Here is a 55260-nt window from a genome sequence, read left to right as displayed (position 1 = left end):
CGGGCGGCCGTGGCGCGGCAGGGCCATCAGGTCGTGCAGCGAGCGGCCGAAGTCGGTGTCGGACGGGTTCATGTCGGTTTCCACCGGACCCGGCAGCACGTTGTTGACGGTGATCCCGCGCGGCCCGAGGTCGCGCGCCAGGCCCTTCGCCAGCCCGGTCAGGGCCGACTTGCTCATCGCGTACAAGGCGCCGCCCGCGAACGGCATGCGCAGGGCGTTGGTGCTGCCGATGTTGATGATGCGGCCGCCGTCGGGCAGGTGCGGCAGCGCCGCCTTGGCGGTGGCGAACACGGCGCGCACGTTCACGGCCACCAGCTTGTCGAAGTCGTCGATGCCGAACGTCTCCAGCGTCCCCGGCAGGAAGATGCCGGCATTGTTGACGACGATGTCGATGCGGCCGAAGCGCGCGGCCGTCGCGTCCACGGCGGCGGCGATCGCGGCCGGGTCGGCGGCGTCGGCCCGCAGCGCGAGCGCGCGGCCGCCGGCGGCGGCGATGTCGGCGACGAGCGCGTCGGCCGGACCGGACGAACTCTGGTAGGTGAATGCGACGGCGGCGCCGTCCGCGGCCAGGCGCCGGACGATGGCGGCGCCGATGCCGCGCGCCGCGCCGGTGACGAAAGCGGTTTTGCCCTGCAGTGATGTGGCCGATGCCATGATGGACTCCATGTGGTGGGTTGGTGTGCATGCAGTATCATCCCAACCAGCAGTTGAAACTAGCCAGTCAAAATGCACATCACTTTCAACGAATGGTAAAAGGTCCACGATGAGCCAGGACGCATTCGCCCACCTCGATGCCTTCATCTACAGCGCGGAAGAGGGCGGCTTCTCCGCCGCCGCGCGGCGCCTTGGGATGACGCCGGCGGGCGTCAGCAAGAACGTCGGCAAGCTCGAAGCCAGCCTGGGCGTGCGCCTGTTCCAGCGCAGCACGCGCCAGTTGCGCCTGACGGACGAGGGCGAGCAGTTCCTGCGCGCCGTGGGCGAGCCGTGGCACCGCATCCAGGATGCGATGGGGGTGCTGCGCGAAGGCGCCGGGCGGCCGTCCGGCCCCTTGCGGGTGGCGCTGGCGCCTGCGGTCGGGCGCATGCATTTCGTGCCGATGCTGGAAGCCTTCCACGCGCTGTATCCGGACGTCGTGCCCGACCTGCATTTCGAGAACCGCCAGGTCGACCTGATCGCCGAAGGCTACGACGTGGCGATCGGCGGCGGCGTCGAGCTGACCCAGGGCCTGGTGGCGCGCGAGCTGGCGCAGGTACGCATCCTCGTGGCCGCGGCGCCTTCCTACCTGGCGCGACGCGGCACGCCCGCGCACCCGGACGACCTGGCGGCGCACGACGGCATCGGCCGGCGCGCGATCCGCAGCGGACGCCTGCAGAGCTGGACGCTGCGCACCGACGACGGCCGCACGGCGGCGGCCGAACTGCATCCGGTGGCCGTGCTCGACGATCCGGAAGCGATGGCGCGCGCGGCCGCGTGCGGCCTGGGCATCGCCCTGCTGCCGGCCCCGCATGCCGGGCCGCTGCTGCGCAGCGGGGAACTGGTGCGCATCCTGCCCGAGTGGCATGCGCAAGCGGGCGGGCTGTTCGTGTATTACTCCAGCCGGCGGCTGCTGCCGGCCAAGACGCGCGTGTTCGTGGAGTTCGTGGTGGAGCGGTTCCGGGCGCTGGGGCTGGCGGCGGCGTTCACGGCGTGACTCGCATGGTCGATGCAGGGCGGACGTCGGACCCGGCCCCGGCACGAACGGACGGTACGGTTGTCCGCGCAGGCATGGCGTTGCCGCCTCCAGCCTGCCTGCCCGCCGGACGTGTCAGCGTCCGAGGCGCAGCGGGAAGTCGCCTATTGATTTGTAGCGCAGGACATTGCTCTGAATAATATGGGTTTTCTCTATCACCTAGCCCAATGGATATTTCAAATACATTCGACCGGCTTTACGGGCGTTTCTATTTCGGCGGATTGCGCAATGCGGGAACGCTGCGCCAGTTCCTGTTTCCACTCACGCTGACTCTAGTCGCATGTGCCGCCATCGGGCTCGCCGTTTGCGTTTCCGCTACCTTTTCCAACTTCATGTACCGCACATTCTTCAACAGGCCATGGATTGGACTGACTGCAAAAGGTGCGCTTGGACTCGTGTTTCTCTGGTTCTATGTGCGTTTCGCGCCGTACAAGTGCACGAACATGATGCTGCGCCCGGATGGCGAGGGACGCTGGAGCATCCATATGGGTCCGGCGGTCAGCATGAATCCCCTGCATTACGCATTCACCCGCAAGAACATGATCGATGAGGGCGAATCCATCATCCTTTCGGCGGCCTTGCGGCATGGACTGACGGGAGTCGTGACGCTGGAGAGCCATTTATATGGCACCACCGAGATGCGGCGTCGAAAGATCGAAGCGCTGCGCGATCGATTTCCGGAACTGACGTATGTCGAACGCGGCGGCAACGAGACAGTCAACAAATTCGATGCGTATTGGCTGTCCGTGCTGAGGTGGTGCCTGCTCACCAGGGTCAATCTGCAGAGGCGATGGAACGGGAACCGGAATCTGATCGATAAAAGCCGGGGAAGGATCACAAGTGCGACACGCGTGGGCGCGATCGAGATCCGTATCGGTCCTCCCGGCCCGGGTCATGCAGCGGAGGCGGTGCACTCGCGCAAGCAGGATCCGGCGTCGATACCGAGCGAGCGTGCATAGCGGGGGCTTAGGCAGTGGCACGGGCAAGTGCCGGGTGCCGTCACGCCGGCCATCCCCTCATTTCCACTTGCACCCGCTCCCCGTCAACGTGTCCTTGGCCAGCGGGATCAGCGCCAGGATGCCCATGCCGGCATACTGGGTCTGGCAATCGCCGTTGCGTGCGCCGTCGATGGCGCGCCCCAGTTTCTCGGTGCGGGTTTCGCGCAGCACCTGGGTGCGGCCGGCGCCGATGCCGTCCGGGCCGGACACGGCGGCGCGCGCCGCACCGCGCGCGGCGGCCATGTCGAAGCCGCCGCCGCTGCCCGCCGGCGGCGCGGCGACCGTGAACGCCGGCTCCGGCGTCCCCTCGGGCATGGCGATGGGCGGCGCCGGCGCCGCCGCGGGGTGTGGTGCGATCGGCGGTGCGGTTCGGGGCCTGGCCCGTGGCGCGGGCGCGGGGCGGGCCGGCGCCGCCGCGGCTGCCGGCGGCGCAGGTACGGGCGCGGCCACCGGCGCGGGCAGTGGCGCAGGGACGGGCGGCGCCAGCAGGGGCCGGACCAACACGAAACGCACTTCCGGCCGCGCATCGTCGACGCGCGCGCGCTGCGGCGGCATGGCGTGCAGCAGCCAGGCGAGGGCGGCGCCGTGCGCGAGCAGGCTGATGCCCCACGCCCAGCGGCGGGAATGGGCCGAGGCTGCAGCGCTGCCGGCGGGTTGGGTCAGGGTCATGGACATGTTCCGATTCTAGCTGCATGAGGCCGGCCAAAAGTCACGAAATGTTGCGCCGCCGTGCCGGAATGTCATCCTGCCGACACATGCCGGCGGTACAATGCCCGGTTTGGCGACCGGGCTGCGGCCCGGGCGTCCCGATCCACCGCACCCGCTTCGCGAGACCACCGACGCCATGCCCGCCATCTTCCGCCCCGCCCTCAAGACTTCCCTGACGCTGCTCGCCTGCGCGGCCCTGCTGGCGCCCCTGCATGCGGGCGCGGGGGCGGCGGCCCCGGCGGCGCGCGCGGACGGGACGGCGGCCACCAAGGAAGCCGTCGCCAGGCCCAGGCTGCTGGTGGTGATGGTGATCGACGGCCTGCCGTCCGAGCAGGTGCAGCGCTACCGCGACCAGTTCGGGCAGGGCGGGCTGCGGCGCCTGCTGGAGCAGGGCGCCAGCTTCACCAACGCGCACCAGGCCCACGGCATCACCGTCACCGCGATCGGCCACACGGCCGTGCTGACCGGCGCCTATCCCTACCGCCATGGCATCATCGGCAACAACTGGCTCGACGCCGACGGCCGGCAGGTCTACTGCACCGAGGACACCCGCTACACCTACATCGGCGAGCCGGCGACCGATCCGCACGACGGCACGTCGCCCGCGCTGCTGCGCGTGGACACGCTCGGCGACCAGCTGCGCTACGCCACCGGCAACCGCAGCAAGGTCGTCACGGTCTCGGGCAAGGACCGCGGCGCGATCCTGCTGGCCGGGAAGACGGGCACCGCCTACATGTTCATGGACAAGACCGGCGACTTCGCCAGCAGCACCTACTACATGCAGCAGCATCCGGCCTGGGTCGAGCGCTTCCGCGCCGGCAAGCCGCAGGACCGCTACTACGGCAAGGCGTGGACGCCGCTGCTGCCCGACAGCGCCTACGCGGACGACGCGCCGTTCCCGGCGCCGAGCCTGAAGGGGCCGAACCGCTTCCCGTTCATGTTCTACAGCGAGAGCGGCGCGCCGGCGGCCGACTACTACAACCGTCTCAAGACGAGTCCCGCCGTCGACGAGCTGACCCTGGAGTTCGCCCGCGCCGCCGTCGAGGGCGAGCAATTGGGCAGCAATCCGAGCGGCGCCACCGACGTCCTCGGCATCAGCCTGTCGGGCCACGACTACGTGAACCACGCCTACGGCCCGGAAAGCCGGATGTCGCACGACCACCTGCAGCAGGTCGACCGCAAGATCGCGGCCTTCTTCGACTTCCTCGACCGCCGCATCGGCATGGACAACGTGCTGGTCGTGCTGACCGCCGACCACGGCTTCTCGAACACGCCCGAATTCTCGCGCCAGCGCCGCATCGACGCCGCGCGCATCGACCCGAAGGCCGTCACGGCGGGACTCGGCAAGGCGCTCGCCGAGCGCTTCGGCGCGCCCGGGCTGGTGAAGACGTCCTACCTGCCCGAGATCTACCTCGACTACGCCGCCATCGACAAGCGCGGCCTGGCGCGCGCCGACGTCGAGGACGCCGCCGCGCGCATCCTGCTGGCGCAGCCCGGCATCGCCGAGGTGTTCACCCGCACCCAGATGGAACGCGGCGTCGCGGCGAATTCGCGCATGGCCACGCTGATGCAGCGCGCCTGGAACCGCGAACTGTCGGGCGACCTGCTGGTGGTGCCGGCGGCGTATTCCTTCTTCAGCGGCGGCGCCGAGGGCACCACCCACGGCACCCCGTACAACTACGACACCTCGGTGCCGCTGCTCATCATGGGCAAGCGCTGGATCCGCCCGGGCGCGCTCGGCCAGTACGCCGAAGTGGTCGACATCGCCCCGACGCTGGCGCACATCCTGCGGGTGCGCGCGCCGGCCGCCGCCGAGGGGCGCGTGCTGACCGAGGCGCTGCGCTGACGCGCCGCGCGACGCAGGCGCCGGGAAGGCGGCGGCGCGTGGCAACGGCGCGCTGGCGGGCTATACTTCCGGCTACGATCAAGACAGGACCACCTCGCCCATCACCATGTACGCAGCAGTCGACCTCGGTTCCAACAGCTTCCGTCTCCACATCGGCGAACCGATCGCCGGCCAGATCCACATCGTGCGCACGGCGCGCGACCCGATCCGCCTGGCCGCCGGGCTGGGGCCGGACAATCTGCTGAGCGAGGAGGCGCAGGCGACGGCGGTGCGCACGCTGGGCGACTTCGCCGCGGTCCTGCGCCAGTACCGGCTCGACGCCGTGCGCGTGGTCGCCACCAATACGCTACGCGTGGCGCGCAACGCCGAACGGGTGCTGCCGCGCCTGGAGGACGCCATCGGCTACCCGATCGAGATCATCTCCGGCGAGGAAGAAGGGCGCCTGATCTACATGGGCGTGGCGCGCGCGATGTCCGGGCGCCACGAGCAGCGCCTGGTCATCGACATCGGCGGCGGCTCGACGGAACTCATCGCCGGCCATGGCGACGAGATCCGCATGGTCGAATCGTTCAGCACCGGCACCCATCCGCAGAGCGCCACCTATTTCCAGGGCGGCCATATCAGCGCGGACGCCTTCCAGACCTCGGTCAACGCGGCGCGCGCCCATTTCGAGGACATGGCGGCGCGCTACCGGGCCCACGGCTGGGAAGCGGCCTACGGCTCGTCCGGCACGATCCGCGCCATCAACGAGGTGATCGCCCGCAACGGCATCGGCGACGGCACCATGTCGTACGCCAGCCTGCTGGCGCTGCGCGACCGGCTGATCGACGTGGGCCACGTCGACGCCTTCGACCTGCCGGGCGTCAAGCGCGAGCGCGTGATCGTCATGGTCGGCGGCCTGTCGATCCTGATCGGCGTGATGCAGGAACTGCGCGTCAAGACCATGCACGCGATCAATGCCGGGCTGCGCCTGGGCGTGCTGTCCGACCTGGAGCTGCGCGCCAACCGCCAGGACCGGCGCGACCTCGCGATCCAGGACTGCATGCGCCGCTTCGGCGTCGACGCGGCCCGTGCCGGGCGCACGGCGAACATCGCGCGCAAGCTGTTCGACCGCCTGGCGCCGCAGGACGAGGCGGTGACCCACCACCTGCTGCGCGCGGCCATGCTGCACGAGGTCGGGCTGGCGGTGTCGCACACGGGCGCGCACAAGCACGCCGCCTACATCGTCGAGCACGGCGACCTGCCGGGCTTCACGGCGCGCGAGCAGCGCCTGATGAGCATGATCGTGCTGGGCCAGAAGGGCAACCTGCGCAAGGTGCGCGACGTGCTGGCCGTGCCCGACCTGGCCAAGGCCGTGCTAGCGCTGCGCCTGGCGGCCGTGTTCATGCACGCGCGCGTCGACGCCGACGTCGACCTGCTGCGCCTGCGCATGAAGGGCCGCATCGACGTCGAGACCCCGCGCGGCTGGCTGGGCCAGCATCCCACGGTGGCGGCCTGGTTCGAGAAGGAAGCGGCCGCCTGGGGCGAGGTCGGGGTGGCGTTCCAGGTGACCCAGGGTTGACCCGCCCGGGCGGGCAGGCGTGCGCCAGGACGTCCGGCTTGCATTTTATAATTCGTTTTTTAGCAAGTTTCGATATTCCCTGGCGAGCAAATGTGTTAAATTCGCGGGATTGGTTCAACACACTTCAACGCACCCGAGCCCGGCGCGCGCAGCGCCGGGACGCGACTCCATCATGCGGCATATCCTCCTGGTCGACGACGAAGAAGCCGTCCGTTACGTATTCGAACGCTACCTGAGCATGCTCGGCTACCGCGTCACCACGGCGCGCGACGGCGCCGAGGCCCTGGGATTGCACCAGGCCGATCCGGCCGACCTCATCATCACCGATTTCCGCATGCCCTACATGGACGGCGGCGAATTGCTGGCGCGCTTGCGCGACCTGGCCCCGGACCTGCCGGCGATCCTGATCTCCGCCAACCCCGTCGACGCCGGGCCGATGCTGGCCGACGTGCGTTTCTTCGCCAAGCCGGTGTCGATGCCGCTGCTGGCCGAGACGGTGGCGGGCTTGATCGGCGCCGGCGCGGTGCAGGGCGGCAGGGAAGACGCGGCGCCGCTGGCCGAGCCCGAGGCGCTGCGCAGCAGGCAGCACGCGACGGCCTAGGAGCCTGTCCGGCTGGACGATACTGGGCAATACCGGCGAGATGGCATCGTGCGTGCATGCGCCGCATGCCGGCGTCGGCCCGCGCTGCGCCGTGGCGACGGCCTTGCTGCCACCATTGCCGTTCGGCCGCACGAACCCTGGCGGCGATCCGCGCGACGGGAGTGGCCGGCCGCCGGCTCAGCCGCGCTTGCCGCGGCGGCGCAGGCCGGCGATCAGGCCCAGGCCCAGCGCGAACGACGCGATGGTGGCCGGTTCCGGCACGGCGGCGACCTTCGGGTTCAGGCCGTCGGTGCTGGCGAACGTCGTGTAGTTGCCGTCGCCGATCTTGAACTGCGCCTGCTGCACGCCGTCGCAGCACTTTTCCAGGCCGTAGATGGCCAGCGTGTGGTTGCCGGCGCCCAGCTTGGTCGAGTACAGGAAATACTGCGAGCTGTTATTGTAGTTATTGCTCCAGTACATGTCCCAGGACTTGGTATCGACGGCGACGCCGTCCAGGAACAGCGCGCCGCCGTAGCCGAAGTCGACGCCGGCGCGGAACGACCACGTGGTGGCTGCCTGGTCGGCCGCCACGGCGAAGTCGATGGTGGCCTTCCAGGCGATGTTGCTGTCGACGCCGCCGAACAGCTTGCTGTTCGAGACGTTGTCGTAGCTGGCCAGCGTGGCGGTGCCGTAGCCGCTGCCCTGGTGCAGCAGGGCGGTGTCGACGGCGCTGCGGTAGGCATTTCCGCTACCCTGGACGCCGGCAGTGCTGTACGCCGTCTGCAGGGTGATGACGCTGGCATCGGCCTGGGCGGCGGCGACGGCGAGGATGGCGACGCAGAGTGTTTGCGCGGAATTCATTGTTTTGCCTGGGTAAGTTTGCGTGTACGTAAATATAACATCCGCGCCGAAATCTGGCGAAATTGACGATAAAAAAATGATGAGTGAACGAAATTTGAGGCTGTTTCGCAACGGAAGTATTTCCATGGGGAATCTCGGCGCGGCGCTGTCGCTGCTGCTCGGGTGCGCGCTGGCGCCGGCGGCGCTCGCCGCGTCGACACCGCCGGCCTGCACGGGCGCGCCGCCCTCGGGCGAGCTGCGCGCCCAGCGCATTCCCGCGGCGACGCCGACGCACGACGGTCCCTCGCTGTACGAAGGACCGGTGTGGGTGGGCGACGCCCTGTACTTCTCCGACTTCGGCGACGGTCCGGCCTTCCCCTCGCGCATCCGCAGGCTGGCGCCGGACGGCAGCGTCACCACGGCCGTCGAGGACAGCGGCAGCAACGGCCTGGCGGTCGATGCGCAAGGCCGGCTGGTCGTGGCAAGCCACAAGGACAAGGCGCTGCTGCGCCAGGCGCCGGGCAGCGGCGCGCGCACGCCGGTGGCGTCGCGCTACGCCGGGCAGCCGTTCAATTCGCCCAACGACATCGCCATCGCGGGCGACGGCACGATCTACTTCACCGACCCGGATTACCAGCGCAGCGCCGCGCCGGGCCGCCAGCCGGTCACCGGCGTGTACCGGGTCGGCACCGACGGCGTCGTCACGCTGGTCGACGGCAGCCGCAGGAACCCGAACGGCATCGCGTTGTCGCCGGACGGCGCCACGCTGTACGTGGGCGCGCTGGACGGCGTGCTGCGCGCCTATCCGGTGCAGGGCGGCGCGGCCAGGCTGCCCGGGCGCGACCTCGTTACCGGCCTGGATGGGCCGGACGGCTTCGCGGTCGACTGCCAGGGCAATCTGTACGTGACGGAACACGGCGCGCGTCGCGTGCGCGTGTTCTCGCCGGCGGGCAAGGAGCTGGCCACGATCCGCGTCGACGCCAACGTCACCAACGCGGCGTTCGGCGGCGCGGACGGGCGCACGCTGTACATCACCGGCGCGCGCGCGCTGTGGCAGGTCAGGCTGGGGATCGGCGGGCATCCCTACTGAGCGGCGCCGGAGCGGCCATCCGGCGCCGCGGCGGGTGATCCCGCCGCCGCCCGCGGCGGGCGGCGGCGGCGCTGGCGTGACGGCGCCGGGTCGGCCGGCCCGGCTCAGGCCTGCAGCGCGATCCGCTTCTGCTCGCGCGCCGACCGGTAGATCGCCTCGATGATGCGCATGTCGCGCAGGCCTTCCTCGCCGGCGACGATCGGTTCCTTGTCCTGCAGGATGCACTGGGCCAGGTGGTCGAGCTGGCCCGCCCACTGGGTCGCGCCGGGGCCGGGGGCGGGCACCACTTCCTCGCCGCGGCCGCTGCCGACCCACAGGCGGTTGCCGCGGTAGGCGGTGGCGGGCTCCATCTCGATGCGTCCCTTGTCGCCCACCAGCAGGATGTGGTTCTGGTTGGCGCTGTACATCGACATGCAGGAACCCACCACGCCCGACGGGAATTCGAGCTGGAAGCCGATCAGGTCCTCGACCTCGCGAAAGCGCGGATCGCTGCGGTCGGTGGTTTCCTGGGCGTAGACGGCGACCGGCTCCTCGCCGGTCATGGTGCGCGCCGCGTTCAGGGCGTAGATGCCGATGTCCATCAGCGAACCGCCGCCCGACATCGCCTTCTTGAGGCGCCAGGCGTTCGGATTGTTGAACGTGAAGCCGTGCTCGGAGCGGAAGTAGCGCAGCTTGCCGATCTCGCCGGCGCGCGCGCGCCGCACCGCTTCCAGGTTGGTCGGCTCGAAGTGGCAGCGGTAGCCGATCATCAATTTGCGGCCGGCCTGGCGGCAGGCGGCGATCATCGACGCGCATTCGGCGGAGGACAGCGCCATCGGCTTTTCGCACAGCACGTGCTTGCCCGCCCTGGCCGCGCGGATCGTGTACTCGGCATGCATCGACACCGGCAGGCAGATATAGACGATGTCGATCTCGGGATTGTCGCGGATGCTGTCGAAGTTGCGGTAGTCGTAGAGATTGCGTTCGGGGACGCCGTAGTCGGCCGCCACCTTGCGCGCCTTGGCGGCGTCGCCGCTGACCAGCGCCACCAGCTTGCTGTTCCTGCAGTTGGCGAATTGCGGGACGATGATCCCGAGTCCGTAGCCGCCCAGGCCCACGACCGCGTAGCCGAGCTTGCGCCCGGCCGCGGCGGCGGGCAGGGCCCCGGCCGCGCCGGCGGGCAGGCCGATGGCGCCCGCCGCCAGGGCGCCGCCGCTCAGCATGATGTTGCGTCGATTCCAATCCATTGTCCCCAACTCCTCGTGTTCGTCATGGCATGGCGCGCCCGGGAGCGCCGCCCGCGTTTCAGGAAATCGATTTCAACCGCGTTGGGATTGTATTACGGATCGGGGGCCGCACGGCGATCCGGAGCGCTTGACCCATCTCTGCAACTAACCGACAGAACGTACGCGCGCATAGGGACGAGGGGCCTGCGGCCCCGTGGCCTTCAGCGCAGCTTGCCCACCATGTCCGGCCCGACGGCCAGGCGGATGAAGGGCGCCGGGTCTTCCTCGTTCTTGCGGGCGATCCACAGCACGCTGGCCTTGCGGATCTTCCACTCGTGCGGTTCGCCGGAGAACACCAGCGCCGCCACCTGGCCCAGCAGCGGCTGGTGGCCGACCACCACCACCGGCAGGCGCTGGTCCGGCCAGCCGCAGGCTTCCAGGATCTGCTGCGGCGTCGCGTCGGTGTTCAGCGCTTCCAGCGTCGAGAACTTGCGGCCCAGCGCCTCGGCGGTCTGCACGCAGCGCAGGGCGGGGCTGGCCAGCACGCGGCATTGCGCGGGCAGCTGGCGGTCGAGCCAGGCGCCCACGCGCGACGCGTGCCGCGCGCCCTTCGATGTCAGGGCGCGGCGCTGGTCGCCCTCGCGCGTGGCCACGTGCGGCTCAGCCTCGGCGTGCCGCCACAGGATCAGTTCCATGGTCGAGTTCCTTGTTGTTGACGAGCGTGTCCGCCGCGGCGCCCAGCAGGTCCATCAGCGCCTGCTGGGCGGTGAACGGCTTCTGGCTGCCGCGCGCGCGGCGCCGGCGGTAGCGGCCGTCGCTGCCCAGTTCCCAGGCGTTGACGTTGTCCTTCAGGTAGACCTGCAGCCCCTCGCGGATGACGCGCTTCTTGAGGCCGGCCGAGCGGATCGGGAAAGCGATCTCGACGCGCCGGAACAGGTTGCGGTTCATCCAGTCGGCGCTGCTCAGCCAGACATCGTGCTGGAGGTTGTTGCGGAAGTAGTAGATCCGGGTGTGCTCGAGGAAGCGGCCGACGATCGAACGCACGCGGATGTTTTCCGACAGCCCGGGCACGCCGGGCTTGAGCGAGCAGGCGCCGCGCACGATCAGGTCGATGCGCACGCCGTCGTTGGACGCGTCGTACAGCGCGCGGATCACCGACTCGTCGGTCAGGGAATTCATCTTGGCGATGATGCGCGCCGGCTTGCCGTCGCGCGCGATCGCCGCTTCCTGGCGGATCGCCTTGACGATCTCCTTCTGCAGCATGAACGGCGCCAGCCAGATGGCATCGAGCTGGGTCGGGCGGGTCAGGCTGGTGAGGTGGATGAACACCTCGTTGACGTCGGCCGTGATTTGCTCGTCCGAGGTGAGCAGGCCGAAGTCGGTATAGAACCTGGCCGTCGTCGTGTTGTAGTTGCCGGTGCCGAGGTGGGCGTAGCGGCGCAGGCCCAGGGGCTCGCGGCGCAGCACCAGCGCCATCTTGGCGTGCGTCTTGAGGCCGACCACGCCGTACACGACCTGCGCGCCGGCTTCCTCGAGGCGCTCGGCCCAGTTGATGTTGGCCTCCTCGTCGAAGCGCGCCATCAGCTCGACGATGACGGTGACTTCCTTGCCGCGCAGGGCGGCGCCGATCAGCGCCTCCATCAGCTCGGAGTTCGAGCCGGCGCGGTAGATCGTCTGCTTGATCGCGACCACGTTCGGGTCGGCCGCGGCGCTGCGGACGAAGTCGATCACCGGCTGGAACGACTGGAACGGGTGGTGCAGCAGCACGTCCTGCCTGCCCAGCACGGCGAAGATGTCCTGGTAGGTCGCCAGCTTGGGCGGGAAGCCGGGCGAGAACGGCGGGAACTTCAGTTCCGGGCGCGCATTGCTGTTGGCGATCTCGAGCAGGCGGCCCATGTTGACGGGGCCGTCCACGCTGAACAGGCGCGAGCGGTCGATCGCGAACTGGTCCAGCAGGAAGTCGGCCAGGTGCTTCGGGCAGCCGCGCGCCACTTCCAGGCGCACCGCGAAGCCGTAGTTGCGGCTGTGCAGTTCGCTCTGCAGCGCCTGGCGCAGGTTCTTGACCTCTTCCTCGTCGACCCACAGGTCGCTGTTGCGGGTGACGCGGAACTGCGAATAGGACACCACCTCGCGCCCGGTGAACAGGTCGGCCATGTGGGCCTGGATGACGGACGATAGCAGGCAGTACGAGGCGCCCGGCTTGTCCGACAGGTTGTCCGGCAGGCGGATCAGGCGCGGCAGCACGCGCGGCGCCTTCATGATGGCGATGCCGGTGCCGCGCCCGAACGCGTCCTTGCCGGCCAGCTCGACGATGAAGTTCAGGCTCTTGTTGATCACGCGCGGGAACGGGTGCGCCGGGTCCAGGCCGACCGGCGTGAGCAGCGGCCGCACTTCCTTGTCGAAGTACTGCTTGACCCAGGCCTTCTGGGCCGCGTTGCGGTCGGAGCGGCGCAGCAGGTGGATGCCGTTGGCGGACAGCTGCGGCAGGATCTCGTTGTTCAGCAGCGCGTACTGGCGGCCGATGATCTGGCGGCATTCCTCGCTGGCGTCGATCAGGTCGATGGTGGCGTCGTCGCCCTGTTCCTGGTGCTGGGCCAGCAGGCTGGCCACGCGCACCTCGAAGAACTCGTCCAGGTTGCTGCTGACGATGGTGAGGAAGCGCAGGCGTTCGAGCAGCGGCAGCCTGGGGTCCTCGGCGTTTTCGAGGACCCGGCGGTTGAATTCGAGCAGCGACAGTTCGCGGTTGAGGAAGGGCGCAGGCGGTACCTGCGGAAGCGAGGCGGAAACCTCGTCCGTTTTCGACTTCACATCCATTTTTCGGAAAGATTTCACTAGTGGCAAGCAAGTGTAGAGTCCGAAGATGACAGGATTGTGACAGAACGCAGGCAACCTTGCCGGAATGTTACGCGGCGGCGCGCCGCGCCCCGTGCTCAGCCGTTCGTGTACAGCGGGTTCGGCGCCACGTAGACCCGCACCGGCATCGTGTCGAAGCCCTGCGGGGCGACGCGGTCGAGGGCGACGACGCCGTCGCGTCCAGGGGCGCTGAACGTCCAGGTGAAGCTGCGCCCGTCGTGCACGACGCGCACGGTCTCGCCGTCGCTGACGTTCAGGTAGCGCGCGCCGTCGCGCAGCACGACGGTGCGGCCGGCGGCGGCGTCGGCGGCCGGCATGCCCCAGCCGGCGGCATCGGCGCGCAGCGGGGCGGCGCCGGCGGCGGCGCAGGACAGGGACAGGATGGCGACGGCGGCGAGGGTGGTGGCGGCTTTCATGGTGTGCTCCTTCATGGTGGGTTGCGATGAAGGACAGTGTAGGAAACCGGCGCTGTCGGGAGCGTGACGCGCGGATGACAACGCTGTCATCCGGCGCCGGGCCACGGGCGGCGCGCCGCTCAGGCGACCTGCTCGCGCATCCGCTTCAGGTCGTCGCGCGGCGGGCGCCCGAACATGCGCGTGTACTCGCGCGTGAACTGCGACGGGCTCTCGTAGCCGACCTGGTAGGCCACCGCCGCCACGTCGCGGCTGCTGGCGGCCAGGCGGGCGCGCGCCTCGTGCAGGCGGATCTGCTTCTGGTACTGCAGGGGGCTCATCGACGTGAATTCCTTGAAGTGGCGGAACAGCGTCGAGGCGCTCATGCCGCTGACCGTCTCCAGCTGCTGGGTCGAGACGGTTTCGGCATAGTGCTGCTGCAGCCAGCGGATGGCGCGGCCGATGCGCGAGGCGCGGCTGTCGACGCTGCCCACCTCGCGCAGCATCGGGCCGTGCGGGCCGTTCAGCAGGCGCCACAGGATCTCGCGCTCCAGCAGCGGGCGCAGGATGCGCACGTCCTCGGGCCGGTCGAGCAGCGTCACCAGCCGTCCGAGCGCGTCGAGCAGCTGCGGCGAGGCGGCGTGCACCGCCGACGGGCCGGCGTCGGCCTGCAGGCAGGCCTCGCTGTCGGCTTCCAGCAGCAGGCCGGCGATGTCGGCCGGGCGCAGCGTCAGGCCGATCCCGAGGTAGGGTTCGTCCTCGCTGGCGCCGATCACCTGGCCCACCGAGGGCATCGACAGCGACACGATCAGGCAGTCGCCCGGGCCGTATTCGAAGGTGCGGCCGGCCACCGTGGTGCGCTTGCGGCCCTGCAGGATCACGGCGAAGGCCGGCTCCTCGATGCCGCACACGGGTTCCGAGGGCGCCGTGCGGCTGTGCACGCGCAGCCCGGGGACCGCGCAGTCCGGCCCGGTGCCGGCGTGGCGGCGGGCGAGGTCCTTCAGGTCGTCGAGGCTCATCATGGCGCGGGCACCCCCGTTACGGAGGCGGAAACGGGCAGGGCAAACGCCGACGGCGCCTTGCGGCGCCGGGACAGGTCGGGAGGGGTGTTGTGCATACGGCATTGTAATGGAATGCCGTCCATCATGCACTTATCTTGCGGGCATCTCGTGCTTGCGCGCCTGCCCGATCCATTCGCCGCTCCAGTACACCAGCGCGGCCAGCGGCATCGCCAGGCCGGCGAGCAGGGCGCCGTGCCAGCCGTGCCTGGCGTAAATCCAGGCGCCCAGCGCCGACCCGGCCGCGCCGCCGGCGAAGAACATCGCGAAGTACAGGCCGTTCAGGCGGCTGCGCACTTCGGCGCCGAGGCTGAAGATGGCGCGCTGGCCCAGCACCAGGTTGCCGGCGACGGCCATGTCGAGGACGATCGACGCGGCCACCAGCACGCCCAGGCCCAGCATGCCGCTGGCAGGCGCCAGCAGCGGCAGCGCGAAGCCGGCGATGCCCAGCGCCAGCGCGGCGGCGGTGGCGACCAGGGTGTGGCCGCCGTCGGCCAGGCGCCCGGCGAGCGGGGAGGCCACGGCGCCGGCCATGCCGACCAGGGCGAACACGGCGATGCCGGTCTGCGACAGGTGGAACTGGCTGGCCAGGGCCAGCGGCGCGACCGTCCAGAACAGGCTGAACGCGCCGAACAGGGCGGCGTGGTAGGCGCCGCGGCGGCGCAGCACCGGCGTCGTGGCGAACAGCTTCCACAGCGACCCGATCAGCACCGGGTAGGACAGCGCATGGGCCGGCACGCGCTGCGGCAGGCGCAGGCGCAGCACGACGGCCAGCAGCACGATCAGCGCGGCGGCGATGCCGAACACGGCGTGCCAGCCGAGGTGGTCGGCGATCAGGCTGGCGGCCGGACGGGCCAGCATCACGCCCAGCAGCAGGCCGCTGACGACCTTGCCGACGGTCTGGCCGCGGGTCTCCTCGCGCGCCAGGTGGGCGGCGAACGGCACCAGCACCTGGGCGGCGACCGAGCCGAGCCCGATCGCGAGCGAGGCGGCCAGGAACACCACGGCGCTGCTGCTGACGGCGGCGGCGCCGAGGGCGACGGCGGTGAAGCCCAGCGCGGTCAGCACCAGGCGGCGGTTTTCCAGCAGGTCGCCCAGCGGCACGACGAACAGCAGGCCGGCGGCGTAGCCGACCTGGGTCAGCGTGACGATCAGGCCGGCGGCTTCGTTCGACAGGCCGGTGGCGGCCGCGATCGGCCCGACCAGGGTCTGGGCATAGTAGATGTTGGCGACGATGGCGCCGCAGGCGATGGCCAGCAGCAGCACCATGCCGCGCGAGATGTCGGGCAGTGCATTCGGCTTGTTCATGATTGCTCCATGAGTGGATGATCGATGCAGCCATTCTAGGCAGGCGCGGCGCAAAGATCATCCGGGCCGGGACCGCTTATACTTTTCACTTTATATGAACAATGAGGCGCCCATGGACCGGATCAAGGCAATGCAGACGTTCGTGCGCATCGTCGAGGCGAACAGTTTCACCCGCGCGGCCGAAAGCCTGGACCTGCCGCGCGCCGCGCTCACGGCCACCCTCCAGAAGCTGGAAGCCTACCTCGGCCGGCGGCTGCTCCAGCGCACCACGCGCAGCCTGTCGCTGACGACCGACGGCGCCGACTATTATGCGAAATGCGTCGAGATCCTGGCCGCCATCGACGCCGCCGAGGCGGACCTGCGCGGCGGTCCGGCGGCGGTGCCGCGCGGCCGGCTGCGGGTCGACCTGCCGGGCGCCGTCGGCCGCAACGTGGTGCTGCCGCGCCTGCATGCGTTCCGCGCCGCCTTTCCCGAGGTGGAACTGGTCGTCAGCCTCGGCGACCGCCTGGCCGACCTGACCCGCGACGGCATCGACTGCGCGCTGCGCGTGGGCGCGCTGCAGGATTCGGCGCTGGTCGCGCGTGCGCTGGGCAGCATGCGCTTCGTCACCTGCGCGGCGCCGGCGCTGCTCGCCCGCCACGGCATGCCGCGCACGCCGGACGACGTGCGCGGCATGCCCGCGGTGGTCCAGTTCTCCGGCCGCACGGGCCGGCCGTTCGCCTGGGACTTCCTGGTCGACGGCAAGCTGGAACGCATCGACGTCGACGGCCCGGTCGCCGTCAACGATGCCGACGCCTACGTCTGCTGCGGCGTGCAGGGCATCGGCCTGATCCAGGCCGCGGCCTACCAGGTACGACCGCACCTGGCCAGTGGCGCGCTGGTCGAGGTGCTGGCCGACTACCCCAGCACGCCGATGCCGGTGTCGCTGGTGTACCCGCAGGGGCGCATGCTGGTGCCCAAGCTGCGCGCGTTCGCGCAGTGGCTGGAGGAGGTGTTCGAGGCCGAGCCGGCGTTGCGGCGGCAGGCAGCGCCCGCATGACGCGGCGCCGGCACGCCGTGCCTGCCGGCGGCGGTGCCGGCGCAGCGCGCGCGGCCGCAACGCGAGCGGGCGTCGATCAGCGTCCGGCCGCGCCGCCCGGCCGCAGCCACCCCGCCAGCCGCGCCCAGCGCCGCCGCGGCGCCGTGGCGTAGGCGGCGCGCGCGTCCAGGCGCAGTTCGACCAGCGTGCCGTGGCCCGGTGCGGGAGCCGGCGCGATGGCGATGCGCGCGCCGATCGCCGCGGCCCGTTCGCGCATGCCCGGCACGCCCCAGTGGCCGGGCCGCGCGGCAGCGTCGCCGATGCCGCGGCCGTCGTCGCGCACGCGCAGCAGGAAGGCATCCGCGCCGTAGTCCAGTTCGAGCGCCACCGCGGCGGCGCGGGCGTGGCGGAACGCGTTCTGCAGCGCCTCGCGGGCGATGAAGCAGGCTTCCTTCGCCACCTCGGCGCGCAGCGGGCGGCGCCGGCCGTGCACGGCGACGTCGAAGCGCACGCCGTACTGCTCGCCCAGCATGCGGCCGAGCGGGGCCAGCGCGGCGGCCAGGTCGTCCGCCGGGCGGCCCGCGCCGCGCAGCGCGTGCAGTTCGTCGCGGCCTTCGCCGAGCGTGAAGCGGGCCTGCTCCAGCGCGCGGTCGAGCGGGGGGCGCGACGCGCTGTCCAGTGGCAGGCGGTCGCGCGCCGCCTCGAACAGCATCAGCAGGGCCTGCACCGATTGCATCAGGGTGTCGTGCAGCGTGCGCGCGATGCGTTCGCGCTCGTTGGCGCGCTCGCGCAGCAGGCGGCGCAGCTGGCGCGTGGCGCGGCGCAGGCGCAGCCGGTGCAGCAGCCAGGCCGCCAGCAGCGCCGCCGCCACGCACAGCACCTTGAACGCCATGCCCTGCACGAAGGTCGGCGCGATCGCGAACGCGAGCGTGGCGCCGGCCTCGTTCCACACGCCGTCCTCGTTGACGGCCTGCACGCGGAAGCGGTAGTCGCCCGGCCCGAGCCGGTTGTAGTAGGCGCTGCGCCGCGTGCCGGCGTCCTGCCAGCCGGCGTCGACGCCTTCCAGGCGGTAGCGCAGGCGCACCCGTTCGGGCATCGTGAAGCTGGCGGCCATGTAGTCGATCTGCAGGTTGCGGGTGCCGGCCGGCAGCACCATGCCGTCGCGCAGCGCCAGCGCGCGGCCGTCCGCCGCCAGCGCGCGCAGCCGCACCGGCGGCGCCACGCGGTTGCGGTACAGGCGCCGCGGGTCGATCCAGGCCGCGCCGTCGGTGGCGGCCACCAGCAGGCGGCCGTCGCGGGCCAGCACCAGCGAGGGCTGGCCGACGCGGAAGTGGGCGATGCCGGGATAGCCGTCGCGCGCATCGAACAGCTCGGCCTCGACGGTGGTGCGGCCCGGGTCGGCCAGCAGCGCGCGCCAGTCGGCCGCGCGCACGTGCGCCAGGCCCTTGCTGCCGTTGAGCCAGAGGTCGCCGTCGGGCGTCATGACGATGCCGGTCACGCCGGCCAGCATGCCGGGTTGCGGCCCCTCCACCGGGCGCGCCCGCCCGCCCGACAACAGCGCCAGGCCGCGGTCGCCGCCGATCGCCAGCACGCCGCCGGCGTCGTACAGGGTGCCGGTCACGCCCGTGTCCAGCCCCTCGGCCTTGCCGTAGCGGCGCGGGCGCGCGCCGTCCAGCGCGAACACCTCGTTGTCGTAGCCGACCCAGACCGTGCCACGGGCGTCGCGCGCGATGGCGTTGGGGGCGCGCCGCGGCAGGCCGAACGCGTCGGCGCGGCGCCAGGCGCCGTCGGCATGGCGGTACAGCGTGTCGCGCGCGAACGACGCCCACAGCGCGGGGCCGTCGTCGAGCAGCAGGCGCGCGCCGTCGTACGGGCTGCCGTGCTGCCTGACCGCGTCGGGGAAGGGGATGCGTACCGTCCGCGCGCCGCTGCGCCGTTCGATGTGGCGGTGCCCGCCGAGCAGCAGGGCGCCGTCGGCGCCGCTGGCGAGCGTGACGATCTCGCCGTCCGGCTGCGGCTGCGCGTGCAGGCCGTCGGCGCCGGCCCGCCACAGCCCCCAGCGGTCGGCCAGCTTGGCGGCGATCCACGGCGTGCCGGCCGCATCCAGCGCCAGGCCGATGTAGCCGCTTTCCGGCGGCAGGCCGGCCGGCAGCAGGCGATCGTGGCGCAGGCGGTCGACGCCGCGCCGCGTGCCGAGCCAGAGATTGCCTTCGCGGTCTTCCAGCAGCGTCTTGACGGTGGCGCTGCTCAGTCGCTCCGGCCGCGCCAGCCGTTCGCCATCCGCGAACGCGACCCCGGCACGGCCGGCCAGCGCCGCCGGCGCCGTGCGCGTCAGCGTGCTGCCGGCGGCCCACAGGTTGCCGTCGCGGTCGAACAGGTGCGCCCGCGCCGTGGGCAGGCTGGCGGCGGCCGTCCCGCCCGCGAAGGGCGCGAGCGCGGCCGGGATGCGCCGCAGGCCCTGGCGCGCGTCGCTCCAGATCGCGCCGTCGGGAGCGGCCAGCAGGCCGTCGGCGGCCGCCGCGATACCGGTCGGGGCGAAGCGCAGGGCGGCGTGATCGAGCCGGTACACGGCCGTCTCGTCCGACACCAGTAGCGTGCCGTCGGGCGCGCGCCACAGGTCGGCCGCCAGCCCCGGCAGGCCCTGTTGCGGGCCGGCCATGCGCCAGCGCCCGCCGTCCAGGTACAGCAATCCCTGGCTCGCCAGCGCCCAGGTCCGGCCGGCGCGGTCGCGCTCGATGGCGCGCAGCGCGCCGGGCGGCAGCCCCGCGTCCGCGCCGTAGTGGCGCAGCGTGCCGCCGTCCCACACGTCGAGGCCGCCGTAGCGGTGGCCGATCCACAGCGTGCCGTCCGGGAAGGTGCGCAGCGCCGACAGCACGTTCGAGCCCAGCGCCGCGCCGCCGAGCGCGCGCACGTGCTCGAAGCGCACGCCGTCGAAGCGGTACAGGCCGGAGGTCGTGGCGAACCACATCGTGCCGTCCGCGCCCTGCGCCATGTCCCAGACGTCGCCGGGCATGCCGTCCTTGCTGGTCCAGGCGTCGTGGTGCAGGTGGTCGAGCGGGACGCGCGGATCGAGGGCATGGGCGGGGCCGGCGGACAGGCAGAGAAGGGCGATCCCGGCGGCCAGGACGGCGCGGGACGGGCAGGGGAGGTTCATGAAATGCATGTAAATATTTTAAGGGAAGTATGCGCGCCATGCATGCGCGGCGCGCGATCAGCTATACGAACGGATACTGGTGACGCCCTGGCGGTCGAACTACCATGCCCTGGCCGGTGCGCATCGGGCGCCGGGTTTCCGGTGCCGCGCCACCGCCTCCCTATCCCTGTCGAGGACATTCAAATGAGCAATCCAAAACTCGAAGTGCTGACGCCGCAGAACAGCCAGCTGATCATCATCGACCACCAGCCGCAGATGGCCTTCGGCGTGCAGTCGATCGACCGCCAGGTCCTGAAGAACAACGTCGTCGCGCTGGCCAAGTCCGCCGTCGTGTTCAATATCCCGACCACCATCACCACCGTCGAGAGCGAAAGCTTCTCGGGCTACACCTACCCGGAACTGCTGGACGTGTTCCCGGGCAAGCCGATCCTCGAGCGCACCTCGATGAACTCCTGGGACGACCAGAAGGTGCGCGACGCGCTGGCCGCCAACGGCCGCAAGAAGGTCGTCGTCGCCGGCCTCTGGACCGAGGTCTGCAACACCACCTTCGCGCTGTGCGCGATGCTGGAAGGCGACTACGAGATCTACATGGTCGCCGACGCTTCGGGCGGCACCACCAAGGAAGCCCACGACTACGCGATGCAGCGCATGATCCAGGCCGGCGTGGTGCCGGTGACCTGGCAGCAGGTGCTGCTGGAATGGCAGCGCGACTGGAAGAACCGCGACACCTACGATGCCGTCACGAAGATCGCCAAGGAGCATTCGGGCGCCTACGGCATGGGCGTGGACTACGCCTACACGATGGTGCACAAGACGCCGCAGCGCGCCCAGCCGGGCCACGAGGTGCTGGCGCCGGTGGCGGCGCCGATCCGCTGAGCGGACGGACGGGTTCCGCGGCCCGCCATCCCCGGCCGCGGTTCGCGCAACAGGACGTCCCCGGCCGCCACCGGCGGCCGGGATTCCCCACGCCAGGCCGGCGCGCCCCCGGGAGTCCGCGCGGCAGGAGAAGGTTCGGCCCAGGCTGCCGAAGCACCGGTAGCGTCGCACGCTCGCCGGTCGTCGGCGGCGCTGGCGCGAACCCCTCCGCCACGCGGGCTCCCGGCCGGCAACGCCGTCCGGCCCGGCATCTTCAAGGACAGGAAGGATCATGAAGTTCTACCTGGTTTCACTGGCGGTCGGCCTGCTGGTCGGCTGCATCTATGCATTGCTGCAGGTGCGTTCCCCGGCCCCGCCGGCGATCGCCCTGATCGGCCTGTTCGGCATGCTGGTCGGCGAGCAGGCCGTGCCCATCGCCAAACGCCTGATCTCCGGCGAGCCGGTCACGATCTCGTGGTTCCGCAGCGAGTGCGTGTCCAGGATCAGCGGGGTGGAAGCGCCCCGCCAGGCGCCGCATGACCCCGCCGCCTGAAGCCGCGTCCCCGGTCCTCGTCGTCGACGACGACGAGGCGGTCCGTACCGGCGTGCTGTGGCTGCTGCGCGCCGCCGGCTACGAGGCCGAAGGCTATGCCAGCGGCGCCGCGCTGCTGGCCGGCGCCGACCCGGCCGGCGCGCACTGCGCCGTGCTCGACATCCACCTCGACGATGCCGACGGCTTCGCCCTGGGCACGTCGCTGCGGCGCAGCGCGCCCCAATTGCAACTGATCTTCATCACCGGCGACGCCGATCCGTCGCTCGACGGCCGCGCCCGGGGCGCCGGCGCGCTCGCGCTGATGCGCAAGCCCGTCGACCCGGAATGCCTGCTGGCGCTGATCGATTCGATCCCGCAGCGGGGGGCTCCCCGGTGACGTTCCGTACCCGATTGCTTTCCCGACACATCCCGCCGATTTCCGCTATGCTTGCGGCTGCAATCGACAGGGAGGCGACGATGGACGAGCAGGTGGTGATGGTACTGGACGACGACCCCGCCATCCGCCGCAGCCTGGCCGACCTGCTCGAATCCGCGGGCTATGCGGTGCACGCGTTCGCCGACGCGAACGCACTGCTGGCCGCGCCGGCGCCCACCGTGCCGGCCTGCCTGATCCTCGACATGCAGATGCCGCAGCTGGACGGCATGAGCGTGCTGCAGCACATGGCCCAGCGCCACCTCGCGCTGCCGGTCATCTTTCTTACCGGCCATGGCACGATCCCGCTGTCGGTGGCGGCGATGAAGGCGGGCGCCAACGAATTCCTCACCAAGCCGGTCGATCCCGAGGCGCTGCTGGGCGCGGTCGGCGAGGCGCTGACCGCCGACGCGTCCCGCATCGCGCTGCGGCGCGAGTCCGACGCGCTGTCCCAGCGCCACGCGCAACTGACGCCGCGCGAGCGCGAAGTGTTCGCGCTGGCCATCGGCGGCCTGCTCAACAAGCAGATCGCCGACGAGATGGGCATCAGCGAGATCATGGCCAAGGTCCACAAGCGCAACCTGATGCAGAAGATGGGCACGCGCACGCTGGCCGAGCTGGTGCGCATGGCCGAGAAGCTCGGCATCGAGAGCACCCGCCGGCGCTGACGTTGGGTGGCGTGGCACCGCGCCCGTCGCCCCGGCGCAGGCCGGGGTCCCATGTTGCGAGCGTTGCCGTGCTGCGCGCAAATTCGGCCCCGGCCGGCGCCGGGGCGACGGGTTTGCGGCAAGGGCGGCCGGTTGCGCGTTTCCGATCAGCCCCGGATGAACGCCAGGATGTCCGCATTGATACGCTGCGCATGCGTCGTCGGCATGCCGTGCGGAAATCCCGCATAGGTCTTGAGCGTACCGCGCTGCAGCAGGCGCGCGGTGAGCGGCGCCGAGGCTCGGTAGGGCACGACCTGGTCATCGTCGCCGTGCTGCACCAGCACCGGCAGCGCCAGCTTGCGCAGGTCCGCCGTGAAGTCGGTTTCCGAGAAGGCGGCGATGCCGTCGTAGTGGGCCTTGGCCGCGCCCTGCATGCCCTGGCGCCACCAGTTGGCGATGACGCCTTCGCGGGGCTCGGCGCCGGGACGGTTGTAGCCGTAGAAGGGGCCGGCCGCGATGTCGCGGTAGAACTGGGCGCGGTTGGCGGCCAGCTGGGCGCGCAGGCCGTCGAACACGTCGATAGGCAGGCCTTCCGGATTGGCGTCGGTGCGCAGCATCAGCGGGGGCACGGCAGCGATCAGCACGGCCCTGGCGGCGCGCTCCTCGCCGTGGCTGGCCAGGTAGCGCACCACCTCGCCGCCGCCGGTCGAGTGGCCGACGTGGATGGCGCCGCGCAGGTCCAGGTGCCGCACCACGGCGGCCAGGTCGTCGGCATAGTGGTCCATGTCGTGCCCGCCGGATACCTGGCTGGAGCGGCCGTGCCCGCGCCGGTCGTGGGCGATCACGCGAAAGCCCTGGCCGAGGAAGAACAGCATCTGGTTGTCCCAGTCGTCCGCGCTCAGCGGCCAGCCGTGCGAGAACACGATGGGGGTGCCGCTGCCCCAGTCCTTGTAGAAGATGCGCACGCCGTCGCCGGTGGTGACGTAGTCGGTGAACCTGTCGTTGTGCATGCGACGCTCCGTTCGTTGAAATGGGTGGCTGTCGGGGTCAGACAGGGCCGTCCGCGCCGGGTTCGCCGCCCGTGGCGCCGCTGCGATCCCGCGCAAACGTGCGCGCCGCGCCCGGGACGCCGGACGGGACGCTATACTGGCTGCCATGCGCATCCAGCTTTTCTCCGACCTGCACCTCGAACGCTATCCCGATTTCGTTCCCCACATCGCCCCGGACACCGACGTCGTGGTGCTCGCCGGCGACATCGGCTCCTACCAGTCGAACTCGCGCCTGCGCAGCGACGACTTCGGCCTGGGCCGCTTCTCGCCGCGGCGCGCGGACGCGCCGCGCGCGCGCGTGCTGTACGTCCCGGGCAACCACGAATTCGACGCGCTCGACCACGACGCGGCCTACGCGCGCCTGCGCGCCACCTGCGCGCAGCTGGGCATCGAATGGCTGGATCGCGAGACGATCGTCATCGGCGCCGTGCGCTTCGTCGGCACCACGTTGTGGGCGGACTTCGACGCGCTGGCCGGCCGCGAGCCGGATCCCGACAAGCGCCTGCGGATGCGCGAAAAAGCGTTCCGGGCGGCCAACTATTACCTCAGCAAGAACACCACGCTGCGCGACGGCCATCCGGTGCTGGCCGAGCAGCAGCGCGCCATGGCGCTGGATTGCCAGGCCTGGCTGCGCGCCGCGCTGGCCGCGCCGTTCGACGGCAGTACCGTCGCGGTGACCCATTTCGCGCCCAGCCTGCGCAGCGCCGATCCGCGCTACGGCCTGACGCCGGGCACGGCGGGCTTTTGCAATGCGCTCGACGACATGCTGGCGCTGGCCGACGTCTGGATGCATGGACACTTGCACTGCGCTAACGACTACGTGGCGGACACCGAGGTCGACGGCCGCAAGCGCGCCTGCCGCGTGGTCGCCAATCCACTCGGCTATGCCAGCAAGGGCGAGCAGGAGGCCTTCCGGCCCGGACTCGTGATCGCGTTGTAGGCCCGGCGCCGTGTCTTTACACGTTTTTACATGGGCCGTTCGACGTGGATGAAGGGCCGCCACGGGCGCCGGCCTACCATGGGCCGCAGGCCGTCGCGACGGATTCCCCGTCGTGCGGCCGTGCTGCGGATCCGCCGGATCCAGAGGGTAGCCCATGCACGTGTCGCGGTCCGCGTTCTGGAACAGTGTCGTTACCGTCCTGCTCGGTGCGGCCGGTGCGCAACTGTTGCCGATGCTCGCGGCGCCCCTGCTCACACGCCTGTGCACGCCGGCCGAGCTGGGCGGCTTCAGCGTCTGGCTCGGCGTCGTCGCCGTGACCTCGATCGCCGCCACGCTGCGCATCGACACCGCCATGGTCGTCGAGCACGACCGGCGGCGGCAGCGGCTCTGCTTCGGGATCGTCGTGTACAGCGCCACCGCCGTCGCGCTGGCGCTGACGCTGCTCGCGGGCGTGGCGTGGCTGCTGGACCTGCCGCCGCCACGCGCCATGTCCTGCTTCGCACTGCTGACCATCGGCGCCGGCACCTGGCTGACGGCCTGCATGCAGACGATGCTGGCGTATGCGGCCGCGCAGGAGCGCTTCGGCAAGGCGGCCAGGGCCAAGATCCTGCAGGCCGGCGCGATCGCCGCCAGCCAGCTCGCGCTGCTGTACGCGGGCCTGGACGGCGGCGCCCTGCTGGCGGGGCAGTTGATCGGGCTGGGCGCCGGCCTGTGGGCGGGACGGCGGCTGCTGTCGCCGCCCGCCGCCCGCCTGCGGCTCGCGCTGGACCGGGAACAGCGCGCCTGCCTGGCCCGGCACCAGGCGTTCTGGCGCTTTTCCTTGCCGTCCAGCCTGCTCAATGCCGTGACCGGGCAATTGCCTTTGTTCATGATCGGCATCCACCACGGCGTGGCGGCGGCCGGCCTGTTCGCGCTGGCCCAGCGCGTGCTGGCGGCCCCGGTGTCGCTGGTGGCCGCGTCCGTGCTGGACGTGTTCAAGCGCCAGGCCGTGCGCGAGTTCCAGTCGGTCGGCAATTGCCGTGGCGCCTATCGCACCGCGTTCCGGGCGCTGCTGCTGCTGGCCGTGCTGCCGACGCTGGTCCTGCTGCTGTTCGCGCCGCCGCTGTTCGCCTGGCTGTTCGGCCCGGGCTGGCGGCCGGCCGGGGAGCTGGCGCGCATCCTGGCGCCGTTGTGCTTCCTGAACTTCGTCGCCAGTCCGCTCAGCTACGTGTTCTTCGTCGTCGGCAAGCAGAAGATGGAACTGGCATGGCAGCTGGCGCTGTTCCTGGTGACGCTCGTCGCGTTCAGCGCGCCGCTGTCGTTTCACCAGGGCATACTCGGCTACGCCGCCGGGCGCTGCCTGCTGTACCTCGTCTACCTGTACCTGTCGCACCAGTATTCGCTGCGCGGCCGCGCGTTCGCGTGAAAAAACGCCCGCCGCGCCGTGGCCGCGGCAGGACGGGCAAAGGGAAAGCCGGCGCATGCGCCCGGTTCCCGGAGGGAAGGCCACGGCCGCGGCCGCGGCCGCGGCCCTTGTTGCTGCTGGCCGGCGTCAGGCCGGCTTGGCCGCGGCGGGCGCCGCCGCCGGCATCGGCCAGTCGAGCAGGCTGAGGAAGGCCAGCAGCACCAGCGCCGGCAGCATGCACCAGAAGCCGAACCACACATAGGCCGTGCCGCCGGCGATGCAGCCGAGGGCGAAGGCCAGCACGGGCCAGAAGAACTTGACGAAGCGCTCGCGCACCGCCTGGGTGGCGCGGCCGCTGGCCATGTCGGTCATGTCGATCAGCAATTCCGTGACGTTGCCGGTCATCACCGTCGTCGGCGCCAGGCGGCCGAACTGCAGCTTGCCGGCCGCGTTGTGCACGCCCATGCCGGCCGCGCCCAGGATGCCGCACAGCAGCACCAGCGGTTCGCGCGCATCCTTGAACGGCGTGGCGACGATGCCGGCGACGGTGAAGCCGACCAGCAGCAGCAGCTGCAGGCGCAGCAGCGGGCGTGCCGGGTTGTGGTGCAGGCGCGCGCAGCGGAAGTCGAGCAGGCGGGCGCCGATCACGCCGGCCGCGAAGGCCGGCACCGCCAGGAACTTCAGCAGCAGCACGTGGCCGCCGGAGGGACGCGCCAGCTCGGTGCCGATCAGCACGAAGTTTCCGGTGACGTGGGCCGTGAACAGCCCGAACAGGGCCACGAAGCCGGCCGTGTCGACGTAGCCGGCGATCAGGCCGAGGCAGACGCCGAGCGTCAGGTCAGTGGGTTTGACCATCTGGAAGCGCCTCCTCAGAATGCGAAGCAGGAGCAGCCCAGCGCGCCCCAGAACGCCGAGAAATCCGAGACCGGCATGCTGGAGCGGCGCGCCTTGTCGTGGGCGTGCGCGTGCACGCCGCAGGCGCCCTTGCACTGGTGCGGCAGCAGCGCGGACGCCTGGGCCGGGGCCGGGCGGTAGTGGCCCGGCACCTTCGCCACCGGCGACCACTCGGGCAGCACGGGAATCGCCGGCGGCGCGTAGTCGCCGAAGGCGCCCTGGGCATAGACGAGCTTGCCGCCGACGATGGTCAGCACCGATTCGATCGCCTTGATGTCGTCCTCGGGCACGCGGAAATAGTCGGCCGACAGCACGGCCAGGTCGGCCAGCATGCCCTCCGCGATGCGGCCCTTCTTGCCCTGTTCGCTGGAGAACCAGGCGCTGCCGGCGGTCCACAGCTCGAGCGCCGTGTCGCGGTCCAGGCGCGCGCCGTGCTCGTACAGGCGCAGGCCGCCCACGGTGCGGCCCGACACCAGCCAGTACAGCGCCGTCCACGGGTTGTAGCTGGCCACGCGGGTGGCGTCGGTGCCGGCGCCGACGGGGATGCCGGCTTCCAGCATGCGCTTGATCGGCGGCGTGGTCTTGGCGGCCTCGGCGCCGTAGCGGTCGACGAAGTATTCTCCCTGGAAGGCCATGCGGTGCTGGATCGCGATGCCGCCGCCGAGCGCGCGCACGCGCTCGATGTTGCGTTCGCTGATGGTCTCGGCGTGGTCGAACATCCAGCGCAGGCCGGCGAACGGGATCTCGCGGTCGACCTTCTCGAACACGTCGAGCATGCGCGAGATCGATTCGTCGTAGGTGGCGTGCAGGCGGAACGGCCAGCGCTTCGAGACCAGGTGGCGCACCACCTGCTCCAGCTCGTCCTCCATGCCCTGCGGCAAGTCCGGACGCGGCTCCAGGAAGTCCTCGAAGTCGGCGGCCGAGAACACCAGCATCTCGCCGGCGCCGTTGTGGCGGTACCAGTCGTCGCCCTGGCCGACCGCGACGGTGTCGGTCCACTTCTGGAAGTCCTGCAGTTCCTGGCCCTTGTTCTGGGTGAACAGGTTGTAGGCGATGCGCACGGTCAGCTGGTCGTCGGCGGCCAGCTGCTCGACGACCTGGTAGTCCTCGGGATAATTCTGGAAGCCGCCGCCGGCGTCGATGGCGCTGGTCAGGCCCAGGCGGTTCAGCTCGCGCATGAAGTGGCGCGTCGAATTGACCTGCTGCTCGAGCGGCAGCTTGGGACCCTTGGCCAGCGTGGCGTACAGGATCATGGCGTTGGGGCGCGCGATCAGCATGCCGGTGGGATTGCCGTCGCCGTCGCGCACGATCTCGCCGCCCGGCGGGTTCGGGGTGGTCTTGTCGTAGCCGACCGCGCGCAGGGCGGCGCGGTTGAGCAGGGCGCGGTCGTACAGGTGCAGCACGAACACCGGCGTGTCGGGCGCGGCGGCGTTCAGTTCGTCCAGGGTCGGCATGCGCTTTTCGGCGAACTGGAATTCGTTCCAGCCGCCGACCACGCGCACCCACTGCGGGTGCGGGGTGCGCTGGGCCTGCTCGCGCAGCATGCGCAGCGCGTCGGCCAGCGACGGCACGCCTTCCCAGCGCAGCTCCAGGTTGTAGTTCAGGCCGCCGCGGATCAGGTGCAGGTGCGAGTCGTTCAGGCCCGGGATGGCGGTGTGGCCGTCGAGGTCGATCACGCGCGTGGCGGGGCCACGGTGGCGCATCACGTCCTGCGCGTCGCCGACGGCCAGGAAGCGGCCATCGGCGATCGCCACCGTGTCGGCTTCGGGCCGGCTGCGGTCCAGTGTGTGGAAGCGCCCGTTGGTGAGGATCAGGTCGGCGATGGCGGTGTTGGTCATGAAGGACTCCTGTGACGTTGGAATGAAAGACAAGCGCAGCCGCGCGCGGTTCAATGCGCGCGGCTGTACTGTAGCGGCGACAGCCCCGTACGGCGCCGGAAGCTGCGGCAGAAATGGCTCTGGTCGGCGAAATGCAGCAGCATCGCGATCTCGCACACGCTGTGGCGGCGCCCCGCCAGCATGCGCCGGGCATGCTCGATGCGGCGCCCCATCAGGTAGCGCATCGGCGGGTCGCCCGTGACGGCGCGGAACAGGCGCGAGAAATAATGGCGGCTCAGGCCGGCGTGGCGCGCCAGGTCGGCCAGCGTCAGGCGCTCGGTGAGGTGGTCCTCGATGTAGCGGCGCACGCGCTCGACCGGTTCGGCCGGCGTCGCCGTGGCGGTGTGCGCGGCAAGGGAGATCGTCTCAAGCATGGTGGCTGTCCGTCGGCATGGCGATGCTGGTGGTGGCGGGCGCGCTGCGTACGGGCAGCACGACGCGGAAGATGGCGCCGCGCGGCTCGGCCGGCGCGAATTCGATGCGGCCGCCATGGGCCTCGGCGATCGTGCGGCTGATCGACAGCCCGACGCCGGTGCCGTGCGGCTTGGTCGAATACATGGCGTCGAAGATCCGCGCGCGCTCGGGCGGCGCGATGCCCGGGCCGTTGTCGGCGACGCGCAGCTCGACCTGGGCCGGGCCGAGGGGCGCCGACTCCAGCACGATGCGGCGCGGCGCGTCGGCGACGCCGCCCAGCGCCTCGATCGCGTTGAGCAGCAGGTTCATCATGATCTGCTGCAACTGGGCGCGGTTCGCGTGCAGTTCGCGGCCCGGCAGTTGCAGGCGCGTCTCGAAGCGGATGCCCTGGCGCTGCATCAGCGCGCGCAGCAGTTGCGCCACCTCGGCCAGCGCCGGATCGATGGCGAAGGTGCTGACGTCCTCGCACTGGCGCCGGGCCAGGCCGCGCACGCTGCGCACGATGTCGCCGGCCTGGCGCGCGCCGGCGGTGATCTGTTCCAGCGCGGCCAGGGCGCGCGCGTGGTCGGGGTGCGCGCGCCGCAGCCAGCGGCGCGCGGCGGCCGCGTGCAGCAGGATCGCGGCCAGCGGCTGGTTGACCTCGTGCGCGATGGCGATGCCGAGTTCGCCGACCGTGTCGGCGCGCGCGGCGCGCGCCTCCTCGCCGTCCGCCGGCGGCGCGGCCAAGGGGGCCGGCGCCTGCGGCAGCGCTTCCCAGGATTCCATCAGTGCGCGCACGCGGCCGTGCGCGCCCCAGTCGCGCCACGCGTCCAGCGCCAGCTGGCGGTAGGACGGCAGGGCGGCGCGCAGCGCCAGGCGCGCGCACAGGGCGGCCGCGCGTTCCCAGGCCAGGGCGGCGACCCAGGGCTGGTGCGCGCCGCGGGCCAGCACGGCGGCCTGCTCGTAGGCGGCGAGCGCGCTCGCGCCACCGCCGGCATCCTGTTCGGCCGCCAGTGCCAGCGCCGCCAGCGGACCGGCATGGGCGGGCGCGCGCCGGGCCCAGTCCTGCAGCGCGCGGCGGTGCGCGCGCAGCTGGCCGCGCAGCGCCGCCGGCATGCCGCCCGGCTGGGCCAGCGCCAGCGCCGCGAACAGGTGGTAGGGCAGCAGCTCGCAGGGCGGCACCAGCGGCGTCACCAGGCCGGCCGCCGCTTCCAGCGCGCCGCGCGCCACGGCGACGTTGCCGCGCAGGCAGGCGGCCTGCAGGCGGGTCAGCCAGCAGCCGAACTGCGGCGCGTCGGGCATGGCGATCGCGGCGCGCGGCGCCGCCAGGTCGGCGTCGCCGGCCAGCATGCGGAACAGGTTGTTGCGGGCGTCGAGCTGGCAGGCGGCGACGTCGGCCAGGCCGGCGCGGCGGCCGGCCTGGCGCGCAGCATCGGCCGCCGCAGCGCCCGCCGCAGCGCCGACCGCGTCGCGCACCGCCTCCGTGTACTGCAGCAGTTCCTGCAGCGGCGCGCCGCACAGCATGCGCATGCCGGTCCACAGCACGGCGTTGCGCGCCATGCTGGACGGCCCTGCCGCTTCGATGCGGCAGGCTTCGGCCTGCAGCAGGGCGGCGTCGCGCAGCGGACCGGTGCGCGCCAGCACCAGCGCCGCGTGCACGCGCAGCACCGGCCCGGTCACCGCGGCCGCTGCGGGATGGCGCGCCAGCGCCGCGCAGGCATGCGCCAGGTCGAGGGCGCTGCGCGCGCCGCGCAGGCGGTCCAGCGCCACCGCCGCCAGCAGCACCAGCGCGAGCAGGGTGGCGTCGCTCGGCCCCTTGGCCAGCGCGCGGCGCAACTCGGCCTCGATCAGCGTGCCGGGAACGCTGGCGGCATCGAACGCATCCTGCAGCTGGCGGACCAGCGCCGGGTCGGTGCGGCGCGGCGCGGCCGGCAGCGCCGCGCCGGCGCGGCGCAGCAGTTGCCAGGCGCGGCGGCAGGCTTGCTCCTGCTCGCCGGCGTCCGGCGGGGTGGGGCCGGACGCGAGGCCGGCCAGGAGGCCGGAGCGGGGTCCGGCAAGGGTCGGAAAGGCGAGTGAGTTCATCGGCGCATGCTGTGTAAGGGCCGCCGGCGTGGCTTGGGCCAGGGTCGAACCAGTATCGCGTCGGTGTAGGAATATCCCCTCATACGAAAGAAGGATCGCAGAGCGGGGATGCGCCCTTTTTTCATGCAAATCGGGTAATGCGGCGTCCCGGGACATCGTCTTCCCCTGGACTCAGGCCGCCAGCGGCCGCGCCAGCAGCGGCAGGTCGTGGCGGCGCTCGCCGGTGGCGGCGGCCAGCGCATTGGCGACGGCGGCCGCCATCGGTCCCTGCGCCGCCTCCGCCACGCCCAGGAACGGCGCGCCCGGCTGGTCCAGCAGTGCGACCTCGATCCGTTCCGGCACGCCGGAAAAGCGCAGGATCGGGTAGCTGCTCCAGTCGATGCTGGCGATGCCCTGCGGCCCGTAGCGCAGCTGCTCGTGCAGCGTCCAGCTGGCCGACTGGATGATCGCGCCTTCGAGCTGGTTGCGGGCGCCGTCCGGGTTCACCACCTGGCCGCAGTCGGCGGCGCAGGCCACGCGCAGGATGCGCACGGCGTTGCGGTCCGGGTCGATCTCGATCTCCACCGCGATGGCCACGTAGGCCATGATGTTCTTGTACTGGCCGAAGCCGAACCCGACCCCGCGGCGCGCGGCCGGCCGGGTCGCCACGCCGGCGCGCCAGCCGAACATCGCGGCGGCGCGCTCGATCACGGCGCGCGCGCGCGGCTGGCCGCGCAGGTGCGCCAGGCGGAACTGGACGGCGTCCGTGCCGGCCAGGCGCGCCAGCTGCTCGATCGTGCCCTCGATGGTGGTGATGTTGAGGTGGGCGCCCAGCGAACGCATGGCCGAGGTGCGCAGCGGCGTCACCGGCAGGAAGTGATTGACCACGCGCGCGTTCGGGATCTCGTACAGCGGCAGCGCGTTGCGGTCGCCGCCGCCCTCGGGCTGGGGCATCGGCAGCGAGGGCGACGGCGCGATCGGCCGCGCCAGCAGCCAGGCCGGCACCAGCTTGCCGGCGTTGCCGGGCCGTTCGTTGTGCGAGCCGCTCCACAGCGTATAGTCCCACCAGCCGATGCGGCCGTCGGCGTCGAGGCCGGCGCGCACCTGCGTGACCATGGCCGGGGCATACGGCTCCCACATGTTTTCCTGTTCGCGCATCAGCTGCACGCGCACCGGGCGGCCGGGCGCGGCGCGCGCCAGCAGGGCGGCGTCGGCGGCCACGTCGTCGGCGCCGTTCTGGCCGTAGCAGCCGGACCCCTCGGTGTGGATGCAACGCACCTTGTCGAGCGGCATGCCCACCAGCTCGGCGAGCGCGGCGCGCAGCGGGAACACGCCCTGCGTGTGCGTCCAGACCGTCAGCACGCCGTCGACCAGCTGCCCCACCGCGCACGAGGGGCCGATCGAGCCGTGCAGCACGTACTGCTTGGTATAGCGCGCGCTGACCGCGCGGCCCGCCACGGCGCCGGGCGGCGGGACGTGGCCGGTGCGCAGGATCTCGATGTCCTGCGCCGGCAGCGCCTGCAGGGTGGCGTGGATGGCGCCGGGCTCGGGCAGCGCCGCCCCGCCTTCCCAGCGCACGGCGCCGTTCAGGGCGTTCATCGCCGTCACCGCCTGCCATTCGCCGTCGGCCAGCACGGCCAGGTAGTTGCCGTCGCGGACCACCTGGCGCACGCCGGGCAAGGCGCGCGCCGCGGCCAGCGCCCCTTCCAGGCCGGCAGCGACCAGGCGCGCCCCGGGGCGCGGCGGGCGCACCACGCGCGCATGCAGCATGCCGGGCAGGCGCAGGTCCTGCACGTAGGCGGCGCCGCCGGCCAGCTTGGCCGGGATGTCCACGCGCGGCAGCGGCTTGCCGATCAGGCGGTAGCGCGCCGGGTCGCGCAGCGGCGACGTGCGCGCGGCCATGCGGTGCAGGTCGATGCCGCGCACCGCCTCGCCGTAGTGCATGCTGCGCCCGTCCGGCGCCACGGCGCGGCCGGCGCGCAGCAGCACCTGGCTAGCGTCCAGCCGCCACTGGGCGGCGGCGCCGCCGCGCAGCAGGGCCGCGACCTGGCTGGAGGCGTGCAGCAGCGCCGTGCCGCTGTCGGCGATCGAGTGGCTGCCGGCGGTGAAACCTTCGTTCGGGGTCAGCGCCGTATCGCCGGCGATGAAGCGGATCGCGCCGGGTTCCAGTTCCAGCTGTTCGAGCGCCACCTGGATCAGCGCCGTGCGCACGCCGGTGCCCAGTTCCACCTTGCCGCTGCAGACCGTCACCTTGCCGTTCGGCGCCACGCGGATCCAGGCGTCCAGCATCGGGGTGTTCTTCAGGCTGCCGGGCAGGCGCGCGTCGGCCAGCGGCGGCAGGCCCATGGCGTTGAACTCGGCCAGCGCGGCCCCGGGCAGCAGCGAAAAGCCCAGCACCAGGGCGCCGCGCCGGACGAAGGCGCGGCGCGCCGGGTCGATGTCCTTGTCGATGGTCGTCATGCCAGTCCCTCCTGCGCCACTTCGCGGATCGCCGCGAGGATGCGGTGGTGGGTGCCGCAACGGCACAGGTTCGGCTCCATCCAGGTGCGGATCTGGTCCTCGGTGGGGTGCTTGTGCCGCTCCAGCAGCGCCTGCGCGCGGGCGATCATGCCGGCGATGCAGTAGCCGCACTGCGCCGCCTGGTGCTTCAGGAAGGCGGCCTGCAGGCGGCCAGGCTTGTCGACGGTGCCCAGGCCCTCGACGGTGCGCACGGCGCGGCCCTCGAGTGCCGCCAGCGGCGTCAGGCAGGAAAACACCGGCTTGCCGTCGACGATGACGGTGCAGGCGCCGCACTGGCCCATGCCGCAGCCGAACTTGGCGCCGTTGAGCTTCAGTTCGTCGCGCAGCACGTACAGCAGCGGGGTGGCGGGATCGGATTGCAGCGCCTGGCGGCGGCCGTTGACGGTGACGTTGGTGCTCATTGTTCGGACTCCTTGCGCGCTTTGGCGCTGGCGGCGGCGACGTCGCGCCAGGCGGGTTTGCCGGCCAGGCCGGTACGGACGTAGTCGGCCAGCTCGGCGACCTGGGCGTCGGTCAGCACGTCGCGAAACGGCGGCATGTAGACGTGCGACGCGGGCTGGTTCCAGGGGATGCCCTGCTGGACGGCCTGGATGAAGTTGGCCGGGCTCGCGGACTGCAGGGCGCTGCTGCGCGCCAGCGCGGGGCGCGCGGCCAGGCGCATCATCGGCGCGGCGTCGGTGTGGCAGCCGGCGCAGGCGGCGGCGAACAGGCGCGCGCCGGCGGCGGACGGCGGCCGGACCGGCGTTGCGGCGGCCGCCGCCGGCGCGGGTTCCTGGATCGACATCAGGTAGGCGGCCATCGCCTCGACGTCGGCGCGCGGCACCTCGGCCAGGCGCTCGGTCACGGGACGCATCGGACCCTTGGCGGCGCCGTGGGCGAGCGACAGGCCGCCGCGCAGGTAGTCCACCAGTTCCCGTTCGCGCCACGGCACGGGGCCGGCCGCCAGGCGGGTGAGGTCGGGCGCGTCCCAGCCGTCGATGGAGCCGCCGTGGAAGGCCGGGCTGCGCTCGCCGCCGGCCAGCGTCAGGCCGCTGTGGCAGGAGGCGCAATGGCCCAGCGTGTCGACCAGGTAGCGGCCGCGCGCGAGGGGCGTGGCCTGCTGCGCGGGAATCGTGGCGTCGCCGGGGCGCAGGTACAGCACGTTCCAGGCGGCCAGCAGCGGGCGGAAGTTGAGCGGGAACACGAGCTCGTTGTCCGGCTGGCGCACCTTCACCGGGGCGCGCGTCATCAGGTACTGGTAGGCCAGTTCGATGTCGCGGTCCGACATGCGCGTGTAGTGGATGTAGGGGAAGGCCGGATACAGCAGGTGGCCGTCGCGCGCCACGCCTTCGCGCAGCGCGCGCCGGAACGCGGCCAGCGTCCAGCGCCCGATGCCGGTCTCGGGGTCGGGCGTGATGTTGGTGCTGTAGATGGTGCCGAAGGGCGTGCGCAGCGGCAGGCCGCCGGCATACGCCGGACCGGCGCCGTTGGTATGGCAGACCATGCAGTCGCCGAGCGCCACGACGCGCGCGCCGGCGGCCAGGATGGCCGGGGCCGGCGGCGCGGGCGGGGCGTCCGCGGCGGGGAACGGGGCCGGCCGGGTCCACGCGTACAGGCCGCCCAGCACGACGGCGACGCCGGCGGCGGCGAGGCCGCCGGCCAGGCCGAGGGTGCGTAGTCTCATCGCAGTTCTCCTCTTGTCGATGGGGCGATTGTGGACAAGCGTCATGCCCGACGCCAGTTATACGAAGGGATAGTCGCATGCGCGGCTCGCCGCCGGAAACCGCCGGCATACTGTAGTGGAGGAACGGCCTGCCGATTTTTGCGTTTCGCGCAATACTCCCTTGCGTCCCTTCCGCTTCCCTCCGGATCGGCCGGCGACTAAGCTGGGGACGCTGCCAGGAGAAACCGATGCAAGCCACGACCACCACCGCCGCCGGATTCAATCGCGCCCACGCCCTCGTGCTGGCGGCGGGCCACCTCACGCTCGGCCTGATGACGCCGCTGGTGCGCGCGCCCGGCCAGCCGGCCGACGTGGCCGCGGAGCTGGCGCTGGCCGCGCGCGCCGGCGCCCTCGGCGTCGCCGCGCTGTGGACCCGCGACGTTCCCCTGATCATCCCGCAGGGCAGCAGCGGCGACGCCGCCGTGCTGGACGATCCGTTCGTCTGGCTGGCCGCGCTGGCGCTGGCGGCGCCGCAGGCGGCGATCGGCACCGCGGCCGCCGTGCTGCCGCTGCGCCATCCGCTGCACCTGGCCAAGGCGGCGTGGTCGCTCGACCGCATGAGCGGCGGACGGCTGATCCTCGGCCTCGGCTCCGGCGACCGCCCGCAGGAATTCGCCGCCTTCGGCGTGGGGGAGGGCCGCGACGCGCTGCTGCGCGAGCGCTGGGCCGTGCTGCGCGCCGCGCTGGCGCCCGGGGGCGATCCGGCCCTGCAGGCGGTCACCGGCGGCTTCGCGCCGACCGCGCCGCCGCAGGCGCGCATCCCGCTGCTGGCCGTGGGCAGCATGCGCCAGTCGCTGCAATGGATCGCGGCGCACGCCGACGGCTGGGCCACCTACCACCGCGAGGAAGCGCGCCAGCAGGGACGCATCGCGCTGTGGCACCAGGCGCTGCGCGAGCGCGCCGGCGGCCTGGACAAGCCGTTCGTCCAGTCGCTGCAGCTGGAACTGCTGGACGACCCGCATGCCCCGGCCGTCCCGCTCGAACTGGGCCTGCGCGCCGGACGCCATGCGCTGCTGGCCTACCTGGAGCGCATGGCCGGCCTGGGCGTGGCGCACATGCTGCTCAACCTGCAGGGCGCGCGACCCGTCGCCGCCCAGCTCGAGGAACTCGGCGCGCACGTCGTGCCGCGCCTCCCATCGATGACGACGAGGACACCATGAACGAGACTTCCGCGCCGCGCGCCCTGATCGTCGGCGGCTCCCTCGGCGGCCTGCTGGCCGCCATCACCCTGCGCGCCATCGGCTGGCGCGTCGACGTGTTCGAACGCTCGCCGCATGCGCTCGACAGCCGCGGCGGCGGCATCGTGCTGCAGCCGGACGTGCTGCACGCCTTCCACTTCGCCGGCCTGCACCATCCCGGCACGCTGGGCGTGGCGTCGGGCGACCGCGTCTTCCTGGACGCCGGCGGCGAGGTGGTGCAGCGCGGCTGGCAGCCGCAGACGCAGACCTCGTGGAACATGCTGTACGGCGCCATGCGCGCGATGCTGCCCGATGCCTGCCTGCACCCGGGCCAGGTGCTGGAACGCTTCGAGCAGGCCGGCGGCCAGGTGCGCGCGCACTTCGCCGGCGGGCGCGTCGAGACCGGCGACCTGCTGGTGGGCGCCGACGGCGCGCGCTCCACCGTGCGGTCCCAGCTGCTGCCGCAGGTGGCGCCCGCGTACGCCGGCTACGTCGCCTGGCGCGGCCTGGTGCCCGAGACGCGCCTGGACGGCGCGGACCGCGCGCTGCTCGACGGCGTGTTCGCCTTCCAGCAGGGCGAGGACCACCAGCTGCTCGAATACCTGGTGCCGGGCGAGGACGGCGCGACCGCGCCGGGACGGCGGCGCTGGAACTGGGTGTGGTACCGCAAGGTGGCGGAACAGCACCTGCCCGCGCTGCTGCGCGGCCGCGACGGACGCAGCCGGCCGTTCTCGCTGCCGCCGGGCCAGTTGCCCGACGCCCGCGCGGCCGCGCTGCGCGCCGATGCCGACGCGCTGCTGGCGCCCGTGTTCGCCCGGCTGGTGGGGCTGACCGAGGAACCGTTCGTGCAGCTGATCCAGGACCTGGCCGTGCCGCGCATGGTGTTCGGACGCGTGGTGCTGGTCGGCGATGCCGCCTTCGTGCCGCGCCCGCACACGGCCGGCAGCACGGCCAAGGCCGCGGCCAACGCGCTGGCGCTGGCCCAGGCGCTGGCGCGGTCGGACGTCCCGGTCGAGCAGCGCCTGCGCGACTGGGAAGTGCTGCAGTTGCGCGCCGGCACCACGATGACGCGCTGGGGCATGCAGATCGGCGCGCGCATCATGGGACTGGACCGCGCCGCGCCGCCTCATACGAAGGGATAGTGGGCGGCGCGCACGGGTGGGCATAAGATGGTGTCACGATGTCAGCGCACACCGCGCTGCGCACGTTAACCCGACTGGAGGGGCCGCCGGCCCCGGGGAGCGAAATCATGAAGTACTACCTGACCTCCGTGGTGTTCGCCCTGCTGATGGGTGCCGTGTGCGTGGTGCTGCAGCCGCACCCGTTTCCGCAGGCGGGGTTCGCCGTGACGGGATTGTTCAGCGCGCACGATGCGCAGGAGGCGGAGACGGCGCAGGAAGAGGCGATGCCGGCGTGAGGCGGCAGGTGGCGGACGGGGCGGGCCGGGCGTTGGAGGGCGGTCGCGCCGGCGAGGGGTTTTTTGGGGAGGCGCGGGCGGAACGCCCGGGGCAGAGTCCTTTGAAAGGCAACGCCGGGCGCTGACCTCTGCGCCGCGGGTGGAACACCGGGCTCTGACCCCTGAGCCGCGGACGGAACACCGGGGTCAGAGCCCTTTGAAAAGCAACACCGGGCTCTGACCCCTGCGCTGACCCCTGCGCTGGCCCCTGAGCCGCGGGCGGAACACCGGGGTCAGAGCCCTTTGAAAGGCAACACCGGGCTCTGACCCCTGCGCTGACCCCTGCTTCTTCAGCCGCGCAGGAAGGCCAGCAGGTCCTGGTTCAGGCGGTCCTTGTGGGTCGTGGGCAGGCCGTGCGGGGCGCCTTCGTAGACCAGCAGGCGGCCCTGCGGCAGCAGCTCGACGCCGCGGCGCGCGGTGGTGTCGATGGGGACGACCTGGTCGTCGTCGCCGTGGATCACCAGCGTGGGCACGGTCATCTTCTTGAGGTCTTCGGTGAAGTCGGTTTCCGAGAACTGCTTCACGCACTCGTAGGCGGCGCGGATGCTGCACTGCATGCCCTGCAGCCAGAACGTGTCGCGCACGCCCTGCGAATCCTTGGCGCCGTCGCGGTTGAAGCCGTAGAACGGCGCGGCGAAATCCTGGAACAGCTGGGCGCGATTGGCCTGGACGCCGGCGCGGATGCCGTCGAACACCTCCATCGGCACGCCCTTCGGGTTGGCGTCCGACACCACCATCTGCGGCGTCACCGCGCCGATCAGCACGGCGGCCTTGACGCGGTCGGTGCCGTGGCGGCCGATGTAGCGCGCGACTTCGCCGCCGCCGGTGGAGTGGCCGACCATCGTGATGTCGTTCAGGTCGAGCGCCTCGATCAGCTGGGCCAGGTCGTCGGCGTAGTCGTTCATGTGGTTGCCGTGCCAGGTCTTGCTGGAGCGGCCGTGGCCGCGGCGGTCGTGGGCGATCACGCGGTAGCCGTGGTTGGCCAGGAACATCATCTGGTCTTCCCAGGCGTCGCCGTTCAGCGGCCAGCCGTGGCTGAAGGTCACGACCGGGCCGTGGCCCCAGTCCGTGAAGTGGATCGTGGTGCCGTCGCGGGTCGTGATGGTGTTGGAGGTGCGGGTGATGGTCATGGCTCGTCCTTTCAGGTGAAGACACCGCCGGCGGGCGGCAGGATCCCGGATCGGACTACGCGAAGGCTGCCGCATCCGGACCCGTGCATTCTGCGCGGGGCCCGCGAGCGCGGTCTAGGCATACGAACGTATAGGTCGGCAGGGCAGGCTGGCCGTAGGGATTGCCGTCAGTTCACACCCGTTGCCCGCTCGATCGCGCAGTTGAGCGCCAGCATGCGCGCCAACGGCGGATGCGTGCGCAGGCGCTCGCGCCACCACTTCAGCGCGGCGCCTTCCTCGCCGGTGCGCCAGGCCAGGTACAGCGTCTCGTCCGGCTTGGGCTCTTCCACCGCCTTGACGACCAGGCGCCCGGCCGCGATGTCGGCGCGCGCCCAGGCTTCGGGCAGGAAGCCGAAGCCCAGGCCGGCCAGCTGGAATTCGTACTTGGTCTGCATGTCCGGCACCGTCAGCGTGTCCTGGCCGAACAGCAGGCCCACGGTGCGCGCCTGCAGCAGGCGCACCGAGTCGGCGACGGAGACGGCGCGGTGGGCCGCCAGGTCGGCCTTGCCGAGCCGGTACGGGACCCCGGCCAGCGGATGCGCGGGCGCCACCACGAACACGAAGGACATCGTGCCCAGCGGCTCGGCCGTGTAGCCGCCGCCCGACGGGCCTTCGCCGGCCGCGCCCACCAGCAGGTCGACGCGGCGGTCGAGCAGGCTTTCCCAGGTGCCCGACAGCGATTCGCGCACGATGCGCAGGCGGGTCTGGTCCGCCACCTCGTAGAAGGCACGGATGTCGTCCTGCAGGCCGAGCGGGGCCAGCGCCGAATCCATGCCCAGCGTGAACTCGGTCTCCCAGCCGGAGGCGACGCGGCGCACGCGGCTTTCCAGGTCGCCGGCGGCCTTGAGCAGGTAGCGGCCTTCCTTCAGCAATTCCTCGCCCGCCGCCGTCAGGACGACGCGCGGCCCGAAGCGCTCGAACAGCTGCACGCCGAGGTCGTCTTCCAGCTTCGCGACGGTGTAGGAAATGGTCGACGGCACGCGGTACAGCTCCTTGGCCGCGGCGGCGAAGGTGCCGCGGCGGGCGATGGTGTCGACGGTGAGCAGGGCGTCCAGGCTGATTCTGAGCATGCGGGGGTGTTCTCCAGGGGCGGCGCGGCCGATCCGCGCGGCAGGCGCATCCTATCAAAAAACGCCGCCGCCGTTGCGTCGAGAGCGGGGGGCGATCAGGGTGCCGGTCAGCCTGCGGCCAGCCCGAGGTCGCCCGCCATGCGCGCGCGCAGCACGAACTTCTGGATCTTGCCGGTGACGGTCATCGGGAAGGCGTCGACGAAGCGCACGTAGCGCGGCACCTTGTAGTGCGCGATGCGGCCGCGGCAGAAGTCGCGGATCTCCTCGGCATCGGCCTGCATGCCCGGACGCAGGATCACGCAGGCGCACAGCTCCTCGCCGTACTTCGGGTCGGGCACGCCGACGCACTGCACGTCCAGCACCTTGGGATGCGTGTACAGGAACTCCTCGACCTCGCGCGGATAGATGTTCTCGCCGCCGCGGATCACCATGTCCTTGGCGCGCCCGACGATGCGGCAGTAGCCGTCGGCGTCGATGGTGGCCAGGTCGCCCGTGTGCATCCAGCCGGCCGCGTCGATGGCTTCGCGCGTCCGGTCCTCGTCGCCCCAGTAGCCCCGCATGACCGAATAGCCGCGCGTGAGCAGCTCGCCGGGCTGGCCGCGCGGGACGATGCGGCCGTCGCCATCGACGATCTTGACCTCCAGGTGCGGCAGCACGCGCCCGACCGTGCCGACGCGGCAGTCGAGCGGGTCGTCGACGGCGGTCTGGAAGCTGACCGGCGAGGTCTCCGTCATGCCGTAGGCGATGGTGATCTGCTCCATGTGCATCTGGCGCATCACGCGCTGCATGATCTCGGCCGGGCAGGGCGAACCGGCCATGATGCCGGTGCGCAGCGAGGACAGGTCGTGGTCGGCGAAGCGCGGATGGTCGAGGATCGCGATGAACATCGTCGGCACCCCGTGCAGCCCGGTACAGCGTTCGTCCTGCACGGTGGCCAGCACGGCGCCGGCGTCGAAGCCCTCGCCGGGCTGGACCATCGCCGCGCCGTGCGTCACGCAGGCCAGGTTGCCCAGCACCATGCCGAAGCAGTGGTACAGCGGCACCGGGATGCACAGCCGGTCCTGCGCCGTCAGGCGCATCGCCTCGCCGATGAAGAAGCCGTTGTTCAGGACGTTGTGGTGGGTCAGCGTGGCGCCCTTGGGCGCGCCGGTGGTGCCCGACGTGAACTGGATGTTGACCGGGTCGTCGAACTGTACCGTGGCCGCCACCCGGGCCAGCCGCGCCAGGTCGGCGGCGTCGGCGCGCTGCGCCACCTCGTCGAAGTTCAGCATGCCCGGGGTCCGCTCCGGTCCGAGCCGGATCACGTGGCGCAGCAGCGGCAGGCGCGCCGCGGCCAGCGCGCCCGGCGCCGCCTGCGCGAGTTCGGGCACCACCTCGGCCAGGATCGCGAGGTAGTCGCTGCTCTTGAAGCCGGGCGTGAGCACCAGGGCGCTGCAGCCGACCTTGCCCAGCGCGTAGTCGAGTTCGGTGGCGCGGTAGGCCGGATTGATGTTGACCATGACCAGGCCGGCGCGCGCGGTGGCGAACTGCACCAGCACCCATTCGGCGCAGTTCTGCGCCCAGATGCCGACCCGGTCGCCGGGCTGCAGGCCCAGCGCCAGCAGCCCGGCGGCCAGGCGGTCGGCGCGCTCGCGCAGTTCGCGGTAGCTCCAGCGCACCTGCTGGCGCGGCACCACCAGCGCGTCGCGCTCGCCGAAGCGCGCGACGATGCGGTCGAGGTGGCTGCCGATGGTGTCGCCGATCAATGGGACGGCGCTCGCGCCGTGCACGTAACTCGCCTGCTGCATGCCTCGTCTCCTGTACTTGTCTTGTGCGGGACAGTGTAACCCCGCACCGGCACGGGTGAAAACGGCGATCGTCGAAAAAATCGATGGTAGAACGAAAAATAACTCGTTTTTCTTGTGGCGGCCGGCCGTCCATAATGGACTCCATCGAAACGCGCTCTGCAGGACACGACGGCAAGACACCGGAAACTGCGATGCGCAAGGCGTTCGAACGGTTCGAACGCCAATCCACAGGAGAGACCATCATGCTGAACGTACGTAAAAGCCAGGACCGCGGTGTCGCCAGTTTCGGCTGGCTGCGCTCGCAGCACACCTTCTCGTTCGGTCACTACTACGACCCGGCGCACATGGGCGTGGGCCCGCTGCGGGTGATCAACGAAGACCGCGTGGCCCCGGGCCGCGGCTTCGACCCGCACAGCCACAAGGACATGGAAATCATTTCCTACGTGCTGGACGGCGCGCTGGAGCACAAGGACAGCATGGGCAACGGCTCGGTGCTGCGCCCGGGCGACGTGCAGCGCATGAGCGCCGGCAGCGGCGTCACCCACAGCGAGTACAACCATTCGCAGAGCGAGCCGGTGCACTTCCTGCAGATCTGGGTGATCCCGGACGAAGCCGGCGGCGCCCCGGGCTACGAGGAAAAGCATTTCGACGCCGAATCCAAGCGCGGCCGCCTGCGCCTGGTCGCCTCGAAGGACGGCCGCGACGGCTCCGTGACGATCCGCCAGGACGCCGCCATCTACGCAGCGATCCTGGACGGCGCCGACACCGTGAGCCATCCGCTGCGGGCCGGCCGCCAGGCCTATGTGCAGGTGGCGCGCGGCGGCGTGACGGTGAACGGCTGCGCGCTGCAGGCGGGCGACGCGGTGCAGGTCAGCGAGGAAGCCGTGGTCGCGCTGGGCGAGGCGCGGGACGCCGAGGTGCTGCTGTTCGACCTGCCCGCCTGATGCATTGCATTTCATTTGCTGGATTGGCAATTTCATTCAAGGAGAAACGACATGGACACCACTAAACTCTATCCGATCGGACGCGCCCTGGCGGGCCTGCTGTTCCTGGTCTCCGGCATCAACAAACTGCTGGCCTTCGGCTACGTGGCCGGCTGGATGAACAGCATGGGCATCCCGGCGGCGGGCCTGCTGCTGGTACTGACCATCCTGCTCGAAGTGGGCGGGGGCGCGGCCCTCGTCACCGGCATCGGGGCGCGCTACGCGACGGCGGCGCTGGCCCTGTTCCTGGTCCCGGTCACGCTGATCTTCCACGGCTTCTGGCATGCCGACGCGGCCGAGTTCCAGAACCAGCTGAACCACTTCCTGAAGAACGTGGCGATCCTGGGCGGCATGCTGGTCCTGTTCGGCATCGAACAGCAACGCCACGCCGAGCGCGGGGTGCGCGCCACCCTGCTGCGCAGCCGCGCGGCCTGACCGGCGCGGCGCCGGCGCCAGCACCGCCGCCGGCGGTGCGCGTACAATCGGTCCGCACCCGTCCTTTCACGGGGCGGACCTGGCAACGAACGAACAATGAACGCATCGAACGACGGGGGTAAGCCATGGAAGTGAAAACGCATCGCGGCACGGGACCGCTGCAACAGGTGATCGAGATCGGCCAGCACCGCATCTTGACCGACGTGAGCCGCGCCTTCGGCGGCGAGGACAGCGGCCCGGAGCCGCACGACATCCTGGCCGCCGCGCTGGCCGCCTGCACCACGCTGACCGTGACGCTGTACGCGCAGCGCAAGGGCTATGCGCTGGACGAGGTCAAGGTCTCGATCACGCACGGCCAGGAAGGCGCCGCCTACGCGCTGCACCGGCACATCGAATACGTCGGCCAGCTGGCCGACGAGGAAAAGGCGCGCCTGACCGACATCGCCAACAAGTGCCCGGTCCACAAGACCCTGTCCGGGCAGATCGCCATCACCACGGAGGCGCACTGACATGAGCATCCTCGATCCCCACGACGAAGCGGCGATGGTGCAGACGATCGTCGTCCCGCGTACCCACGACCTCGGCGACGGCTTCGAGGTGCGCCGCGCGCTGCCGCACAAGGAACGCCGCATGGTCGGGCCCTTCGTCTTCCTCGACCAGATGGGACCGCACGTGTTCCAGCCCGGCCAGGGCATCGACGTGCGCCCCCATCCGCACATCGGCCTGTCGACCGTGACCTACCTGCTGTCCGGCGAGATCTCGCACCGCGACAGCCTGGGCACCTTCCAGGACATCAAGCCGGGCGAGGTCAACTGGATGACGGCCGGCAAGGGCATCGTCCACTCCGAGCGCACCGGCCCGCAGGTGCGCGCGGCCGGCTCCATGCTGTCCGGGCTGCAGTGCTGGGTGGCGCTGCCGCAATCCAAGGAAGAGAAGGACCCGGGCTTTTCCCACACCGGCGCCGACGCGCTGCCGGTCATCGAGGGCGACGGCGCCACTGCCCGCCTGATCGCCGGCGAGTACTTCGGCAAGCGCTCGCCGGTGCCGGTGGAGTCGCCGATGTTCTACGTCGACCTGCAGCTGGCGCCGGGGGCGCGCTTGACCATGCCCGCGGAATATCCGGAACAGGCGCTGTACATCGTCGACGGCACGCTCGACCTGGGCCGCGACGGCCGGTTCGGCCCGAACCAGCTGGTGGTCCTCAAGCCCGGCGCCAGCGTCACCCTCGGGGCGCTGCAGGATGCCGGCGCGCGCGTGATGCTGCTGGGCGGCGAGCCGATGGACGGTCCGCGCTACCTGACCTGGAACTTCGTGTCCAGCTCGGCCGACCGCATCGAGCAGGCCAAGGAAGACTGGCGCGCCCAGCGCTTCCCGCAGGTGCCGGGGGAGACCGAGTTCATCCCCTTGCCGGACCTTCCCGGCAGGCCGGTCCGCTATCCCTGAACCGTCGGGTGGACGGGAAACCCGTCCACCCGGCGAGCCGAGGATCCACAAACGATCCACAAACGGTCCGCAAACGATCCGCCGCATGCCGCACGCGGCGCGGCCGTCCACGTCCATCCAGAAGAGAGAGAAAGAGAGAGCACCATGAAACCCGTCCAGACCACCGCCGCCATCGCCCTCGCGCTGTCGGGCCTGTTCGCCGCCGCCGGCGCCGCCGCCCAGGCCGACCTGATCCTGACCAACGGCAAGATCGCCACCATGACGAAGGAGGGCGAATTCGTGCAGGCCGTCGCCGTCAAGGACGGCAAGGTGCTGGCCACCGGCAGCAACGCCCAGGTGCTCAAGCTCAAGCGCCCGGACACGCAGCTCATCGACGCCGGCGGGCGCACCGTGATCCCGGGCCTGAACGACTCGCACCTGCACGTGATCCGCGAAGGCCTGAACTACAACATGGAGCTGCGCTGGGACGGCGTCACGTCGCTCAAGCGCGCGCTCGAGATGCTCAAGGAGCAGGCCGCGCGCACGCCGGACGGCGAATGGGTCAAGGTCGTGGGCGGCTGGAACGAATACCAGTTCGAGGAGAAGCGCCTGCCCACGCTGGAGGAAATCAATGCCGCCGTGCCGGACAAGCCGGTCTTCATCCTCTACCTGTACGGCCTGGGCTTCCTCAACAAGAAGGGCGTCGAGACGCTCGGCTACACGAAGGACACCAAGTACAAGGACGGCGAGGTGGAGATCGGCGCCGACGGCAAGCCGACCGGCAAGCTCATCGCCAAGCCGAACGCGCTGATCCTGTACTCGACGCTCGCGAAGACCAACAAGCTCGATCGCGCCGGCCAGGTGAATTCGACGCTGCACTTCTACCGCGAGTTGAACCGCCTGGGCGTGACCAGCGCGATCGACGCCGGCGGCGGCTTCCAGAACTACCCGGACGACTACGGCGTCTCGCTGGAGCTGGCGAAAAGTGGCAAGCTGACCGTGCGCACTTCGTACTACCTGTTCGCCCAGCGCGCCGGCAAGGAGCTGGAAGACTTCCAGCGCTGGCTCACGCTCACCCACCCGAAGCAGAACGACCATATGTTCTACCCGAACGGCTTCTCGGCCGAGGGCGGCGGCGAGAACCTGGTGGCCAGTGCGGCCGACTTCGAGAACTTCCTGGAGCCGCGCCCGGACCTGCCGGCCTCGATGGAAGAGGACCTGGAACCGGTGATCGCGCTGCTGGTCAAGAACCGCTGGCCGTTCCGCCTGCACGCCACCTACGGCGAGAGCATCGACCGCGACCTGGCCGTGATCGAGAAGGTGAACGCGAAGACGCCACTGAACGGCCTGCGCTTCATCATCGACCATGCCGAGACCATCAGCGACGCGCAGCTGGCGCGCATCAAGAAGCTGGGCGGCGGCGTCGCCGTGCAGGACCGCATGCACTTCCAGGGCGAGTCCTACTGGAAGCGCTACGGCGAGCAGGCGCGCCAGATGCCGCCGATCCGCAAGATGCTCGCCATGGGCATCCCGGTCGGGCTGGGCACGGACGGCACGCGCGTGTCGAGCTACAACCCGTGGCCGTCGGTGTACTGGGCCGTCACCGGCAAGACCGCCGGCGGCATGCAGATCTGGCAGGACCAGGACCGCCTGGGCCGCTACCAGGCGCTCAAGCTGATCACGACCGGCTCGGCCTGGATGAGCGGCGAGGAAAAGGTCAAGGGCACGCTGGCGCGCGGCCAGTACGCCGACTTCGTGGTGCTGCCGAAGGATTACTTCACGATGGACGCGGAAGGCATCAAGCGCCTGGAAAGCGTGCTGACTGTGGTGAACGGCAAGGTGGTGTACGGGGCCGGCCAGTACGAGGCGCTGGCGCCGCAGCTGCCGGCGGTGGTGCCGGCGTGGAGCCCGGTGGGCGTCTACGGCGGCTACCAGAACCGCTGAGCAGGACGCTCGCGGCCGCTGGCGGCAAGACCGTCGCCCGGGCGCAGGCGGGGGTCCGATTTGCATGCCTAGCCGCAGTGAATGCAGGAATCACGCCCCGGCCTTGCGCCGGGGCGACGTGCCGGCGCAGCGGGGCACGTGCGCGAACGCCGTTGCGGCGCTAGCGCAACCCCGCGAAATACGCCGCCGGCGGCTTGCCCAGCGCCTTCCTGAACATGGTGATGAAGGCCGTCACCGAGTCGTAGCCCAGGATGCCGGCGACCTGCTGCACCGTGGCGCCGCCGGCCAGTTCGCGCAGCGCCACGATCAGGTGCCACTGCTGGCGCCAGCGGCCGAACGTCAGTCCCGTCTCGCGCCGCACCAGGCGCGCCAGCGTGCGTTCGCCCAGCGCCAGCTCGGCGGCCCAGGCGGCCAGGGTGGCGCGGTTGGCCGGGTCCGCTTCGAGGGCCAGCGCGATCCGGCGCAGCTTCGGGTGCGCCGACACCGGCAGCGACAGTTGCGCGACCGGCGCCGCCGCCAGCTGTTCCAGCAGCACCGCCACCAGCCGCGCCGTCGGTCCCGTGCGCGGATACGCCTGGTCCTGGCGCGCCAGGTGCTGGATCAGCTCGCGCACCAGCGGACTGAGCGCCAGCGTGCAGCAGTCCGCCGGCATCGGGGCGGCCCCCGGTTCGATGAACAGGAACACCACGCGGGCATTGGCGGTGGCGCGGTTGCTGTGTGCCATGCCGCCCGGGATCCAGACCGCGTGCTGCGGCGGCGCCATCCACGTCGCGGCCGGCACCTCGCAGGTCATGGCCCCATGCACCGCCAGCACCAGCTGGCCCTTGCGGTGGCGATGCACCGGGCGCTCCGGATCGGCCTGGCCGTATGCCAGCGCCAGGGCGGTGGCCGGCAGGTCGTCGTCGTCCGGATCGAATTCGCCGGGCGCGCGCCAGGCGGGGGCAGGGCTTGTCATGTTTGAGCGATCGATTGTCTTTCCTGCTCTATTAGACCATGAATGGTGCTGCGTAGAATGACCGGGTTGCCGCTGCCCACCCGTCCGATGCGCACCCTGATCCAGTCACGTTCCGCCCGCCACGCCTGCCTGCTGGCCGGCATCCTCCTGATCGCCGCCAACCTGCGCGCGCCGTTCACCGCGCTGCCGCCGCTGCTGGCGACGGTGCGCGCCGACCTCGGCCTGGGCACCGTCGGGGCCGGCGCGCTGACGACGCTGCCGCTGCTGGTGTTCGCCATCGTGTCGCCGTTCGGCGCGCGCCTGGTGCGCGCGTTCGGCCTGGAGCGGGCCCTGGCGGGCGCGCTCGCCGCCATCGCGGCCGGCGTGCTGCTGCGCTCGGCCGGCCCCGCCGGCTGGCTGTACCTCGGCACCGGCCTGGCCGGCGCCGGCATCGCGGTGGGCAACGTGCTGCTGCCCAGCCTGGTCAAGCGCGACTTCCCCGACGACGTCGCGGCGCTCACCGGCGCCTATGCGCTGGCGGCCGGCCTCGTCGCGGCGCTGGGCTCGGCCGCGGTTGCGCCGCTGGCGCAGGCCTGGGGCTGGCGGGCGGCGCTGGCCGCGTTCGCGGTCCTGCCGGCCGTGGCGCTGCTGGCCTGGCTGGCGCTGCCCCGCGCGCAGGCGGGCATGGCGGCGGGCGCGCCGGCGCGGCGGCAGGGCCCTGCGGTGTGGCGCTCGGCGCTGGCCTGGCAGGTCACGCTGTTCCTCGGCCTGAATTCGACCGTCTACTACATCGCCATCGGCTGGCTGCCGACCATCCTGGCCGACGCCGGCGTGGCCGCCACCCGGGCCGGTTCGCTGCACGGCATCCTGCAACTGGCCAGCGCCGTGCCGGGCCTGCTGCTCGGCCCGCTGCTGCGGCGCCTGCGCGACCAGCGCCTGCCGGCCGCCGGCGCGGCGCTGCTGGCCGCCGTGGCGCTGGCCGGCCTGCAACTGGCGCCGCAGTGGGCCGGCGCGTGGGTCGCCATGTTCGGCCTCGGCAGTGGCGCCAGCTTCATCCTGGGCCTGGCCTTCGTCGGCTTGCGTACCGGCAATGCGCAGCAGGCGGCCGCGTTGTCCGGCATGGCCCAGTGCGCCGGCTACCTGCTGGCGGCGGCGGGGCCGATGGCGATCGGCGCGTTGCACGATGCGCTGGGCGGCTGGGACGCGCCGCTGGGCGCCTGCGTCGCGCTGGCGCTGGCGATGGCCGGCGCCGGCGTGCTGGCCGGGCGCAACGTCCGCATCCCCGCGTGAAGGCGGCGCACGCGATGCGTGCCGTTTCACTTTTCGGTCCGCCGCGCGTATATTGGCCGGCGCAGCCGCCCGTACACATCGCTGGATCTGGAAAGGAGTTTGCCATGGGAATCATGGAAATGGATCGCCGTGCCGGCCTCGCCGCCGGCGCCATGCCGCCCGGCACGGACACGGCCGGCATCGTCCACCGCGCCATCCTGATCCGGGCGCGCTCCGGCAGCACCTGCGCCATCGAGTACCTGAAGGGGCAGCGCGTGGCCGGCAGCGTGATCCGCCGCGTGATGACCGGCGAATCGATCCGCGCAGACGACCGCCGCGCGCTGGCGCTGCTGGCATCGCAGGCGTGACGCGGGGCCGGGTTCGCGGCAGGCCTGCGCAGCGGGCCGCGGCCGGCGAGCGGGCGCCGGCGCCGTCGACGGGCGTCAGGCGCCCGGCCAGCGTCCCGACAGCGCCGGATCGGCGCGGGTGACGACGTCGGCGAGGAAGTCCGCCACCGCGCGCACCCGCGCGGAAGCGCCGAGGTCCGCATGCATGGCCAGCCAGACGCCGTTGCTGAATACCTGGTCCGCGCCGAGTACCCGCACCATGCCGTCGCCGACCGCCAGGAAGTCGGGCAGGACGGCCAGGCCCAGGCCGGCCTGCACGGCGGCGATCTGCGTGCGCAGGCTGGAGGTGGCCAGCACGACCTGCGCCGGCGCCACCCTGGCGGCCAGCCACTGCGCGGCGGGCAGGTGGGCGTGGGACTCGTCCCAGCCGATGATGGCGCGGCCGGCCAGCGGGTCGGCGCCGGCCGCCGGGTGCCGGTCGAGGTAGTCGCGCCGGCCGTACACGCCGTAGCTCAGTTCCCCCAGCCGGCGCACGCGCAGGTTGCCGTGGGTCGGCTGCACGACGCGCAGCGCCAGGTCGGCCTCGCGTCCGCCCAGCGCCACCGTGGCCGTGGTGGTGAGGATGTCCAGGCGCAGGCGCGGATGGCGCGCCATGAAGGCGGGCAGGGCGGGGATCACCAGGTCGCTCGCCAGGTTGTCCGAGGTGGCCAGGCGCACGGTGCCGGACACGCCCGGGTTCAGGCCGGAGGCGCCGCGCTCGAACGCCAGCATGTTTTCCTCGACCGCCTCGGCGCGCGCCAGCATGCCGCGGCCCTCGTCGGTGAGGAAGTAGCCGGTCTGGTGGCGCGCGAACAGGCGCGCGCCGAGCCGGCTTTCCAGCTCGGCGATGCGGCGGCCGACGGTCGACTGGCTCACGCGCAGCGCCTGGGCGGCCCGCGTCAGGCTGCCGCCGCGCGCCACTTCGAGGAAATACTTGAGGTCGTTCCAATCCACGGGTTTTCCATTCCTGGAAAATGATCCACCGATTATTGGTGTTTTCTTTGCGGCGGGCAAGGCATACAGTGTCCCCATCGCGCCATCGGGCGCATCCACCAAGGAGAAACGACATGCTGGCGACACGCAAGCTGGGAAGCACCGGACTGGAAGTCTCGGCCATCGGCCTGGGCTGCATGGGCATGAGCCATGCCTACGGCACGCCGGACGACGCCGAATCGATCGCGACGATCCACCGCGCCATCGACCTGGGCTGCACCTTCCTCGACACGGCCGAGGTCTACGGCCCGTTCACCAATGAGGAACTGCTGGGCCGCGCGCTCGCGGGGCGGCGCGACCGCGTGCAGCTGGCGACCAAGTTCGGCTTCGTCATCAACGGCAAGGGCCTGTTCCAGGGCGCCGACAGCCGCCCGCGCCACATCCGCGAGGTGGTCGAGGCGTCGCTGCAACGCCTGCGCACCGACCGCATCGACCTGCTGTACCAGCACCGCGTCGATCCGGCCGTGCCGATCGAGGACGTGGCGGGCACGGTCGCCGACCTGGTCCGCGAGGGCAAGGTGCTGCACTTCGGCCTGTCCGAGGCCGGCGCCGACACGATCCGGCGCGCCCACGCCGTGCACCCGGTGGCGGCGCTGCAGAGCGAATACTCGATCTGGGAGCGCAACCTGGAGGCCGGCGTGCTGCCGGTGCTGCGCGAGCTGGGCATCGGCCTGGTGCCGTTCAGCCCCCTGGGCCGCGGCTTCCTGACCGGCAGCGCCAGGCGCGCCGAGGACTACGCCCCCGACGACTACCGCGCCAAGGGCGACCCGCGCCTGCAGGGCGAGAACTTCGACCGCAACATGGCGATCGCCGGCCTGGTCAAGGAGATCGCCCAGGCCCACGGCGCCGCGCCGGGGCAGGTGGCGCTGGCCTGGCTGCTGCACAAGGGCGACGACATCGTCCCCATCCCCGGCACCAAGCGCCGCAGCTACCTGGAGCAGAACCTGGGCGCGGCAGCGCTGGCGCTGACGGCCGACGACATGCGCCGGCTGGACGGCGCGCTGGACGCCATCGGCGTGGCGGGCGCGCGCTACAACGCGAACGCGCTGGCGATGATCGACCGGTAGGCGGCCCGCCCGGCGCGTGGCCGCGGCGCCGGCCGGGCCGCCGGGACCCGTGCGGACCGCGTCCCGGCCGGCGCGCCTGCCGCGAGCGGTGCGCAACGCCGCAACGCCGCAACGCCGCCATGCGGCTTGGGCGACCGCTTCCCGCGCCGGGACGACGGTCTCGCGGCGGTGGCGCCTAATGCGCCGCCAGCGCCATCCCCCCCGCCCGCAACCGGCTCGCATCCTTCGCCGGCGGCGCCCCGAACAGCCGGGCATAGTCGCGGCTGAACTGCGACGGACTCTCGTAGCCGACGCGGTAGCCCGCGCTGGCCGCATCCATCCCCGCCGCCACCATCAGCCGGCGCGCTTCCTGCATGCGCAGCTGCGTGCGGAATTCCAGCGGACTCATCGACGTCACCGCCTTGAAATGGGCGTGGAAGGTCGAGCGGCTCATGCCCGCGACGTCGGCCATGTCGTCGATGCGGCAGGCGTCGGCGTAGTGGGCGCGCAGCCAGACGATGGCGCGGGCGATCGCGTTCAGGCGGCTGTTGGCCTGCGCCATCTGGCGCACCACGTGGTTGCCCGGACCGGTGAGCAGGCGGTACAGGATCTCGCGCACCACCAGCGGCGCCAGCGCCCCGGCGTCGGCCGGCGCATCCAGCAGCGCGGCCAGGCGCACGGCGGCGTCGAGCAGCTCGGGCGTGGTGCGGTTCAGCGCCAGGCCGGGACCGTCGGCGGCCGGCTCGGGGCCGGCGGCCGGATGGCGCAGCGCCAGGTCGCCCAGCGCGGCCATGTCGAGGTTCAGGCGCAGGCACAGGTAGGGCGCCTCGGCGCTGGCCTGCACCACCGATCCCATCACCGGCAGGTCGACCGAGGCGACCAGGTAGTTGGCCGCATCGTAGACATAGGCCGTGGTGCCGAGGACGGCCTGCTTGCGGCCCTGGGCGACCAGGCACAGCGTGGGTTCGTACACCACCGGCATCGGCATCGTCGGCGCCGATGCGCGCAGCAGGCTCACGCCCGGCAGGATGGTATCGTGGGCGCCGTCGCCGGGGGCGTGGCGCGCGATGATGTCGGCGAGTCGTGCAAGCGGTTCCATGAGCGCAAGGATAGCAGGACCGCGCGCCGCCGTGCGGGCGCCCGGACGATCGTGCAATCATGCGGGACATTCGCGCTACCGCGCACCCGGCCGGCGGCCGCACACTGTGCCCCATCATCCACACCACACGAGGAGCACGACATGAGCACCACCATCGCACTGGACCACTACCGCCTGCTGGGCCGTTCCGGCCTGCGCGTCTCGCCGCTGGCGCTGGGCACGATGACCTTCGGCCAGGACTGGGGCTGGGGCGCCGACGAGGCCGAGGCGCGCCGCATCTTCGACGCCTACGTGGAGCGCGGCGGCAACTTCGTCGACACGGCCGTCAACTACACCAACGGCAGCGCCGAGCGCATCGTCGGCAAGCTGATGCAGGGACGGCGCGAGCGCATCGTCCTGTCGACCAAGTTCACGATGGCGCGCCAGCCCGGCGATCCGAACGCGGGCGGCAACCACCGCATGAACCTGGTGCGCTCGGTCGAGCAGAGCCTGCGCCAGCTGGGCACCGACCGCATCGAACTCCTGCACCTGCACGCCTGGGACGAGACCACGCCGCCGGACGAGGTGCTGCGCGCGCTGGACGACCTGGTCCGCGCCGGCAAGGTCCTGTACCTCGGCATCTGCAATACGCCGGCCTGGCGCGTGGCGCAGCTGCAGACGATCGCCGAGCTGCGCGGCTGGTCGCGCCTGGTGGCGCTGCAGATCGAGTACAGCCTGGTCGAGCGCAGCGTCGAGCACGAGCTGCTGCCGATGGCGCGCGCGCTGGGCCTGGGCGTGATGCCGTGGTCGCCGCTGGGCGGCGGCATCCTGAGCGGCAAGTACGGCAGCGCCGACCTCGACACGCAGGGAGAACGGGGCGTTTCGGCCACCCGCAAGGGCGTGATCGCCTCGTCCGGGCTGCTGAACGACACCTCGCTGGCCATCGCGCGCGAAGCGTCGGCGGTGGCCGGCGAGACCGGGGCGACGGCGGCGCAGGTGGCGCTCGCCTGGACGCTGCTGAACCCCGCCGTGACGGCGCCGGTGATCGGCGCGCGCACGCTGGCGCAGGCGCTCGACAACCTGGGCGCGCTGGACGTGGTGCTGGGCGACGACCACGTGGCGCGCCTGGACGCGGCCAGCCGGCCGGCGCCGATCTTCCCGCAGCGCTTCGTCGGCCAGCCGATGGTGCAGCAGCTGATCTTCGGCGGCGCCGAAGTGGCGCGGCGCGCACCGGCGACGCTCTGAAGGACAGGGCGCCGGCGGCGCCACCGTCGCTCAGGTCACCGGGTCGACCAGCTCGACCAGGGCGCGAAACGCCGGCACGTCGTAGCCGTCGCGCCACAGCAGGCAGGTGTCGATGCGCCCCGCGTCCAGCGTGGCCAGGCCGGCCGGCGCGTTGGCCAGCGCCAGCACGCTCGCGGGCAGCACGGTGACGCAGGCGCCGGCCGCCACGCAGGCGACCATGGCGTGGTAGGACGCCATCTCCTGGATCGTCCAGCCGGGCGTGGCGGCGATGCCCAGCAGCTCTTCGGCCCGCTGGCGGTAGGTGCAGCCGGCCGGGAAGGCGGCCAGCGAGCGCACGCGCAGCGCGCGCGGGTCGCGCGCGTGCGCCTCGCTCGCGGGCAGCAGCAGCAGCAGGGCCTCGGTCCACACCGGACGCATGCGCAGGCCCAGTTCGGCCAGGCCGGACGCGCCGCCCAGCGCCGGCGGCAGGGCGGCGAAGGCGCAGTCGATCTGGCCGGCGAGCAGGCGCTCGACGAGCTGGCGGCTCGGCCCGGTGCCGAGTTCCAGGCGCGTGCCCGGATGGCGCAGGTGGTAGCCGGCCAGCAGCGCCGGCAGGCGGCTGGCCGCCGTGCTTTCCATGCTGCCGATGCGCAGCGCGCCGCCGTCGCGCCCGCCGCTGACGACGTGGCGCGCCTCTTCTTCGAGCGCCAGCAGCCGGCCCGCATAGTCGAGCAGGCGCGTGCCGGCGCCGGACAGCGTCATGCGCTTGCCGGTGCGCACGAACAGCGCCTCGCCGAACTCCGCCTCCAGCTGCTGGATGCGCGTGGTGACGTTGGACGGCGCGCGCCCCAGGCGGACGGCGGCCTGGGTGATGCTCAGCTCGGCGGCGACGGTGCGGAAGATCTTGAGGGAGTCGAAATCCATGACGTTTCCCGGATTGGAATGCTATGATCTTATCATTCTGATTTCAAGAATGTAATCGGCAATTCATTATCGGGAGAAGAATCATGACGGCATCCGCGCAGTTCCTGGCCCGGCTCGGCATCGGGCTGCCCCTCATCCAGGCGCCGATGGCCGGCACCTCGACGCCGCAGCTGGCCGCGGCCGTCGCCGAGGCCGGCGCGCTGGGATCGATCGCGATCGGCGCGGCCAGCGCCGACCAGGCCCGCCGCATGATCGGCGACACGCGCGGGCTGACGGCGCGGCCGTTCAACGTGAACGTGTTCTGCCACGCGCGCGCGCGCCGCAACGTCGCCCGC

General features: G+C 71.7%; 50 protein-coding genes and 1 pseudogene (2 of these 51 running past the window's edge). 26 read left to right on the top strand and 25 right to left on the bottom strand.

The genetic code is table 11. The features are described 5' to 3' along the window. Window positions 1-654, bottom strand: partial view of an SDR family oxidoreductase gene (locus tag QZ749_RS13960; RefSeq protein WP_296947929.1) — the 5' portion only. Its footprint begins 96 nt before the window's first position; the window shows 654 of its 750 coding nt (coding positions 1-654); it begins with the start codon at window positions 652-654; the stop codon falls past the left edge of the window. A gap of 109 nt (window positions 655-763) precedes the next feature. Between QZ749_RS13960 and QZ749_RS13955 the strand changes: the two genes are divergently transcribed. Together QZ749_RS13955 and QZ749_RS13950 are read left to right on the top strand one after the other, a co-directional pair. Then, complete coding sequence (locus QZ749_RS13955; RefSeq protein ID WP_296947926.1) at window positions 764-1690, top strand: LysR family transcriptional regulator; 927 nt, start codon at window positions 764-766, stop codon at window positions 1688-1690. Window positions 1691-1896: 206 nt separating this feature from the next. Next, window positions 1897-2688, top strand: a complete 792-nt coding sequence (locus QZ749_RS13950) for a hypothetical protein (RefSeq protein ID WP_296947924.1) — start codon at window positions 1897-1899, stop codon at window positions 2686-2688. Between the two features lie 57 nt (window positions 2689-2745). Here the strand turns inward: QZ749_RS13950 and QZ749_RS13945 are convergent, their stop codons facing one another. Further along, complete coding sequence (locus tag QZ749_RS13945) at window positions 2746-3396, bottom strand: hypothetical protein (RefSeq protein WP_296947922.1); 651 nt, start codon at window positions 3394-3396, stop codon at window positions 2746-2748. A gap of 175 nt (window positions 3397-3571) precedes the next feature. On the opposite strand from QZ749_RS13945, the gene QZ749_RS13940 reads away from it, so the two are divergent. From QZ749_RS13940 to QZ749_RS13930, 3 genes are all read left to right on the top strand, one after another. After that, window positions 3572-5281, top strand: a complete 1710-nt coding sequence (locus tag QZ749_RS13940) for an alkaline phosphatase family protein (RefSeq protein ID WP_296947919.1) — start codon at window positions 3572-3574, stop codon at window positions 5279-5281. 106 nt (window positions 5282-5387) lie between these two features. After that, entirely contained in the window at window positions 5388-6842 is a 1455-nt protein-coding gene (locus tag QZ749_RS13935) for a Ppx/GppA phosphatase family protein (RefSeq protein WP_296947916.1), read from the top strand. Between the two features lie 172 nt (window positions 6843-7014). After that, on the top strand, window positions 7015-7443 hold the full coding sequence (locus QZ749_RS13930; RefSeq protein WP_296947914.1) for a response regulator: 429 nt from the start codon (window positions 7015-7017) through the stop codon (window positions 7441-7443). Between the two features lie 177 nt (window positions 7444-7620). Here QZ749_RS13930 and QZ749_RS13925 read toward each other — a convergent pair whose 3' ends face one another. Then, window positions 7621-8283: a CCXG family PEP-CTERM protein gene (locus tag QZ749_RS13925; protein WP_296947911.1), complete on the bottom strand. Its 663-nt coding sequence runs from the start codon at window positions 8281-8283 to the stop codon at window positions 7621-7623. A 124-nt stretch (window positions 8284-8407) separates the two neighbouring features. Between QZ749_RS13925 and QZ749_RS13920 the strand changes: the two genes are divergently transcribed. After that, on the top strand, window positions 8408-9352 hold the full coding sequence (locus QZ749_RS13920; protein WP_296947908.1) for an SMP-30/gluconolactonase/LRE family protein: 945 nt from the start codon (window positions 8408-8410) through the stop codon (window positions 9350-9352). Window positions 9353-9456: 104 nt separating this feature from the next. Here the strand turns inward: QZ749_RS13920 and QZ749_RS13915 are convergent, their stop codons facing one another. From QZ749_RS13915 to QZ749_RS13890, 6 genes are all read right to left on the bottom strand, one after another. Beyond that, window positions 9457-10578: a Gfo/Idh/MocA family protein gene (locus QZ749_RS13915; RefSeq protein ID WP_296947905.1), complete on the bottom strand. Its 1122-nt coding sequence runs from the start codon at window positions 10576-10578 to the stop codon at window positions 9457-9459. 200 nt (window positions 10579-10778) lie between these two features. After that, entirely contained in the window at window positions 10779-11252 is a 474-nt protein-coding gene (locus QZ749_RS13910; RefSeq protein WP_296947902.1) for a histidine phosphatase family protein, read from the bottom strand. Continuing rightward, window positions 11218-13371 (bottom strand): polyphosphate kinase 1, encoded by a 2154-nt coding sequence (ppk1, locus tag QZ749_RS13905; RefSeq protein WP_296947900.1) that lies wholly within the window; start codon window positions 13369-13371, stop codon window positions 11218-11220. Before ppk1 ends, QZ749_RS13910 begins: the two co-directional genes overlap by 35 nt. 116 nt (window positions 13372-13487) lie before the next feature. Beyond that, the gene (locus QZ749_RS13900) at window positions 13488-13826 is read right to left on the bottom strand and encodes a CzcE family metal-binding protein (protein WP_296947898.1); all 339 of its coding nucleotides are present in this window, start codon (window positions 13824-13826) and stop codon (window positions 13488-13490) included. A 119-nt stretch (window positions 13827-13945) separates the two neighbouring features. Next, a complete protein-coding gene (locus tag QZ749_RS13895; protein ID WP_296947897.1) occupies window positions 13946-14824 on the bottom strand; it encodes an AraC family transcriptional regulator in 879 nt (292 codons plus the stop codon). A 129-nt stretch (window positions 14825-14953) separates the two neighbouring features. Further along, window positions 14954-16168, bottom strand: coding sequence for an MFS transporter (locus QZ749_RS13890; RefSeq protein WP_296947895.1), 1215 nt, complete (start codon window positions 16166-16168; stop codon window positions 14954-14956). A gap of 112 nt (window positions 16169-16280) precedes the next feature. Between QZ749_RS13890 and QZ749_RS13885 the strand changes: the two genes are divergently transcribed. Continuing rightward, window positions 16281-17207 carry a LysR family transcriptional regulator gene (locus QZ749_RS13885; RefSeq protein WP_296947894.1) on the top strand — a complete coding sequence of 309 codons (927 nt, stop codon included), beginning with the start codon at window positions 16281-16283 and terminating at the stop codon, window positions 17205-17207. Between the two features lie 76 nt (window positions 17208-17283). Here the strand turns inward: QZ749_RS13885 and QZ749_RS13880 are convergent, their stop codons facing one another. Continuing rightward, entirely contained in the window at window positions 17284-20340 is a 3057-nt protein-coding gene (locus tag QZ749_RS13880; RefSeq protein ID WP_296947893.1) for a sensor histidine kinase, read from the bottom strand. Between the two features lie 183 nt (window positions 20341-20523). On the opposite strand from QZ749_RS13880, the gene QZ749_RS13875 reads away from it, so the two are divergent. The 4 genes from QZ749_RS13875 to QZ749_RS13860 all read left to right on the top strand — a co-directional run bounded on the left by QZ749_RS13875 (window position 20524) and on the right by QZ749_RS13860 (window position 22828). Further along, window positions 20524-21216 carry a hydrolase gene (locus QZ749_RS13875; protein ID WP_296947892.1) on the top strand — a complete coding sequence of 231 codons (693 nt, stop codon included), beginning with the start codon at window positions 20524-20526 and terminating at the stop codon, window positions 21214-21216. A gap of 271 nt (window positions 21217-21487) precedes the next feature. Next, a complete protein-coding gene (locus QZ749_RS13870; RefSeq protein ID WP_296947890.1) occupies window positions 21488-21748 on the top strand; it encodes a XapX domain-containing protein in 261 nt (86 codons plus the stop codon). Further along, window positions 21732-22124: a response regulator gene (locus QZ749_RS13865; protein WP_296947888.1), complete on the top strand. Its 393-nt coding sequence runs from the start codon at window positions 21732-21734 to the stop codon at window positions 22122-22124. Before QZ749_RS13870 ends, QZ749_RS13865 begins: the two co-directional genes overlap by 17 nt. Window positions 22125-22171: 47 nt before the next feature. Beyond that, window positions 22172-22828, top strand: coding sequence for a response regulator transcription factor (locus tag QZ749_RS13860; protein WP_296947886.1), 657 nt, complete (start codon window positions 22172-22174; stop codon window positions 22826-22828). Between the two features lie 146 nt (window positions 22829-22974). On the opposite strand, the gene QZ749_RS13855 is transcribed toward QZ749_RS13860, so the two are convergent. Continuing rightward, window positions 22975-23817, bottom strand: coding sequence for an alpha/beta fold hydrolase (locus tag QZ749_RS13855; RefSeq protein WP_296947883.1), 843 nt, complete (start codon window positions 23815-23817; stop codon window positions 22975-22977). A gap of 145 nt (window positions 23818-23962) precedes the next feature. On the opposite strand from QZ749_RS13855, the gene QZ749_RS13850 reads away from it, so the two are divergent. Beyond that, a complete protein-coding gene (locus QZ749_RS13850) occupies window positions 23963-24796 on the top strand; it encodes a metallophosphoesterase (protein ID WP_296947882.1) in 834 nt (277 codons plus the stop codon). Window positions 24797-24950: 154 nt separating this feature from the next. Beyond that, window positions 24951-26201, top strand: coding sequence for a lipopolysaccharide biosynthesis protein (locus QZ749_RS13845; RefSeq protein ID WP_296947880.1), 1251 nt, complete (start codon window positions 24951-24953; stop codon window positions 26199-26201). 126 nt (window positions 26202-26327) lie between these two features. On the opposite strand, the gene QZ749_RS13840 is transcribed toward QZ749_RS13845, so the two are convergent. From QZ749_RS13840 to QZ749_RS13810, 7 genes are all read right to left on the bottom strand, one after another. Further along, a complete protein-coding gene (locus QZ749_RS13840; RefSeq protein ID WP_296947877.1) occupies window positions 26328-27035 on the bottom strand; it encodes a YoaK family protein in 708 nt (235 codons plus the stop codon). 14 nt (window positions 27036-27049) lie between these two features. Then, the gene (locus tag QZ749_RS13835) at window positions 27050-28912 is read right to left on the bottom strand and encodes an amidohydrolase (protein ID WP_296947875.1); all 1863 of its coding nucleotides are present in this window, start codon (window positions 28910-28912) and stop codon (window positions 27050-27052) included. A gap of 50 nt (window positions 28913-28962) precedes the next feature. Then, window positions 28963-29325 carry a helix-turn-helix domain-containing protein gene (locus QZ749_RS13830; protein ID WP_296947873.1) on the bottom strand — a complete coding sequence of 121 codons (363 nt, stop codon included), beginning with the start codon at window positions 29323-29325 and terminating at the stop codon, window positions 28963-28965. Further along, the gene (locus QZ749_RS13825) at window positions 29318-31426 is read right to left on the bottom strand and encodes a sensor histidine kinase (RefSeq protein WP_296947870.1); all 2109 of its coding nucleotides are present in this window, start codon (window positions 31424-31426) and stop codon (window positions 29318-29320) included. The genes QZ749_RS13830 and QZ749_RS13825 overlap by 8 nt, the downstream gene beginning before the upstream one ends. Window positions 31427-31597: 171 nt before the next feature. Beyond that, on the bottom strand, window positions 31598-33865 hold the full coding sequence (locus QZ749_RS13820) for a molybdopterin cofactor-binding domain-containing protein (RefSeq protein ID WP_296947867.1): 2268 nt from the start codon (window positions 33863-33865) through the stop codon (window positions 31598-31600). Then, the gene (locus QZ749_RS13815; RefSeq protein WP_296947864.1) at window positions 33862-34326 is read right to left on the bottom strand and encodes a (2Fe-2S)-binding protein; all 465 of its coding nucleotides are present in this window, start codon (window positions 34324-34326) and stop codon (window positions 33862-33864) included. The genes QZ749_RS13820 and QZ749_RS13815 overlap by 4 nt, the downstream gene beginning before the upstream one ends. Then, window positions 34323-35588 carry a c-type cytochrome gene (locus QZ749_RS13810; RefSeq protein ID WP_296947861.1) on the bottom strand — a complete coding sequence of 422 codons (1266 nt, stop codon included), beginning with the start codon at window positions 35586-35588 and terminating at the stop codon, window positions 34323-34325. Before QZ749_RS13810 ends, QZ749_RS13815 begins: the two co-directional genes overlap by 4 nt. Window positions 35589-35815: 227 nt before the next feature. Between QZ749_RS13810 and QZ749_RS13805 the strand changes: the two genes are divergently transcribed. The 3 genes from QZ749_RS13805 (at window position 35816) to QZ749_RS13795 (ending at window position 38222) form a co-directional block, all read left to right on the top strand. After that, a complete protein-coding gene (locus QZ749_RS13805) occupies window positions 35816-36787 on the top strand; it encodes a TIGR03571 family LLM class oxidoreductase (RefSeq protein WP_296947857.1) in 972 nt (323 codons plus the stop codon). Further along, on the top strand, window positions 36784-37947 hold the full coding sequence (locus tag QZ749_RS13800; RefSeq protein WP_296947854.1) for an FAD binding domain-containing protein: 1164 nt from the start codon (window positions 36784-36786) through the stop codon (window positions 37945-37947). The genes QZ749_RS13805 and QZ749_RS13800 overlap by 4 nt, the downstream gene beginning before the upstream one ends. Before the next feature lie 107 nt (window positions 37948-38054). Continuing rightward, window positions 38055-38222 carry a hypothetical protein gene (locus QZ749_RS13795; RefSeq protein WP_296947851.1) on the top strand — a complete coding sequence of 56 codons (168 nt, stop codon included), beginning with the start codon at window positions 38055-38057 and terminating at the stop codon, window positions 38220-38222. A 329-nt stretch (window positions 38223-38551) separates the two neighbouring features. Here the strand turns inward: QZ749_RS13795 and QZ749_RS13790 are convergent, their stop codons facing one another. The 3 genes from QZ749_RS13790 to QZ749_RS13780 all read right to left on the bottom strand — a co-directional run bounded on the left by QZ749_RS13790 (window position 38552) and on the right by QZ749_RS13780 (window position 42287). Continuing rightward, on the bottom strand, window positions 38552-39391 hold the full coding sequence (locus QZ749_RS13790) for an alpha/beta fold hydrolase (RefSeq protein ID WP_296947849.1): 840 nt from the start codon (window positions 39389-39391) through the stop codon (window positions 38552-38554). Between the two features lie 167 nt (window positions 39392-39558). Continuing rightward, on the bottom strand, window positions 39559-40500 hold the full coding sequence (locus QZ749_RS13785; protein WP_296947847.1) for a LysR family transcriptional regulator: 942 nt from the start codon (window positions 40498-40500) through the stop codon (window positions 39559-39561). A gap of 107 nt (window positions 40501-40607) precedes the next feature. Beyond that, the gene (locus QZ749_RS13780) at window positions 40608-42287 is read right to left on the bottom strand and encodes an AMP-binding protein (RefSeq protein WP_296947845.1); all 1680 of its coding nucleotides are present in this window, start codon (window positions 42285-42287) and stop codon (window positions 40608-40610) included. A gap of 242 nt (window positions 42288-42529) precedes the next feature. Here QZ749_RS13780 and QZ749_RS13775 point away from each other — a divergent pair, with 242 nt between their 5' ends. From QZ749_RS13775 to QZ749_RS13755, 5 genes are all read left to right on the top strand, one after another. Beyond that, window positions 42530-43231, top strand: a complete 702-nt coding sequence (locus tag QZ749_RS13775; RefSeq protein WP_296947843.1) for a pirin family protein — start codon at window positions 42530-42532, stop codon at window positions 43229-43231. Between the two features lie 51 nt (window positions 43232-43282). After that, window positions 43283-43705, top strand: a complete 423-nt coding sequence (locus QZ749_RS13770; RefSeq protein WP_296947841.1) for a DoxX family protein — start codon at window positions 43283-43285, stop codon at window positions 43703-43705. A gap of 125 nt (window positions 43706-43830) precedes the next feature. Then, the gene (locus QZ749_RS13765; protein WP_296947838.1) at window positions 43831-44214 is read left to right on the top strand and encodes an OsmC family protein; all 384 of its coding nucleotides are present in this window, start codon (window positions 43831-43833) and stop codon (window positions 44212-44214) included. A gap of 1 nt (window position 44215) precedes the next feature. Beyond that, the gene (locus QZ749_RS13760; RefSeq protein WP_296947835.1) at window positions 44216-45148 is read left to right on the top strand and encodes a pirin family protein; all 933 of its coding nucleotides are present in this window, start codon (window positions 44216-44218) and stop codon (window positions 45146-45148) included. Window positions 45149-45292: 144 nt separating this feature from the next. Beyond that, window positions 45293-47071 carry an amidohydrolase gene (locus QZ749_RS13755; RefSeq protein WP_296947832.1) on the top strand — a complete coding sequence of 593 codons (1779 nt, stop codon included), beginning with the start codon at window positions 45293-45295 and terminating at the stop codon, window positions 47069-47071. A gap of 160 nt (window positions 47072-47231) precedes the next feature. On the opposite strand, the gene QZ749_RS13750 is transcribed toward QZ749_RS13755, so the two are convergent. Next, window positions 47232-48026, bottom strand: a complete 795-nt coding sequence (locus tag QZ749_RS13750; RefSeq protein WP_296947830.1) for a helix-turn-helix transcriptional regulator — start codon at window positions 48024-48026, stop codon at window positions 47232-47234. Between the two features lie 42 nt (window positions 48027-48068). Between QZ749_RS13750 and QZ749_RS13745 the strand changes: the two are divergent. Continuing rightward, window positions 48069-49100, top strand: a pseudogene (locus tag QZ749_RS13745) (MFS transporter); the annotation flags it as partial. Window positions 49101-49399: 299 nt separating this feature from the next. Then, entirely contained in the window at window positions 49400-49642 is a 243-nt protein-coding gene (locus QZ749_RS13740) for a hypothetical protein (protein WP_296947823.1), read from the top strand. A gap of 75 nt (window positions 49643-49717) precedes the next feature. Here the strand turns inward: QZ749_RS13740 and QZ749_RS13735 are convergent, their stop codons facing one another. After that, window positions 49718-50614, bottom strand: a complete 897-nt coding sequence (locus QZ749_RS13735) for a LysR family transcriptional regulator (RefSeq protein WP_296947821.1) — start codon at window positions 50612-50614, stop codon at window positions 49718-49720. Between the two features lie 113 nt (window positions 50615-50727). Here QZ749_RS13735 and QZ749_RS13730 point away from each other — a divergent pair, with 113 nt between their 5' ends. Beyond that, complete coding sequence (locus tag QZ749_RS13730; protein ID WP_296947818.1) at window positions 50728-51720, top strand: aldo/keto reductase; 993 nt, start codon at window positions 50728-50730, stop codon at window positions 51718-51720. Between the two features lie 175 nt (window positions 51721-51895). On the opposite strand, the gene QZ749_RS13725 is transcribed toward QZ749_RS13730, so the two are convergent. Further along, the gene (locus QZ749_RS13725; protein ID WP_296947816.1) at window positions 51896-52798 is read right to left on the bottom strand and encodes an AraC family transcriptional regulator; all 903 of its coding nucleotides are present in this window, start codon (window positions 52796-52798) and stop codon (window positions 51896-51898) included. A gap of 141 nt (window positions 52799-52939) precedes the next feature. Between QZ749_RS13725 and QZ749_RS13720 the strand changes: the two genes are divergently transcribed. Further along, complete coding sequence (locus tag QZ749_RS13720; protein ID WP_296947813.1) at window positions 52940-54022, top strand: aldo/keto reductase; 1083 nt, start codon at window positions 52940-52942, stop codon at window positions 54020-54022. Window positions 54023-54052: 30 nt separating this feature from the next. Here QZ749_RS13720 and QZ749_RS13715 read toward each other — a convergent pair whose 3' ends face one another. Continuing rightward, window positions 54053-54925: a LysR substrate-binding domain-containing protein gene (locus tag QZ749_RS13715; protein WP_296947810.1), complete on the bottom strand. Its 873-nt coding sequence runs from the start codon at window positions 54923-54925 to the stop codon at window positions 54053-54055. A gap of 83 nt (window positions 54926-55008) precedes the next feature. Here QZ749_RS13715 and QZ749_RS13710 point away from each other — a divergent pair, with 83 nt between their 5' ends. Then, window positions 55009-55260, top strand: the 5' end (the start) of a protein-coding gene (locus tag QZ749_RS13710; protein WP_296947808.1) for a nitronate monooxygenase family protein. Its footprint extends 825 nt past the window's final position; only the first 252 of its 1077 coding nucleotides appear in the window; the start codon lies at window positions 55009-55011; its stop codon lies off the right edge, out of view.

Source organism: uncultured Massilia sp., assembly GCF_913773735.1.
GTDB lineage: Bacteria > Pseudomonadota > Gammaproteobacteria > Burkholderiales > Burkholderiaceae_D > Telluria.
Note: the sequence above shows the minus strand (reverse complement) of the source record. Positions and strands in the feature narration are given on the sequence as shown.

Excerpts from the sequence above, each read along its gene's own strand:
- QZ749_RS13955 (WP_296947926.1), top strand. The coding sequence starts at position 764 with ATGAGCCAGGACGCATTCGCCCACCTCGATGCCTTCATCTACAGCGCG.
- QZ749_RS13770 (WP_296947841.1), top strand. The coding sequence starts at position 43,283 with ATGGACACCACTAAACTCTATCCGATCGGACGCGCCCTGGCGGGCCTG.
- QZ749_RS13870 (WP_296947890.1), top strand. The coding sequence starts at position 21,488 with ATGAAGTTCTACCTGGTTTCACTGGCGGTCGGCCTGCTGGTCGGCTGC.
- QZ749_RS13900 (WP_296947898.1), bottom strand. The coding sequence starts at position 13,826 with ATGAAAGCCGCCACCACCCTCGCCGCCGTCGCCATCCTGTCCCTGTCC.
- QZ749_RS13790 (WP_296947849.1), bottom strand. The coding sequence starts at position 39,391 with ATGACCATCACCCGCACCTCCAACACCATCACGACCCGCGACGGCACC.
- QZ749_RS13725 (WP_296947816.1), bottom strand. The coding sequence starts at position 52,798 with ATGGAACCGCTTGCACGACTCGCCGACATCATCGCGCGCCACGCCCCC.
- QZ749_RS13765 (WP_296947838.1), top strand. The coding sequence starts at position 43,831 with ATGGAAGTGAAAACGCATCGCGGCACGGGACCGCTGCAACAGGTGATC.
- QZ749_RS13850 (WP_296947882.1), top strand. The coding sequence starts at position 23,963 with ATGCGCATCCAGCTTTTCTCCGACCTGCACCTCGAACGCTATCCCGAT.
- QZ749_RS13840 (WP_296947877.1), bottom strand. The coding sequence starts at position 27,035 with ATGGTCAAACCCACTGACCTGACGCTCGGCGTCTGCCTCGGCCTGATC.
- QZ749_RS13750 (WP_296947830.1), bottom strand. The coding sequence starts at position 48,026 with ATGACAAGCCCTGCCCCCGCCTGGCGCGCGCCCGGCGAATTCGATCCG.
- ppk1 (WP_296947900.1), bottom strand. The coding sequence starts at position 13,371 with ATGGATGTGAAGTCGAAAACGGACGAGGTTTCCGCCTCGCTTCCGCAG.
- QZ749_RS13740 (WP_296947823.1), top strand. The coding sequence starts at position 49,400 with ATGGGAATCATGGAAATGGATCGCCGTGCCGGCCTCGCCGCCGGCGCC.
- QZ749_RS13780 (WP_296947845.1), bottom strand. The coding sequence starts at position 42,287 with ATGCAGCAGGCGAGTTACGTGCACGGCGCGAGCGCCGTCCCATTGATC.
- QZ749_RS13880 (WP_296947893.1), bottom strand. The coding sequence starts at position 20,340 with ATGAACCTCCCCTGCCCGTCCCGCGCCGTCCTGGCCGCCGGGATCGCC.
- QZ749_RS13760 (WP_296947835.1), top strand. The coding sequence starts at position 44,216 with ATGAGCATCCTCGATCCCCACGACGAAGCGGCGATGGTGCAGACGATC.
- QZ749_RS13785 (WP_296947847.1), bottom strand. The coding sequence starts at position 40,500 with ATGCTCAGAATCAGCCTGGACGCCCTGCTCACCGTCGACACCATCGCC.
- QZ749_RS13730 (WP_296947818.1), top strand. The coding sequence starts at position 50,728 with ATGCTGGCGACACGCAAGCTGGGAAGCACCGGACTGGAAGTCTCGGCC.
- QZ749_RS13835 (WP_296947875.1), bottom strand. The coding sequence starts at position 28,912 with ATGACCAACACCGCCATCGCCGACCTGATCCTCACCAACGGGCGCTTC.
- QZ749_RS13805 (WP_296947857.1), top strand. The coding sequence starts at position 35,816 with ATGCAAGCCACGACCACCACCGCCGCCGGATTCAATCGCGCCCACGCC.
- QZ749_RS13910 (WP_296947902.1), bottom strand. The coding sequence starts at position 11,252 with ATGGAACTGATCCTGTGGCGGCACGCCGAGGCTGAGCCGCACGTGGCC.
- QZ749_RS13830 (WP_296947873.1), bottom strand. The coding sequence starts at position 29,325 with ATGCTTGAGACGATCTCCCTTGCCGCGCACACCGCCACGGCGACGCCG.
- QZ749_RS13825 (WP_296947870.1), bottom strand. The coding sequence starts at position 31,426 with ATGAACTCACTCGCCTTTCCGACCCTTGCCGGACCCCGCTCCGGCCTC.
- QZ749_RS13915 (WP_296947905.1), bottom strand. The coding sequence starts at position 10,578 with ATGGATTGGAATCGACGCAACATCATGCTGAGCGGCGGCGCCCTGGCG.
- QZ749_RS13945 (WP_296947922.1), bottom strand. The coding sequence starts at position 3,396 with ATGACCCTGACCCAACCCGCCGGCAGCGCTGCAGCCTCGGCCCATTCC.
- QZ749_RS13855 (WP_296947883.1), bottom strand. The coding sequence starts at position 23,817 with ATGCACAACGACAGGTTCACCGACTACGTCACCACCGGCGACGGCGTG.
- QZ749_RS13935 (WP_296947916.1), top strand. The coding sequence starts at position 5,388 with ATGTACGCAGCAGTCGACCTCGGTTCCAACAGCTTCCGTCTCCACATC.
- QZ749_RS13950 (WP_296947924.1), top strand. The coding sequence starts at position 1,897 with ATGGATATTTCAAATACATTCGACCGGCTTTACGGGCGTTTCTATTTC.
- QZ749_RS13925 (WP_296947911.1), bottom strand. The coding sequence starts at position 8,283 with ATGAATTCCGCGCAAACACTCTGCGTCGCCATCCTCGCCGTCGCCGCC.
- QZ749_RS13875 (WP_296947892.1), top strand. The coding sequence starts at position 20,524 with ATGAGCAATCCAAAACTCGAAGTGCTGACGCCGCAGAACAGCCAGCTG.
- QZ749_RS13845 (WP_296947880.1), top strand. The coding sequence starts at position 24,951 with ATGCACGTGTCGCGGTCCGCGTTCTGGAACAGTGTCGTTACCGTCCTG.
- QZ749_RS13930 (WP_296947914.1), top strand. The coding sequence starts at position 7,015 with ATGCGGCATATCCTCCTGGTCGACGACGAAGAAGCCGTCCGTTACGTA.
- QZ749_RS13715 (WP_296947810.1), bottom strand. The coding sequence starts at position 54,925 with ATGGATTTCGACTCCCTCAAGATCTTCCGCACCGTCGCCGCCGAGCTG.
- QZ749_RS13920 (WP_296947908.1), top strand. The coding sequence starts at position 8,408 with ATGGGGAATCTCGGCGCGGCGCTGTCGCTGCTGCTCGGGTGCGCGCTG.
- QZ749_RS13885 (WP_296947894.1), top strand. The coding sequence starts at position 16,281 with ATGGACCGGATCAAGGCAATGCAGACGTTCGTGCGCATCGTCGAGGCG.
- QZ749_RS13865 (WP_296947888.1), top strand. The coding sequence starts at position 21,732 with ATGACCCCGCCGCCTGAAGCCGCGTCCCCGGTCCTCGTCGTCGACGAC.
- QZ749_RS13800 (WP_296947854.1), top strand. The coding sequence starts at position 36,784 with ATGAACGAGACTTCCGCGCCGCGCGCCCTGATCGTCGGCGGCTCCCTC.
- QZ749_RS13720 (WP_296947813.1), top strand. The coding sequence starts at position 52,940 with ATGAGCACCACCATCGCACTGGACCACTACCGCCTGCTGGGCCGTTCC.
- QZ749_RS13895 (WP_296947897.1), bottom strand. The coding sequence starts at position 14,824 with ATGATGAGCCTCGACGACCTGAAGGACCTCGCCCGCCGCCACGCCGGC.
- QZ749_RS13755 (WP_296947832.1), top strand. The coding sequence starts at position 45,293 with ATGAAACCCGTCCAGACCACCGCCGCCATCGCCCTCGCGCTGTCGGGC.
- QZ749_RS13890 (WP_296947895.1), bottom strand. The coding sequence starts at position 16,168 with ATGAACAAGCCGAATGCACTGCCCGACATCTCGCGCGGCATGGTGCTG.
- QZ749_RS13820 (WP_296947867.1), bottom strand. The coding sequence starts at position 33,865 with ATGACGACCATCGACAAGGACATCGACCCGGCGCGCCGCGCCTTCGTC.
- QZ749_RS13815 (WP_296947864.1), bottom strand. The coding sequence starts at position 34,326 with ATGAGCACCAACGTCACCGTCAACGGCCGCCGCCAGGCGCTGCAATCC.
- QZ749_RS13775 (WP_296947843.1), top strand. The coding sequence starts at position 42,530 with ATGCTGAACGTACGTAAAAGCCAGGACCGCGGTGTCGCCAGTTTCGGC.
- QZ749_RS13795 (WP_296947851.1), top strand. The coding sequence starts at position 38,055 with ATGAAGTACTACCTGACCTCCGTGGTGTTCGCCCTGCTGATGGGTGCC.
- QZ749_RS13860 (WP_296947886.1), top strand. The coding sequence starts at position 22,172 with ATGCTTGCGGCTGCAATCGACAGGGAGGCGACGATGGACGAGCAGGTG.
- QZ749_RS13810 (WP_296947861.1), bottom strand. The coding sequence starts at position 35,588 with ATGAGACTACGCACCCTCGGCCTGGCCGGCGGCCTCGCCGCCGCCGGC.
- QZ749_RS13940 (WP_296947919.1), top strand. The coding sequence starts at position 3,572 with ATGCCCGCCATCTTCCGCCCCGCCCTCAAGACTTCCCTGACGCTGCTC.